Here is a 52548-nt window from a genome sequence, read left to right as displayed (position 1 = left end):
GCGCTCACGGATTTTCCTACAGACTTTACCTCGCCATACTCGACGCCCGTTTCGTCATCCTTGGAGATAATCGCATAATGCAGATTGTCCAGGCCAACTAAAACTCCCATCTTCAAACCTCCTTAGAAATCTGGTATCGCAACGCCTTGTGATAGACAGATGTGTCCGGCTCGTATAAGTCAGTGGAGTAGTACCGGATGAACCCCAGCGACTCCATGACCTCGTTCACTCGCTGGACAATGGCTGAATAGTTGGTCTTGCTCCAGACATCTACTTGCAGGCTCACACGCGCCGAGGTGGGCCCATCATTGGCGTAGTTAGCATCGAGATTGTTCACCTCAAAAAAAGTGATACGCGGAAACACCGTAGCGTCAGGAGCAGTGATCTGATAGACATGCTTGCCTCCGAGAAGCGATGTCAACTGATCGTCGCTAACCAATGTCTGGTAGACCTCAGGCTTCACGTCGATCACAACCCGAGCCCCCTTCTCAGCGACTCTGCCAACCGCTCGAACACTTCGTCTCGGGCCTCGCGGATGGCCGGCTCCACGAAGGGATATGCTGGCACCTGACCGCCGTCTACTGTGGCATGACCAAACTCCAGAAACTTTGCGCGCCAGGCTGTTTCTTTTCCGGGACCGACCTCCACGTACCGCATGGTGCCGGACGTCTTCACGCGGCTGGTCTGGATATCATCGCGGATATGCTGGTGCTCCACGGTAGAGACATGGACGTTGTTCCGCATGGCCTCGGCAAGCGGCTCCGCGGCCTCATTGAGTGCCTGATTCGCCACTTTATTGGCCGCTTGCCCCAGCGCGTTCAGACGCGCCATTAGGCTGTCCATACCGTCAAGACGCAGGTCAGTTCCCACCGTCCACCACCTCCCGACACATGAGTTGGATCTCTCGGTGCCGCTCCTCCGGGTCGACCACAAGTCGGATCGAAAACACGCGCTGTCCGTAGACGACGCGCATATCTTGTGTGACACCCGGGCGGTAGCGGATGCGGATAAGGGTGTCGCGCTCGGCATTGACTGCCGCAGCCTCATAGAAAACCCGCCAGCGGGCGTTCATGGGCTCCACGGCGGCCCAAACAGTCGCCACATCCTGCCATGTGGTCGTCGTGAAGCCCTCGTCGTCGGTCACTGTGACCTGCTGCTGTATCGTGATGCGGTGGCGGTAGTCTGCAACGCCGCTCATGTGCTACCACCGTCCACGGGATCGGGAGCCGTATAGCGGAGCTGCATGATCATGCTCTCCAAGCTATAGGCCAACACGTTCGCTTGCCCTACAGGCTCCCGGTTCTCATACCAGTGGACCACAAGAATCTTCTGCGCGAGGTCGTAGACTTTGGACGACATGTCCACGTTGCTGCCGGTGGCGTTCGCCAGGTATTCCACTGATGCATCAATGAGCGACTGGATCAGCGCATCATCATCGGTTCCATCTACGCGGAGAAAGGTCTTAGCGTCGTCTAGGGTGATCACATCACCTCACCCCCGGATGAAAGAGGCGCGCCGCGATGGACGCGCCAGTCAGTTCAGGAAGCCGCCTGTACGGTCAACGAGCAATAGAACGCAGCGCCGGTGTCGAACGGCTTGATGTCAAACCGCTCGATGGCGCGGACCTTGGTCTGGTTCGTCTCGAACGCGCCGGCGCCAACGTTGGTGGACGCAATAGACAGCTGCTGGCGGTCGAACAGCACGATGGCCTCCTGCAGGTTGCCGATGAAGACCGGCGCGACAACGCCGCTTGTGGTATCCGACGGAAGCAGGCGATTGGCGACCACCGTGATGGGCACACCGAACAGCATCTTGCGGCTCGGCTGCGTCGGATCGGGCTGGATCAGATACCGGCCAGTCGAGTCCTTCTGCTCATCCAGCCAGTTGTAGGCGTCCTGGTTGGTGATGATGACGGCGCCGGCCGCCAGGTCCGGATCCAGATCGACGTTCAGCACTTTCTTGATATCGTCCGCGCTCGCCAGCGTCTTCGCCGTGAACGTCTTGAGCAGATTGATGATCTGCGTGTTCCGCGTGGTCGTGGACTTCTTCGCGATCCAGTTCGCCACATATGCCATTAGGTTCTGGTCGGTATCGGCCAACAGTTGGTTGGTGATTGGCAGGATGCCGCCGTAATCCTTGATCGAATACGTGAGCGTCTGGAACTGCGGATTGCCCATGTCGCCGATGTTTTGAGCCTCCGTCAGCTGGGAGAACGGCGTGATGTCAGCCAGTTTCTCAAGCACCCGGGAGCCACTGTTCGTCGTCACCGTCTCAGTACGGACAAACGTCTCCAGTGATACCAGCTGGCGCTTGAACTGGTTGATCTGGGTCTGGATGTCCTGGGGCACAATGTACCCGCCGTCCTGCTGGCTGCCCTCGCTCATCGCGCGCGACTCAAGCACCGAGCGCTCCTCAGCGCTCATGGGCTTGCCGCGCATCCATTTCAGGTAGGCGTTGCGATACTCCGCCTCGGGATCGTCCTTGCGAGCCTGGGGAGAGATGATAGCAGGCGCTGCCGGCGGCTCAACGCCATGCTTCGCGGCATCTTCCAGACCGCGCAACTCCTCCAACGTGTCAATCTGCTCTTTCAGTGCCGCGGCGGCGTCCTTCGCCGCCCGCGCCTCTTCCAGCTTACCTTCATCCAACAGCGACCTGGCTTCTTCCAACTTCGCGGCGAGTTGCTGCCGCAGTTCGCGTTCTTTGGGATCCATTTGATCAGCTCCTTCAGAGGTTTTGGCGCATGAAAAAAGACCTGTCAGATTTCCAGCAGGTCCAGTTCCAGCCTGAGTTTTTCGCGTTCCTCGTCAACCTTCGGACGGCGCCGAGCAAGTTCCAACTCTTGTAGCTTTTCTCGGCTCCGCTGCCCGACGACGGCTTCGGTGTCCGGGTACGCCGGAGAGGTGACTACAGAGATGTCGTAGATGCGCTCGAAGCGATTGATGCGGCGCTCATAGATGCCCAGGTCCTCGTTGTAACTCACCTCGTCCCCATCATCTGCGATGGAGAAGGCGAAAGAACACTGGTTCACCACTCCGGAACGCACATTGGTCATCAGATCCTTGGCATATGTCGTATCGGTCGGAAGCAGCTTGAATCGCAGGCCAATGTTGTCCACGGATAGCTGCAGCTGACCGGGTCCAGATGATACCGTATTCCGCGCTAGTGGCATGTTCGCATCGTGGTTGAACAGCGCCACGACGTTCGACATATCCGCCTCATCCAGCGCGGTCGGACTGATGATCTCCCGAAACGGAACGAGCCACCCAAACACCTCAGACCAACGCTCAAACTTCAGCGCATATCCCTCGATGAACTCTCCGCCGTCGCCGGCCGCTCGCAACTCCACGGGAGCATGCAGGATGCGCACCTCGCGGTCTGTTTGCAGTTCGGACCGACTTCGAAGTGGGGGCGGCTCCAATCCCGCATCTCGGATATGCGCGGCCAGATGCTCGTAAACGCCATGGCGATCCGCATCCGGGATGTTGGCTCCCCCACGCGCACCGTTGAGCACCGCAATGCAGGACACGCAAGCTCGGTAGTTGGCATCACCCACCTCCCCATCGTCGCTGACGTTATGGTGGATGAACTTGTACGCTGCCTTTGTATCCGGATTGCCCTGCGGATCCACCCAGGCAAACGCTTTGCGCAGCGTAGCCTCGTCGGCGTCATTCGGGATGTTTGCCTTTGCAGCAGGCCCATCAAAGGACGACTCCGTATCCACCGGCGTATGGTGTACCGGGATCGCTGGCATTTCACTCACCTCCTTTCGCGGCCGCAGCCTTTCCGCCGTGTGAGCCCAATACCTCTTCAATCAACCCAACTGGAACGTAGTTGAGCGGAACAAAGTGCTTGTCCCCGTCCGGACCGATGCCGTCCTGCTCCTCAAGGGCGCGGATGTCGTTGATAGAATAGGCGCCTACTTCCCACATGGACTTGTAGTAGGCAGCCCGACTTGCCGCGTCTCCGCGCAGCTCCGATGTGAGATTGAACTTGGCATAGTATCGCTTCTGCTCCGATGGCGAGAATAGCTTGTAGTTAATCTCCTGCTCCCATTGGGTCACGATGGGCTGCAGGGTGTTCTTCACATAGTCCAGGCTCTGCTGTTCGATGTTACTGAACGTCGCACGGTCGAGTTGGTTCAGCTTGTGCGCTGGGATCTTATAGACCTTCGCGACCTCAAGCACCCCGAACTTCTGCTGCTCAATGAATTGGGCATCCTCCAGCGGCATGCTGATGCTCTGGTATTCGATGCCACCGTCAAGGATGGCGATCTTATGAGCGTTTGTCAGACCACTGTTGAGCTTTTGCCATTCCTCACGAGCCTTGTCCTTGGCTTCTTTTTTCAACGCCGCCGGCACCTTCAACACGCCACGGCTCGCCGTTCCGTTTGCCCAGAATGCGCCGGCAAACTTCTTCGCCGCCTGCTGCGCACCCAACTCCTCACGCAGGACCGAGATAGGCGAGATACCTTTCAGGCCACTCTTGCCCGGATACTTGAGGTGAAACACGTCATGCCACGCCAGCTTGCGCATCTCCCCGGTTGGGATGACCGTCGTGTACCAGAGGTCTCCGGTCACTGGATCCAGCACGACATCCGTTGCGGCCGGGTCTAGCGGCCATAATGCCGTCGGCCGGCCGTCAAATCCCCAATCAATCGCCGCATATGCGTTGCCCCAGGCCACTAGGTGCAGCATTATGAGTTCCTTGAATGTGTAGGCCGACATGTACGGGTTCGGCCTTGATCCCAGGAGCTGCGCCACAGGGTGTTCGATATCCTTCGACAGACTTCCACGGCTCTGCTTGAAAATCTGAATGGGCAGCTTTCCGATGTCGCCACCGAGAATGGACGCGCATGCATACACGTTCGAGTTCATCAAGGCCGAGTCTGCTGTGATCCGCTCGCCGCTATACGTTGGCTCGCCGCCAAAGATAGAGATGAGCCAATCCGCTGGATTGGTCAGGTCGGAAACATCCATCAGGCCCCGTTTTTCAAGTGCAGAGCTCAAAAACACTCACTTTTCACCCCCTTTGCGGCGGTTTTGGCACGTTTTTCGACCAAATTACGGCCAAAATGCACAAAATAGCGCCAATCACATACCATCCAGCCACATTACTGAGCATAAATGTGGCCCGGCAGACGATTGCCAGGCCCGCAATGGCGAGTATGTCATCTCCGAAGAGGGTGAAGAACGTCAGTAATGCGCGTAGGACCCGCATGTCTACACCCCCTCAAAAGCTAAAGTCGTCGCTCAGAATGTGCGCGTTCAGGTCGACCTCTTCCACCCGCATGGCCCGTACATGCGCGTTAATGAGCGCGGCCACCGGGTCAATGCGCTCCGTCGAATGCGCCTTGTCCAGCATGATGTTGCCATTGTGGTCCGCACGCTCGACCGCGTTGCTCATCGCCCAGGTCAGTACCGGGTCGTTGTCATGTACAATTCGGCCAGATAGCACTAGCTCGCGCAGGTTCTTTGTCGGTTCGCTAAGCGTCCGGACGCCCTGTCGAATTTCGACCATCACATATCCCTCCGCCTCCATCTCCTGCGCAAACTGCGTGGCGTTGTATGGGTCATAGCAGATCTCTTTGATGACCCAGCCGTGCTTGCGCTCCATCTCCCGGATGTACGCCTGGATGTAGCGGTAGTCGACCACGGCCCCGTCCGTCGCGGTTATCCAGCCCTGTTGCACCCACAGGTCATAGGGCACCTTATCAGTGCGACGCTTCGCCGCCATGGTATCCTCTGGCATGAACGAGTGATGCTTGACCACATATCGGCCATCTCCCAACGGAAACTCGAACGCCACACTGGTAAGGTCGATCTTGGTCGAAAGGTCCACGCCGACATAGCACTCGCGCCCGCCTAGGTCCAGCGTTTCATCCGTCCCGCAGGCGCGCCATTTGTCCAGCGGCATGTAGCCGTTGTCTTTCTGGTCGACCCAGATGTTCATGTTCTTCGTGAGGAAGTTACGCATCTTCTCCGGCACGTCCAGCGCCGCTTTCAGTTCATTGCGCAGGAATGCCCGCCCCTCCTCGTATGAGCATAGGATGGGGTTTGCTTTCTCCCAGACCGTCTCGTCCTTGATGTCATCGTCCTTGTCGAGTTCGTTGACCATCACGAAATACTCGTCGTTCTCGATAGGCGAGTCAGGGTCCAGAATCTGCGAGACATACCGGTACTCGACCGAATAGCATGGGTGGCTCAAGTCAAAACCTGCCGTCGTAATGATGACCATGAGCGGCTGCGATCGAGCCCCGGTGCCAGATACCAGCACGTCATAGATCTCGCTTGTTTCATGAGCATGGTACTCGTCTATGATTCCGCACTGTACGTTCAGACCGTCACCTGTTTTGCCGGCATCTTTCGATAAGGCCGCAATGAATGACCCGCTTTTCGGATGCTCAATCTTTCCATAGGCCACCCGATACTTTCCTTTGAGGTCAGCGCACCCAGCCAATTGAGCTTTGATCTCGTTCCACACGATGCGGCTCTGTTCGGCCTTCGTTGCACCCACGTAGACCTCTGACATGTTCTCTCCCATGGCCATCGCCTCATAGGAGCCGACACAGGCCAGGCTCTGAGACTTCGCGTTCTTCCGTCCCACCTGCCAATAGGCCTTTCGGAATCGGCGCAATCCAGTGTCCCGATGTACCCAACCGTAGATGTTCGCGAATACGAAAACCTGAATTGGATGCGGATCGATGCGCTGGCCCTGGAGCTTGCCCTTGGTATGCCGAAACTGACTCATCCAGAACAGAAAACGAGCCGCTTTTGCGTCGTCAAACACAAACGGAAAGGCGTCTGTGCCTTCCCGTTCGATGTCGCGCAAGAACCGTTGCGCGGCCCATTTGTGCTTTTGGCATGCCACCACCTGCCCGTCCAAGCAGCCCTGTGCGTAGTCAATTATCCATTCCCGCAGAGACATGAGCTATCACACGTCGCCAAACATGCGCTCGAACTCCGTTGGCTCTTTGGGCTCCTCTTTGGACATGGCCAGCTTGGTGCGGGACGCGGGCGTCAGACCCATTTCTGTAGCCAGGGCCTTCATCTGCTCGGCCAGTTGCTTCTTCTTCGTGAGTAGCGGGTGCGGAACTTTGTTCGTCTCAGCCGCCTTGTTGGTGTACTCGACCATTAGGCCTTCGTCCTCGATAATCCGCGTGCACTCGACGTAGGCCGCGTAAGCGTCACAATACAAGGCCAGTGCATCCACGTCGACGTTGGTCAGCACGTCCAGACCATCCATCTCTTTGACAATGCGTTTGAACTCCCGCTTTGCCACCGGACTCAACCATGCGGGCGGTCTTATGCGGTCGGCCCTGGGCTTCAAGCGTTGTTCCGCAGACCGGCGAGCTTCAATCTCTGATTTCGTTAGCCGATTCTTGTTGCCATTGATCAGTTGCAGCTCAATCGGAATAGCCTTCCGGCCCATGTGACCACCCCCTTTTACGTCAAAAAACGAAGTTTGTGCGAAGACGACCCACCCCGGCGGTCTCCGGCGCGAGCGCCAGCTTTTTCCTACCCCCTACCCCTTCGCAGCGACCCTCTGCTTTCGCTCGGCCACAACCCGCTGAGTGCATGCGTCAAACATAGACTCCACATGAGGCCAGATAACCTCTCGACGTATGTCTTCCGGTACCCCTATTTCTTTCAGGCGTGTTGCAAGCTCGCACAACGCCTCATACATATCCGCACGCCAGGCGGGCGATCCGGCCAACCGCAACATACCTTTCATCAGCTTTACCTTAGCGGTTGCTACCATGCTCCCATATCCTCCCTCGCCGTCTTGGCGTTATGGTGGCGTATACATAATGGCTGCCAGTTGCTCTGGTCCCAGAACCTCTCGTAGTCTCCCTTGTGCGGCACGATATGGTCCACGACTTCTGCCGCCCGCAGCCTGCCTTCCCGCTCGCACATGACACACCACGGATGCTCACGCAGGAACGCCAACCGTGCCTTTCTCCACCGCGCTCCGTACCCACGCTGATGTGCGGTGCCACGCTCGCGGTCATATTCGGCATTGCGCTCACGCTTCGGCTGATGTCGTTCGCAATATCCGCCCTCCACCAGCTCAGGGCATCCCGGGTGCATACATGGCCGCTTCGGTCTAGCTGGCATCGTCCTGCACTTCCACCGTCAGCCTGAGCAGCTTGCCCGGCGCGAACGCGACCAGCCTCAGCAAGGCCGCCATTTCACTGGCCGGCACATCGAACTGTATCCTCCCGGATCCGTCGCCGCCCACCTTGATGGCGCTCTGGATCTGTGGGATGGATGCGTACAGTTGAATCGGCTCCATGTCATTCATCGCCTCCCCAAAAAGAAAAACCCGCCGAAGCGGGTATTAGGCGCCCAACTTTCTGAACTCATCCCGGACCAATTCGGTGGTCCATGATATCAATAGGCACAGCCCGTTATTCTCGATACCCCATTTTCTTCGTTCCTGCCCCTGGTATCCCATCAACCATTCATATAATCCGTTATGTATCAAATCCCGTTCGGGTTTCTTGAACAAACTCAGGTCAACGCCAACCTCGCTGGAAAACGGAAATTCCGTTTCAAGCCACTCCATCAAATCTTTCTTCGCAATATGCGATTCAACTTCCTCGATTGAGCGAACTTGACCTGCGTCCACCAACAACGACATTTCCTGAATAAACGTTGTCAACGAAACAAAGTTTCTCATCATATCACCCTCCCCACTCACCCAATTCTGCAAGGGGAGGAAAATTCCTGCTATGTATCCCCGCGCGGCCCACCAGCTCCAGCCTTACCGCCGGGTGGCGCTCGACGGAAAAAGGTAGGGACAGCCTTCCTGTCGGTTTGCCCGCCGGCAGGTGGCCACGTTGCTGTCGCTTTCGGGAGGCTGGAGATTTTTCGCGCGGGCACGGTCGAATAAAGAGATATGGACAACGCCTATTGGCGTGGGTCCTCAAAGCTGTTGTTTTCTCTGAATCAATCGGGTGTTCTTGTCCCATTCGGACATGCGTCGCCTCGCAGCGTTAAAACGCTCGTCCTGCTCTTGGCGAGCTTGTTGGATGTCTTGGGCGTCCGCCATCGTCTTTTGGAATCCCATTTCGACGTAACCTCTGAGATTCTTGATCACGGCTCGTTCCGCCTTTCGTTGCGAAAATAAAAGTCGGCGGCACGAAGGCCGCCCATGTGTCTAGTTCATCCACAAGATAGGGGGAACGTAACTCCGATGGCTGCAACAAACTAAAATACATACAGATTTTTGGTACCTCGGCATTGCCTAAGCACCGCCGGAAGGGCGAGGCTTACGATCCTCGCGCGTCGGCTCCCTCCGGCGCTGCCTGGCACGTTCCCGAGCATCTTTCGCCGCCACGATAGATGCAGGGTCTCGCGCCGTCCTACGCGCGTAATCCGACTGGCTCACGTGGTAGAACGGCGCTGGCTTTGGCATGTTCGGCCTCCCGAGGGTATAGCTTGGCTTGCCCCCAGTATAGCGCCGATTTCCCCGCCATTTTCGCAAGGAAAGCGCACGAAAAGCGCACCAAAAACGCACGAATCTCAGTTACGGCCTTTCCACAGGTACAGTTCCAGCGACCGTCTCAACGCTTCTTCATACCCTCCAAACCGTTCCCGGATCGGAGTCATGGACGGCCCTCCATTCACCTCCCGCCACTGCAGGTAGGCATCCAGGCTGATCTGCTCTCGCAGAAAGCGCAGCAGATACGAAAGGATCTGCGCATCCGTGTACTCGGTTGGCGGTCCTACTTCATACGCATCGAGCCCTAACGCTTTTTTCGCCTGGGCCATGCCGCCGAAACGCGCGCGAATGGTCTCGATGTGAGGCCGATCAGGATGCTTCTCCCGCCACTCGACGTAGTCCTGCTCGCTGAACTTCAGCCCATAGAATGCTGAGCACGCCAGCAACGACGCGCGCAGTTCCTCGTCCGACCATCCCTCACGCGCGGGATCTACGGTTGGCAGTCCGGCTCGCTCCTTCGCTCGGTTCCAGGTGCCGCCGAGCCGCCGCTTCACCTGCTCCAGCGTCGGATACTCGGGGTGCTGGGTCTGCCATGCCTCATATGCATCTTGCGAGAGGAGAGGCGCGACTTTCGCAGCCTCCTGGAGCGCGCGGATACAGTCTTCCTTCGTGTACGTGACCTCGCGCGGAGAGAACCCCATCTCATCACGAAGGGTGTTCCACGACTTCCGGATGTGGTAGTACATGGACATATACCGTAGCAGGCCATGCACTGACGCGTATTCGTCCCACTGCTCCTTTGACGGCCAGTATCCTAGCTGCGACGCCAATTCTTTCAGCGCGGCCAGAGACTGATCCAGCCGCGCGCTTCCTCGTTTCGTGGCCACTACTCTTCCTCCACCGTCCACAGATCCCATCCAGCGTTCAGGACCGCGTCAACATCGTCTTCGACCGGGTCCATGAACTGAGCGTCAATCACCGCTCGTACAGGCTCTCCTTCTGGCCGATGCCACACCCCGACATACTCTGCCCTCGCCACCCATCCTTCGTCCGGCTCACAGCGGATGAATTCTACGTCGAACTCCCCATACTCGCCCAGGTCGATACGCTTCTCCGCGCGCCATATGCTCATCCCTAACTCCTCCTCCGCATAATCGATGATCTGCTGCTCGGTCCACACAGGAGTGGCGGAGAGTATCTGAATGGGGTCGGGAAACTTCCTCCGCTGCCAGTACACTGACGCCTTCTGCCGACTCCATCCCAGTAGATCCCCAGCTTCCTTCACTCCGACGAGTCGTTCCATCATGCCACCCTTTCTAGAACTTCCTCAGCCTTCAGAATTCGAACTTCACCGTTCGCAACCTCGACGAATCTACGTCCCTTCCACGGCTCGTTCACTTCGTAGATCCCGTCCGACAACTCGTACACCGTGATGCCCGTCTTTCCGCTACCGGACCACTCGCGTGCTGCCTCAGCAAGGAACTCGCGCTCGAAACGGTATTTTGGATGCCGCCCCATGATGCGTGCCACCCACTCGCGACCTCCGCTCGGCTGATGGTTCACTCGAAGTACCACGAACTTCGGAGCCCGTGCCTCACGCCACGCCTGCCGGAGAGCCATCACCATCCGCGCCCGATAGTCGCCTTCCATCGCCTTCGCTAACTCATGCGCCCGCTTCATGACTTCCTGCTTCATCTTTACCGCCTTCATCTTTACCGCCTCCGGTTGTTTTCTTTGAAAACAATATACACCCCTTTGTTTTCTTTGTCAACACACAGCCGAGATTTTTCTCAAAAAAATTTCACCGCCCACATCGGGCGGCTACTCTACATACTGTGTGATCCCCCACGTCTCGGCCAGGCGGAATATCGCCTGCGCCTTCTGCTCGTCGTAGTACCTTTCCGACACATACCACCCCGCCTCGTAGAGTTCCCGCCACACCTGAAGGTCGGTCGGAGCGGGGTTCCGCGGGCTCGGCTCATGACCCATATACAACTTCCGCATGATCTGCGCCTGATACTCCGGCAGAGCATCCACGGCGCGCTCGACCTCACGGCAGAACCGGCGACGCTCCCGGTCTTTCGGGTCGTCCTCGATATCCGGGTACAACCCGCGCGGCTCTGACGGGCCGAATCCCGGTGGGCGGATTGTGCGCGGATCTGCTGCATGCTCATAGCCTGGCAGTGGTTTGCGTTCCTGTGGCCGCTCTTCCATATCGGCTTCCAGTAGCCGCTTGCGATACCGATACAGCCGGAAGTACTCCCGCACCATCTGCCGCGTTCGTGTCTTGTCCACCTTGCGCAGGCCCAAGTCCAGTTGCATCCGCATCGCCCCCGTGGTAGAGTCTAGGAAATCTGGTTTTCCTCTTGGCCCCCACCACGGGGGCGGTTCTGTGGCCCCAATGTGGGGCCGCCTTTTTCTCAGCGTATCCGCTCACGCTGACGCTCAATGCGCCGCCAGTTTCGCCGCCATGACCACTGCTCCACCGCCAGCACCAGCACCCCGCCGAACGGCACGCCCACCAGCAGCCCCACAGCGGCTATCCACCACGCATGCACACCCTGCACCTCCTCACGCCGTCTGATGAAGTAGCTCGTCCACCACGGCCAGATAATCAACCGCCACTCCGCGCCCGCTCCGTATCCGGTAGCACTGCTCCTCCAGGTCCTCGCGGGGTATGCTCGCTTTCCCGCCTGCCTTCCATCGATCCCATGCGTCCAGGATGAGCTTCCCTGGCACATACAGCCGCTCATCCACTCGCGTGAACTCCACGATGGCGAATACCACGGCGCCCTGCTGCAGACATGCGCGCATATGCTCGATCTGATGCTCGTGGAAGTTCGACAGCGGGAACCGGCGTGTCTCACGTGTAGACTTCGCCTCGAATTGCAGGCTGCGGCCATGGTAGACTCCCTCGTAGTCCACGGTGCTCTTCGCCTCCAGGTAGGCGGACAGGATGCGTGTTCCCTTCGTCCGAACGATAGCCACGGGAGTCGGTCTCTTCGTGACCACGGCCCAGCCGCGTGCGCGATAGACTTCGTTGGTATGGTTGATGAGCATCTCCAACGCTGCTCCTCGGTTCCCGTAGGCTGTCGCACTCACTCGCCCTCCGCCTCCTCCACAACCATGCTGCACAGGTAGTCGCGGTTGAGATAATAGGTCTTCCCGTTAAACTTCGTAGTCACGATGTCGTCATCGTAGCCTTGCGCCCACTCTTCCAGCGACACTGCCTGTTCGGGTGTCAAACCGTCGAAGGTGTGCCGCACCCCATGCGCGAACTCCACTGTCACGCGGAATCGTTTGCTCACTGCTCCATCGCCTCCACCTTTCGTATCGTCGCAGTGCCCGTCCAATACTCTGCGCCACTGTCCAGAAGGCTGAATATGCTCTCTGCCTGTCCGACTTTCCCCATTTCCATCTCGATGATGTGCCGCAGATGGTCTTTACTAACCGTTCGCGTCACGGATCCGAATTCTATCTGATACTCATCCACGCTCCATCGCCTCCAGTTCCCGGACGATTTTCCATATCTCTGCCTCTGCTTCGTCACATCGCTTCATGGCCATGTGTTCGCTGCGGCTCATGTATCCACCGGGTTGTGCGAGTCGAGCGAACTCTATATCCGCTGCTTTCTGCCTCTGGCACGCCCCATACAGCCGTTCCAACGCTTTCAACCTGTTCCGATCCACCACCGTCAGCCCGGCCCTCTCCAACCGCTCGACCCGCAGCGGGCCAATGATGGCCTCGGCTCTGGCGTGGGTGTCCAGTCCGTCAAGTGCGCTAGTCATGCGTCGTCACCTACTTTCGTGCCAGGTCCGCGATCATCATGGCGAAATTGGCGATGTCCGCGGCTTCCCGGATCACCTTTTCGCGGCTGGCGTCTCCCGCAGCGACCTCGTACATCGCCTCCTGCAGTTCGGCGACTTCTTCGTATAGCCTGGAAAACAGCCACCACACGTCGCATTCCAACCAACCGCCCTTGTGGTCGTTCTCGCGGAGTTTCAACTCCATTTGTCGAGCGAACCACCGCACGGGTTCGCGGATGTCCAGTCCGTCAAGTGCGCTGGTCATCCTCACACGCTCCTTCCTCACCAAGCCGCGGCGACGCGGTTTGGGCAGTTTTCGTCCTCTGCATTACACACGCAGTCCCTCTTTGAACACGCCCATGAGACACGCCGATTCCCGCAGTCACACCGATAGCTGGTTCCGTCCCATCCACGGCACCAGTCATCACAACCACTTCGATCTCCCTCAAAGTCGTACCACTTGACGACATCACTCATTCCTTCCTCGCTCCTTTCCAGCCACTCACGCGGCACTTTGGATTCGATTGAGGCGAGGGCCTCGTAAGCTGTCGCCGCTCCAAACGCGCTAGCGAAGAATCGCAGCGCACCAACCGCATCTCGCAGTGCGTCCAACAGGCGTTCTTTCTCTTGTTTCAACGTTTCGACTTGCTCGTTGTAGGCGGTTGCTTTACGCATGAAATAATCACGTTCCTCAGCGAAGTCACGGACTGCCTTCTGCAGCCGTTCCACTTGTGTTCCTAGTGCCATTTCAGCGTCACACATCCCTCACACGCTCCTTTCATCCATGCCGCTCGTGATGGCTCCGCACATAGTCGTATAGCTCTTTGCAGACCGGGCAGAACTCGTGTCCTGCTACATTTGTTGCGCACTCCTTGCACATCGGGTTGTCACAAGTGATCGTTTGTCTTCCGAAGCGGCTTGGAATAGTTGTCCAAATGTAATCGACGACGAAATCACATAACTGTGTGGCCTCGTTCTTTCTGCAGAAGGGACACGCATTCTCGGGAATATGGATCACATTACCCATCCCTCACACGCCCCTTTCGTCCTCTATTCGCCCGCCTGATCCAGGGCGACGTCTATCGCCTGCACCGCCTCGTAGGCTTCACTGCTGCCCCAGGCATAGCCACGGATGTACGACCGCGCCTTTTGTAGCGCCTCCCGCATGATGGCGTTCTGCTTCTGTGATTCGGAAATACATTCCATCAAATGTTGTTTGTGCGCCCGAAGTGATGTGATTAAGTCGAGATCACCGATAGGGCATTCAGTTCCAATTGCGGCTTGAAATCGATCAATCCGGTGTTCCAACTCCGCTATCTGCCTGTCGCGGTCTTCCAGTTGCTCTTTCAGATACGCAATTTCACGCTCGTATTCTTCCTGTTCTCTTGACAGGTGGATGATCTCTGCATGTATCTCCTTGCGAGACATCCTCGCTAGGCGCTCGTCATCGGTCATCCCGTCTCCACCTCCGCTATGGCCCGTAGTATCGGGTACACCTGCTGTGGCACTACTGCGTTTCCGAGACACTGCAACCTCTGCGCCCGATACCGCATCACTGGGTATGGAAGCTGCTTGCGACCACCTCGTGTGTATGGACCAACGACTCGCGGCGGCTCCCAGTCAAACTGCGCTTCTCCGAATCCAGCGGGCCATCTATGCTCGTCCATCCGATAGGGAACCCCATTAGACACTCCACCCAATCCGGATTGAGTTGGCCAGTCTGCCCGCTCCGCATCACGGCACCCGGCACCGTGTCCCGGTCCTTCTGACTCGGTGGAAGCGTGCTGTTCTTCCCGTCCTGTGCCGCTGGTGTCGGCCATAACACCGTATCGTTCAGGTTTGGGCTCCATCCCTGCTCCCGTTTCCGCTTCGCTCGTGGTGAATCCGGCGCATCTCCACTGCGATAATCCCGCGCTTGCGGCGTCGGCCAAAGTACCCAGTCGTTCAGATTGCGGCCACCATGTTTCGTTCCGAACCTCCCGACTCGTTCCGCATATCCCTTCTGCGCATCGTGAGCTTGCGGAGTTGGCCACATCTTCACTGCCGTCTCTAATCCATCTCCGCTGTTCGTTGATGCTCCCTTGCGGTTGTAATTCCCGTTCACGGTCGGAGTAGGCCACGATGAAGACTCGATCTCTTCTGTGGGGCGCTCCAACGTCCGTGGCACCATACACACACCATCCAACGCGATACCCCAGCGCGGCCAAGTCCCTGAGAACTCTTCCAAAGAACCGTCCAGTCTCACTTGACAAAAGCCCTGGTACGTTCTCGCCCAGGAACCATCGGGGCCTAATTTCGCGAATGACTCTAGCGAGTTCCGGCCACAGGTCCCGCTCGTCATCGCTTGCTCTGCGCTTGCCTGCCAGGCTATGAGGCTGACAAGGGAAGCCACCTGAGAGTAGATCCACCCGCTTGATGCCTGTTGCTTTAACACTGTCTGCTGTGACATCCCGTACGTCCCTCCACTTCGGCACGTCTGGCCAGTGCTTGCACAGGACGTGGTACGGATATTCGGCCATCTCACACTGGCCAACCGTCACGAATCCGGCCCATTCAGCAGCTAGGTCAATACCACCGATCCCGCTGAAGAGGCTAAGGTGTGTGAGCATCGCCGCCCTCCACCTCCTCTGGCCCCGGCGGCAAGTAGGCCACCCGCAGCCGCTGGCCTTCGCTGTCCAGTAGCTCCACCCTGTATGTGTGGCCGGGCTTGCGGTGGAGCTTTTGCACCACGATGTCTATGGCCTTCACGCCTGCGGCCTTGTTCTTCGCGCGGCCCACTTGTTTGCCGTCCACCAGGACGGTGTAGTCAGACACGCTGCACGTCCTCCAGCCAGAAACTCTCGCAGTACCCGTTATCGAGCCGCACCACCGCGAATCGGTCGTTTGCATATACCACCTTTCCGCCGGTCGGCTCCGCATCCGTCACGCTGCGCTTGTCACGGTGTTTGCCATGGTACAGCGGGACGATTACATAGTCGCCCACGCGGATGGACGTCTCGGTTGCATGGGTCATGCACCCTGCATCTCCTTTCTTGGATCGGGTAACTCTTCGACGATCTGATACTGCTTGTTGAACGTCAGGTCGAATCGGTCAAGCGGGCCGTTTCGATGCTTGGCCACGATGACCTCGATGGTGTTCGGCTTGTCCGTCTGCGGATTGTAGTACTCGTCGCGATAGAGAAACATAATGATATCGGCATCCTGCTCGATCTGGCCCGAGTCCCGTATGTCCGCGAGAATCGGGTGCTTGTCCTGCCTGTTTTCCACAGCCCGGTTCAGTTGGGCCAGTGCTACCACGCAGCAGTCCAGTTCCTTCGCTATAGCCTTGAGTTGGATGCTGATGTCCCCGATCTCTTCAGCCCGGTTGCGCGTCCTCAATGTCGCCTTCACGATCTGCAGATAGTCCACGAAGATTACCAGCTGCTTTCCCTCTGGCACCTTTCGACGTATCCGGCGCGCCCTGGAGCGGATATAGGCCGTGGTAACCTGCGGCGTATCGTCTACATACAGGTGCTCATATTCCAGCAGTTCCTCCAGCCGCTCAATGCGGTCCCACGCTGTTTCGTCGAACGATCCGTCCCGCAAGTATGTCAACGGCACCGCTGCCCGTGATGCCGTGGTTCGCTCTGCCAGTTCGTCCAACCCCATCTCCAGGCTGAAAACGAGCGCCGCGTCCTGCTCTGCGACCGCCTGGGCCGTGCGCAGCATGAATGCCGACTTCCCCATGCCCGGTCGAGCGGCCACGACACAGAGGCGCTTCGGTCTCCAGCCACCAATGCATGCGTTCAGGCTCGGGAACCCTGTGTCGGCGCCTGCCCACAGGCCACTCCGCCCTTCTTGGCGGTCTCTCAGTTGCGCTTTGAATCCGTGGTAGAACTCGCCAAGATGCACAGGCCCGGTTTCTTCGGCCGCCGCATCCCCGATGCTTTCAAAGGCTCTTTCGACCTCCGCTAGGCTTTCGTCGTCGATGCGTTCCGCTGTCTGCGCAATCTCCATCATGCGCTGGGCAGCCCGTACCATGCGCTTTCTCATCGCCACGTCGCGGATGATGCGCGCATGCTCCTTCACAGCCCAGGGGATCGCGTACTTGTTGACGTCCAGCACATCGGTCAGGTGTTCGAGATCGTGCACACGGCCTGAGAGTTTCTGCATCAGAACGGGCGGGGTGACAGGTCTCCCCGTCTCGTAGAGCCACCGTATGGCGCGGTAGACGAGTTGGTGATCTTCGCGCGAAAAATCCTCGGGATCCAATGTCACCTCGTCGCACAAACTCGGTTGCTGGACGAGCGACGCCAGTAGGTATACCTCAGCTTCCTCCGCCGTCAGTGCTGTCTGCGAGACGTCTTGCACGTTCCATCTGCCTCCTCATGAGTTCCATGCGTTCCTGCGACGGTTCGGGCACCCTGACCACAGGCTCCGGCGAGGCCCTTGCTGCCACTTTTCGATAGGCCACAAAGTCGATAGGCGTCTGCGGCGTGCGTTTCGCCATTTCCGTCGCCCAATCGTCTGCGATGACCTTGTAGCAATACTGGAAACTGCCGATGTCTGGGTTGCGAGCGAAAGACTTGGCGATCCCCTTGCGGACAAATTCGATAGGCACCCCGCTGTCGTACAACTTGCGAATCGCCTTAGCATCGTCTTTCTTGGCGATATAGTTCGTCTTTCCACAGACCACCATCTGGCGCTCGACTTCCTGGGTGTAGGCCTCAATGTCCAAGTTTTCTTCGTCCGGCAGCGGCGGCAGTGTATCGTGTGTCTGTTCGTTCTCGTTACCGCTGCCGCTTTCGTTCTCGTATTCGTTTTCGAATTCGTTTACGTTAGGGGCATCATTTGTCGTCAGTTGACCGCGCTCGCTGTCATGTGACAGCGGATGTCCGTATGCTTCGTCAGGCGATGGAAACTTGCTGTCTTTTGCCCGCTTGCGCTGGTGTTTGTCCCATTTAGTCAACACGAGATACCGTCTGCCTTCGACTGTGTACAGTTGGATCAACCCAGCCTGCTCCAGCTCGCTCAACCAGCTTTCCACCTGTTCGGCGGTGAAAGTGCCAAGGAAGGCGCTCATGCACTGGCCCAGTACGATGTTCGGACGCGCATCAAACCGTCCAAAATCATCGGCAGAGACCACCAGTCTCCAGAACAGCCGTTCCGCATCGGCAGATATGGAGGCAAGAGTATCTGAGGTGCGTATGGACTCCTTAACGATGCGGTTGGGCATGTGCTTCCACCTCGTTGAACGGGCTTACAAACTGGTAGCGGCCTGTTCTGTTGTCCTTTGCCACCGGCCAGTAGAAATGCACTGCATCGTATAGCGCATCAGTCTTGCCCATCATCTCGGGATGGTTGGCTCGTAGCCACTCGCGCAGGTTGTTGCGTGGGCAGTCGGCCAGATAGGGACCGTTGGCATCGTGCGACCATACGAGTTGCTCAATGAACTCTTGTGCGACACGAGATACTTCCGGATCTATCACCGGCAACTGTCTCACCTCCCAGGGCGGCCGAAGCCGCCCCGCGTATCAGAACGGCAAGTCCTCGTCTCTCAGATCTAGCGGCGCCGTCTCCGCGAACGGATCGTCCTCGGGTGCCGGCGACGGCGCACCTTTAGCCGGCGGCTCGTAGGAGTCCAGCGCGTCGATGATGGCCGACGCTTCCTTGGAAGTTAGTTCGTCGACGTGCTTGCCAAGCTGCGCCTGTACGAAGGCATCCAGGTCGGCATCGCTGATTCCCTTGGCCTTAGCCTTGCGCGAAATGAAGTTGAGTTGCTTATCCGTGGCAGGACGGCCTCCGGACGAATGGTTAGAATGCTTGGTACGTCCGCCTCCGGCATCCATGTCGATGTCCTCGAGGTCCTGCGTGAAGATGTCCGATAGGCTGGCCACCGTCAGTGCCGCGTCCACTAGAGCCCGCTTTTTCGCCATCTTGAGCACCGTGTTGGCCAGCGTGTAGGGGTCAGGCGGTGACTTGCCCTCTTTGTGTGACGTGTATCGTTTCTCACGCGTGTTCGCGTGCCCTACGCCTTCCGTGATGAGTAGGCCGTTGCGACTGAGCAGGCACCGCACAGTGAAAGCGAAGAAGCCGCCGTCATAGTCCTGCACCTTATCCACGACTTCATAGGAACTGCTAAGGCCCATCAGCATGAGGATCTTTTCTGCTCCAGGTTTCAGCAGCGTCGGCTTTTCCGTGCCAGGGATGACGCCGTAGTCGTGCTTGGCCTTGAGCGTCTTCTGCACCACCGTTTGGAACTGGGCAATCTTGTTCATCGTTTCCGCAACTCGGGAAACGTCCATGTTCTCAATGAGGGACAGAGAGTTGATCGCCTGTTGTCCCTCCACCACTTGCACTGGCATTGCCATCACACATCCACCTCCACGTCGAACTTCGTTCCCTGCGGCGTGATGGTCACGCCGGGGATAAGTTCACCGGTTGTCTTGACGTACTCTTTGATCAACTTCTTGTCCGGCTCGTATTTGATTCGGATGAGCGACATGCTTTGATTGGCCTTCGCCCACTCGATGATGGTTTGGTCGTCGTAGTCCCACTTGTCGGGCAGCTTGCGCGCCTTGAGCGTCCCGTGCGGGAGCTTAACAGTCCGGTTCCCCTTCGGGTCCTCGTCCAGCAGACGTTGGTGGTACTGTCGCAGCTTCTCCTCGAAGTACTCACGGGATCGCTGGCGCGTTTCCTTGCGCGCCTGAAGCCACGCCTGGATACGCTCGATCTCGTGCTGTGCCAGTTCCTCGTCGGCCATGTCCTGCTGGTGGATCTTGGCCAGCTTCCGCATGCACCACTCGGCCTTCTCCAGGCTGTCTACGACGAAACCCCGATCCTGCTGTTCCTGCTCATCCTGAGCATCCAGGTAGTCGTACAGGTCCATCTCTGCCACACTCATGCCGTCTGCCTCCTCTCATAGCACTCGCAGCACAGCCAATCCCGCTCCATCTCGCTCTCATGCACCCACCTGTCGCATCCCTCGCAGAGGGAGCAGGAGGAGGTCACACACCCCTCGCACAGCGGCTGCACCTCGCCGTCATAGAAGGCGGGAACCATGTCCTGCTCGTCCTCGACGCCCTGGCAGCAGGGGCAGACCGCCGTGGGAGCGTCCTGCGGGGCTACGTCCGTCACGCGTAGGGCGCTCATGTTTGCACCACATCCTGTGATGTGGTTTCCTCACCCAGAGCCTCGCGAAGTGTACCTGCAGCGAAATCGTAGGCAAAATTGTTCAGGTCCTTGAGCGCCAATCTCATTGCTCCACGTAGTTGCTCAACTTCGTCGAGCAGACTCTTCACATCGGCAGGTGCATGGGCGATGAAAAGCGCGTCGGCTATGATATCTTCCGATCCCCACACCTCAACGACCAGGTCAGGTTCTCCTTCAAGGGCGTAATCGCCAGCGAGAACGACCATAACTTCTTCATTGGGCTTCTTTCCACCGACAAACCAGTGGCTTGCAGTCGCTTTGCTCACTCGTTCCCGAATCATCTGCAGTGCTTGCTCATTCATGACTTCACCGCCTCCGTCTCTCCGATTGGCTCCAGATATCGCTGCCACACCGTCACCGTCCGAAAGAATCCGCCACCCAGATCCACCTGCACGTCGCAGGCCAGCACGCCGACCCACGTGACCACGCCTGTGCACCCAGGGGCGCGGATGCTGCCTTCCGTGATGCGAACTCGCTGCCCCTCGGAAAACCTCCGGATCATCCGATCGTCGCCTCCTTCCGCCGCCAGAACGCCCACCAGGGATGCTTTGGTTCCGCATGCATCTGAATCAGTAGCTTGCGCATCAGTAAGGCGGTCACGTTGCACTGCCGGTCAAACTCGGTCATACGCCTTCGCCTCCGTTGTGATAGAATGGATGTAATCGAACTTTTTGTTTTCGGGTTTCACCCAGCGCTCGTATTGGTCTGCGAGCGTCTTTCTTTTTTTCGCGAATCGGTACATGTCGCGCTCAATCATCGTGGCTACGCCATCCAGAAGTGCTGCTCCACTGAGTCCTGCCGCGTCTTGGCGCCCTCGTAACAACTCTGCGGTCCTGCGCAGCACCTGTACGTCCAGCGCTAGGCTCCCAATGTGGTGGTCGCACTCCTTAAACAGCCACTCCACGAAGTTGGCACGCTGGCGACTTTCGATGAGTGCTTCCACGTACTGCTCGTACCACGGTTCGCCTTTCGGTGTGCTCATGCTCTCCCTCCTCACGCCTCGACGTATCGCCGCTGTCTGAGCTTGTGAAAGTGGTCTCGGCTCAACTTGAGCATCGAGAATCCGTACTCCAGACACTGCACGCCCATGTAGACCCATAGCGCCACCCAGGCGTCGAAGCACTGGATGAGGTGCTGGTATCGGGCTCGCCTGTCCGGCTCCAGTTCCGCATCCGGCGGCTTCGATGCCGGGCATCGGTGAATGGCATCCATCGCCTCGCGAAGTTCCTCCAGGCACTTCTCACGGACGCTGGCCCTGTGTAGGTCCACATTCGGGCCGGTCAGCCATGATGGCCCAACACCGCCAGTCAACTCTCGCGTCAGTTCTGCATATAGGGCCGGATGGTCGAGCTTCTCCGCGAGCCGCGGCGCCATATCCTTCGCCGGCCGGCGTTCGTCACGCTCGATCTTCCCGAGCATCGATTCGGTGTAGCCAAGTTCCGCCAAGTCTGACCGCTTCAGACCACGGGCCACGCGACTAATCGTGATGGCTTGTCCCAAACTCACCCCTTGATCACTCCTGTCTGTCCTGATTCGGTTGCCAACGTACACAGAAGACCGTGCTACTCTGTCTCCAGAACCTCTGATGACTCCTCACAACTCACTGCCTCATATCGACAGCCTCTCGACTACATATCTTCACCCCCTGTGGACTCTCCCCGGCCGGCGCCTGCCGGCCCCGCATCCCCTGCGGAACGAAAGGATGATTGACATGGAACTTGAAACCCTCTCACCAAAGGCGAAAGCGATAATGGAATTCCTACAGGAAATCATCGATGACTTGGCAGATGAACTAGCCACCAATCACCGCGATGTCCGCATCCTGGTTCGCGTCGTCGCCCGATGATTCGGCACCTTGGTATTCTGGGTGACCACACCACCGAAGGAATGCCTCGCGGTTCACGCGAACCAAGCGCCTGATGCGAACGGCCGGGAAGTCTGGCCGATGCGCCAGCTCGTATGCCGTTGTGCGTCCGATGCGCAGATACTTCGCCACATCCTCCATGGTGAGGACTGGCGGAAGTTGCTGCTCTGTCACCGTTAGCTCACATCCCTTCTGCTAGGTCTCGTGCGCGGCTCACACACCACTCCCGGACTGCCCGGTGCGCGTGCGCCGCTTCATGGCACGGTAGGCAAAGGCCAATAGCGTTGGCGAGTTCTCCGGAACCGCCTTGGCTTCGGAAGATGGCATGATGCAGATGGGCGATCCGTCTTACTCCGCACAGTTCGCACATGCCACCGCTGCGCTCGTACACGATGCGCCTGACTGACGCCGGGAAGTCCTTTGCGCGTGCGCGCTCGCTGCGTCGCTTGGTCATTGGCTGTTTGGTTTTCAAGGAACTGGTCCGCCGGAGCGGAGTCTTGCGTTGAAGTGGCATGCGCCTCATATACGGTCCCGCCACTCCCACATCGACTTAGCTGCAGGAAGCATGTCAGGCCAGTACTTATCAAGAAACTCGGTGAAGGCGAGAAAACTGTCTGTCATATTTGCGTCGCATCCGAATTCGGACGCGCAGTAGTCTGTGAAGTGCTCAAATATATCCTGGACTGCACTCGGCAAGAGGCAGATGTCAGCGCTCACCGACTGTCACCGCCTGCGTTTCTTGCAAGCAGCCATGCTTCCTCAGCAACCGATGGATGAAGTCGAGACCCTTCGCCGTGACCAGCGTCTGCGACTTGTTTTCAATGCCGGATTGCTTGTGCGTGATGGTGTATTGACGAACCTCGAAGTAACCAGCGTCGATGTATTCCTGATAGGGCAGGTTCCACCGCGCGCCGCTTGACGACATGAGAACCTTCTTCTCACGAAGGAATGCGAACAGTTTGTTAGGGCCGATGCCCAATTCCTTCGCAACCGTGCCGACCGTCATGCTGTTGTGTGCCTGCATCGCCACGTCATACAACGCGACCTTGGGAGCCTGCTCCTCTAGCTGCTGGCGCATCTTCTCGGCTTCCTCGGCGGCCGCCGCAAGCGCCCGGAGCGCTTCTGGATAGTTGCGAGGAAGGTTGAACTGCTCGACCATATGCCGCGTCTGCAGTTCCTTGCGCATCCGTTCAAACTCTGCGATGTAGCGTTCTTTAAACTCCATGGCACGCGGCCCAGTGTAGCCCATGACCAGGAGAGTGAACCCCTGTTCGGTCATGATGTACTTGGGCATCTCGCGGCCCTGTTTGTTGGTGTATGAGGACTCTCCAAAATTGGAGAGTCGAAATTGCTCACTGCATCCAAGCTCGCGAATGTCACGAAGCACCTTGTCGTGGGTCTTACCGAACACAGTCGCCACCGTCAGGCTGTCAGTTACCGGACGGTCGTTGACGACGAAGACCAGTTGGTTCATGCCTGCACCTCCTTGCAGGATTTTCCTCGCCTCCGTGGAAGTTGATTGGTGCCGCCCATCAGCCACGGAAGGAGGTGTAAAGAATGACTACTGAAACGGTGGTTGCCATGATACAAGCAGCTAAAGAGTTGACTTTGCCTTTGTCATCTTCGTTCCAGTTAGCCGCCGACAACCCGGAATGGAACGAGACGGTTTCTGAAATGATCGGTAATGCGTATGCCACGATTTACCGGTCCATCGAATCCGCGGTAAGAGGTGAATAGATATTCACCGATACCCGCGTTGCACAAGGTTGGTGTAGAGCTCGATGCAGCGGATGAGCATGTTGTGGCACGCCAACCAATCAGGGTCACGCTCATTCGCTGCTATCCTCTCCTGCAGTTGCTCAATTTGTTGCTGCAGGATCTTGATAACGTCCATTCCTGTCACCTCCTTAGGCGGTGTGATCTTCTAGAAACAATTCGTGACATTGATCGGCATAAAAAATCGTCCAAGGGATCTCAAGGACATTGGCGATCCGCTTCGCAATCGGAACACTTGGTTTCCTATGTCCTCCCTCAAGCATCCCGATATACTGACGACTGACTCCCGCTCGAACTGCGACTTGTTCTTGTGTCATGCCCTTTGATTTGCGTATGCGTTCGAGCCATCGACTGTCCATTTCTATTTCACCCCCCGTCACGTTTCGTTGCCTTTACTATATGTCACGATTCGTTTCTAGTCAACCCTATATGACTCAATTTGTTTCATAGGTTTATAGTCACAACCTGTTGCGTTATCTTGATATCAGAGGATGTGATAAGCAGTGGATCTTGGTGATCGCCTGCGGAAAATACGCGAGCAAAAGAAGATGACACAATCTGATGTCGGAAAGCATCTTGGGATCACGAGGCAGGCATACACTCAATACGAGAATGGGAAGCGAAATCCAGATCCTGAAACACTCGTCAAACTTGCAGACCTGTTTGATGTTTCTATGGATTATCTTGCGGGGCGAACCGATGACCCGACTCCAGAACATAAGGTAACAGCACCAGATTGGGCTACATCACGGGACAAACGTGATTTGAAGAAGTTTCTCGGCAACACAGAAATAATGTTCGATGGCGTGCCGCTGACAGATGAAGATCGAGCAATGGTACAGCGCGTCCTCGAGGGCATCTTCTGGGACGCAAAAAAGATGAACAAGCGCAAAAGAAGTGACAAGGACTGACTTCCCCCTTATGGTATGGGTGAACTTGCATGAACATCAGACAATGCGCCAGAAGTCTCGCCAAAAGATACAGAACAACCTCTCCTTTCGACGTGGCAGAACGATTAGGAATCATCATCAGCTATGAACAACTCCCACCTCATGTTCGCGGCTTTTACGTGCGAGTTCTTCGGCGGAGATTCATCGTGATTAACCAGTCTCTGCGCAGTGAATGGAAACGCTTTGTTTGCGCGCATGAGCTGGGGCATGATCGGCTGCACAGAGGATATGGGTACTACTTTATCGAAGAGCAGACCCTATTTTGCCCCGGTCGATTCGAGCGCGAGGCCAATCGGTTCGCGGTGGAGTTTCTCGCTTATCCCGATCAGGTTGGACCAGGTGAGTCAATTCGTGACTTCTATCTTCGGAATCATATACCTATGGAAATTATTGATAAAACGTAAAGATTAGGGGGATAGGGTTAGGCATGGATCAACCTCGCGAATATATACCTATCACTAATTGGGCGGCGTTTGTTGATGTGGAAACAACGGGACTATCACCGTTGAACGATGAAATAATCGAATTTTCAATCGCCCTATTTGAGTATGATATCTTCACTGGGCGCATCCCTGAAGTAGCCATGCTTTATACTGGATTGCGTGAGCCATCCAAACCCATCCCCAAGTCAGCAACGCGCATCAATGGAATCACAAATGAAGATGTAAAGGGAAAAACATTGCGCATGGATGTCATCGACGCTATGATCCGCAAGGCAGATTTTCTAGTGGCGCATAATGCAGAATTTGATCGTGCCTTTGTGGAGGGGCTATTCTATAGCGCAACCAAAAAGAAATGGAAGTGTTCCATGCGCCAGATACCATGGAAGGAGTATGGCGCTGAGAAAAGGTCGCTTCAGTTCTTGCTCGACTATTATGTTATCGATAGAGACTATGCGCATCGCGCTGAATCAGATGTACTGGCCGCTCTAAAATTACTCAACATCGGAGATCGAGAGACATACTTTTATCAATTGACACATAAGCGCGCTCTTCCAAGAAGCAGGGATCAAAAATATCCGAAGGCTGAACCTGTCAAATATGATCCCTTCGATATCGATTGGTTCCTGGAGCATTATGAGGAATTACCAGAGTCAGAATGTGATGGAATAAGGATACATATCAGCTTGGAAGATGAAGAAATGAAACCGTCTCTGGATTCCGTTCCTGCAAGTGTAGAAGCGGCCGTAAGCACGCCGCCAGAACCGATTTGGGTAGAGGCGGCGACCAGTCGGGCAGAGACCGAAGTGAAGCAGTCCTCCATGGCATCATCAAAACCAAGCGCTAAGAAGGCAAATGGGTGTGCAGCCTCGTTCATCTTAGTGATGCTCATCCCCATATCGATATTTATTGCATGGGAGGTTGTTTGAATACTAAGCATATATTTGGCCCATTCTCCCTCACATGGGGTTGGGATATATAGATTTACGAGGAGGAATGGAAGAATGAGAACTGCATCTATGGTACTAGGGATCATTGGCGCTGTATTCGGTATCATCGCTGGCATCATGGCCATGGTGGTGGGCGGCATCGGTAGCGCATTTGGCGCCAGTGGTTCCGATCAAGTAACCGGTTTGGGGTGGGGTGCTGTGTTCGCTTCCATCGTCGGTCTTGTCGGAGCTATCCTGGTCAAGAACTATGCGAAGGTCGCTGGCATCTTGATGCTCATCGGCGGCATAGCCGGGATCATCTGTGTTTCGTACTTCTACATCTTGCCTGGCATCCTGCTCATTATCCCTGGGATCATGAGCCTGTTTGTGAAGGCGAAGGCGCCACAGGAATCATCGCAGTCCATGTGAACATCCATATCGCCTAAAGTTCATATGCGGCCCCTCCTGGGGCCTTTTCTACTCAACAAAAGTAGGTGTCAATATGAAAGGACATGTGCGGAAGCGTGGCAGCAAATGGTGCTTTGTGATCGACGTGGGCAGGGATGAGAACGGAAAACGAATCCAAAAATGGTTTTCTGGATTCGACACGAAAAGGGCGGCCGAAAAGGCTATGGCTGCTAAGCTGCAGGAGATAAACTCGGGAACCTATATGCCGCCAACAAAAGAAACGGTAGAAGCCTTCCTACGCGCCTGGCTCAAAGATAAACAGGCCCAGGTACGTCCCAGCACCTTTCGCACCTATGAATGGCTGACGCGCATGCATATCATCCCGAACATTGGCCACATCGAGCTGGAGGATTTACGGCCACCTCACCTGCAGACGTTCTATCGTCGTCTACAGGAACAAGATAAGCCACTCTCAAATCGTACGATACTACACGTCCACCTTCTGTTGCATGAAGCGCTGGACCGTGCCGTCAAGTGGGGAATGGTTGCTCGCAACGTGGCTGACGCTGTAGACCCGCCTCGGCCAGAGATTAAGCGTACGAAAGTATGGACACCAGAACAGGCGCAGAAATTCCTTTCCGTCGCCCAAACAAACGAGCCTCGTTTCTACATCGCGTTTGCACTTGCGATCCTCACGGGGATGCGGAAAAGTGAAATTCTCGCGCTGCGTTGGGCGGATATTGATTGGGATAATGCCGTTCTGTATGTCAATCAGACGGTCACATGGACCAAACAAGGGCCCATATTTCATGAGCCCAAGACAGACCGCAGTCGGCGTGCTGTCGCGCTATCACCTGAAACAATTGAAGCGCTCCGCCGCCACCGCGTACTGCAGGCCGGGGAACGGCTGCTCTACGGGCCAGCTTATCAAGACAATGGTTTTGTGCTGGCACGCATGGATGGCCGACCACTATATCCCCGTACTTTGGATAATGCCTGGTATCGTACGTTGGAAGCGGCGGATGTGCCAAAAATCCGATTTCATGACTTGCGACATACCCATGCTTCACTCCTGCTGGCGCAAGGTGTGCATCCGAAGATTGTTAGCGAGCGGCTGGGGCACAGCACCATTAATATCACGTTGGACACATACTCCCATGTCTTGCCCGGTTTGCAGCGTGAGGTGGCTGACCGGTTTGATGATTTGCTTTTCCGTAAGACCGGCAGGAACTAAAGGTTGCAAACCGACTTGCAAACATGTTTGCAAACGCACTGCCTGAAACACTTTCGAACGCCATGAAACGAAACCGAAAAAATTCAGTCATAGCGCGGATTTTTGTGGATAGCATGGACGGTAATAAACATCTAAAAACACTGAGCGGCCATCTTGAAAACCGCCGTGTCCGCAAGGGCACCGTGGGTTCGAATCCCACCCTCTCCGCCAAGAATCCTAGTCGTGACGCGGCTTCCCGGTTCTCGCCGGGGAGCCGCTCTTTCGTTCCACCCACACCTGCGCCCATGATGTGGGGATCCCCGGTACGGCCGTGAAACCATGAATCTCCGGTTGGACCACGTACTGAAGCAACGGATAGCCAATCGGTACAATCACAGCGTCCTTTATGATTTTTGCGCTGACCTTTTGGTACAGCTGTGCCCGCCTCTGTGGACTGGCCGATGACTCCGCGGCAGCCAGCCAATGATCGATTTGTGTGCGATGGTACTGTGTCGGATTCAGTGCCGGTGGATTGTCTGACTGGAACAATTCTAGAAAGTCATCCGCGTCTGGCAGGTCTTCACGCCAGCCCTCGAAAAAGAGTCCTACTTGGCCGGTCTCCTGAGCACGCAGGAACTTAGTAAAGGAAACACGGCGCTGCTTGACCTCAAAGCCTGCCTCGGTGAGCATTTGCCCGATTTTGCTGACAATCGCGGACTGTCCGTCGCCGCTGGACGACCACAGGCTCACCCGGACACGGTGCCCGTGACCGGACTGTTTCACGAGCGACTTGGCCTTGCCGAGGTCAAACGGAACAAGCTTCGCGCTGATCCCCTCTTGGTCTGCCGTCTCCGGCGGGAGGAGACCGGTTGCTGCTGTCAACGATCCGCTATCCCGAGCTAGAGCAGTCCGGTCCACGGCGTACGCTATGGCTCTCCGGACATCCACATCCGTGAATGGTTTTTTCTTCACATTCATCCCCAGATACCAGACCGTGTCCCCAGGCTTGACCGCAGCAGCGGATCGCAAAGCCGGATGGGATTTCAGACTCCGCCAGGAGGCCGGCGAGATGCGATTGTCCGCCAACAGGCTCGGGGCAATCCACGCCACCAGCCCCTGTTCATAGTCGATGGCAGCCAGGTCCGGATCGCGCACTGGGTGCAGAACCACCTCCTGCAAATAGGGCAAGTGACTCCCCCACCGGTCCGTGCGCCAATAGTGGGGATTGCGGCGAAACACCCAGCGCTTTGCACTTATACGAACCGGCTGAAACGGCCCGCTCCCCATCTGCAGCCCCATTGCGTGGCCCAAGCTGGGCTTGCCCGCCTCATCCACAGCGGACAGAAACGGTAATGACAGAATATCAAGAAAATCGTCCTGGGCCTTCGACAAGTGAAACACCAGCGTATAGGGCGATTGCACCTTCACACCGGCAATCGATTTGGATTTTCCGTTGTAAAATTCGGGCGCCCCGTCAATAGTGAAGAAAAAACTGGGAGCTGGGCAGGGATGGGGCTTCAACTTCCGGTTGAGGACGCGTTTCAATTCGTCGACGAATGACTGCGCCGTAACCGCGTCCCCGTTCCAGAAATGCATGCCCTTGCGCAGGTGGAATGTGTAGGTCCGCCCGTCCTTGGAGACGGTCCAGGACTGTGCGGCCATGGGGACCACCTTGTGCGAGTCGGCATCGTAGGTGACCAGTTGATCATAAAGCTGGCGCACCAACGGCTGCGATACAGGATCGAAGGCACTGGCTGGATCCAAATCAACCTTCTCTGCCAGCACATCGAGGGAGATAGAACCTCCCGCCCGCGGCCGCGTCGGCGAGGATGCCTTCACGGCTACGGCGGAATCGGCCTTACTCTTGGGGGCACCGCTTGGCGCCTGATGCCAAGCAGCTTCTACAGCTGCTGCGGCCGCAGCCACGACGGAGCCGATCATCCACCATCCTCTCCCTGCCCGTTTCATGGCACGCCCTCCCGACTCATGGTCCTCATGGCTACTCTATTAACCGCGGTGATAGATTATGACTCACCGCTCGCTCGCCCAAGACATCCATGCATAAATACCGTCGCGGGCGGCTATGCTACCGGCCATGATACGACCGAGACTGCGTGCTGTGATGCTCATGGCAACGGTGGTTGCAGACATGGTGGGCTATAGCCGAGCGACGGAGGCGCAGGCCCATCCATACGCGGAACGCCGCAGCGTCGAGGCGGCCGTGGCGGCGTTTGCGTCCATCCAGGACGCTGACGTCGATTCCACCCCACATCAGACACTGGAGAATTTTACTTTGACCGCCTACGCTCTGGACCCGGGGTCGACCGGAAAACGTCCGGGAACACGCGGCTTTGGCATCACCGCCAGCGGCACTCGGGCGACGGCATTCCGAACGATTGCGGTCGATCCGTCCGTAATCCAGATAGGGAGTTATGTTTACATCGAGGGGATTGGCTGGCGCGTGGCCGAAGATACGGGGGGAGCCATACGCGGCCGACGCATCGACGTCCTGCTGCCATCCACCCAAGAGGCGATCCGTTTTGGTGTGCGCCGCCACGTGCGCGTATACATATTACCGCCAGCAAACATCAAATCGGGATAAGGCATATCCCTCACAGACCTCGTTCGCGTTGTATATAGGCCTGCATCTGCTCGACGTACTCAAGCAGCATCGGGCTGTACTCCCGCGCTGCCTGCTCCACTCGCCGCGGATCCAGGACAAGATAATGGCGGACCAAGTCCTGCCGCAGGTTCAAGGCGCCGGTGAAGCGCTCAAACCACTCCCGCTTGAGCACCCCTTCTTCCATCAATACACGCAGGATGTCCACATATCCGCCCGGCTCACGCATAACCAGCGCGTCAATCAACTCATTGGCGGCGTCCGTCACGCATTCTATCCCCACATGTAGGGCCCGCTCCGCCGCCCACCGCGTTTCCGGCTGTTCACTCCATCCCGCCGGCCGTTCGGACAACCCCTGCAGCCACCGGGCGCGTTCCGCCACGGCTTGCAGACACTGCTCAATCCGAGCCAGCGATGCGTCTGTAAGAAACACCAAGCATCCCTCCGCTCTTGTGTCCCGCGACGATAGACGCCACGGCATCATCCAGCCTATGCCAATCCTCCAGAAGTTCCATCCATATCAGTTTTCTCAGGACTGCCGTTACAGTATAATAGCGATAGTGGGCGAACGAATACCAGGATTGTGCCACCTCTGCCGGGAGTCCATAGAGGTCGTGAATGATGATGGTCGTAAGACCTATTCTGTATCGTACCCATGATCTCGGGAGCCGCGCAAGCGGATCGGCTGCCTCAAAGCCTGGGCGCAGTCGGTTGTAGAGTGTGCGCGTGAAGGTCATGGGTTTTTGCCACGCCGTCGGGATACACCATGAAGGTGGAAGGCAGAGTCATTCTGGAGGAGTGAAAGACAAAATGTTGGAGCAACTTTCGTGGAAAGTTGGCGGTCAACAAGGAGAAGGCGTGGAGAGTACCGGCGAGACGTTCGCCATTGCGCTAAACCGCCAAGGGTATTATGTGTATTCATTCCGTCATTTTTCGTCTCGCATCAAAGGCGGTCATTCCAACGACAAGGTCCGTGTCAGCCTCAAGCAATATCGCTCGATTGCCGATTATACCGACGTTTTGTTGGCCTTCGACCAAGAGAGCATTGACGTGAACGTCCAAGAGGTGCGGCAAGGCGGCGTTGTGATCGCCGACAGCAAATTCAACCCCACCGCCCCAGAGCACGTGCGGTTATTTTCCATCCCGTTAACCAAGATAGCCGAAGAATGTGGATCGGCCATCATGAAGAACATGGTCTCCCTCGGGGCTTCGGCCTGTCTGCTCGGTCTTCCCATCAACACCTTTCGGGAAGTCGTGGAAGAACGGTTCCTGCGCAAAGGCCAGCGGATCGTCGATCAAAATATGGAGGCCATCTCCCGTGGATTTAACTATATGAGAGAGTTGGGCGGTGCCGATCCGCAGTTCGCCCTGCGTCCGGCGGATGGTACGAGACGGCTATTCATGATGGGCAACGAGGCGCTCGGTCTTGGCGCCTTGGCGGCGGGAGCGCGCGTCATGCCGGCCTATCCCATCACACCGGCATCCGATGTCATGGAATATCTGATTAAACAGTTTCCGAAGGTGGGCGGTGTGGTTGTCCAAACGGAGGATGAGATTGCGGCCATCAACATGACCATTGGGGCCGCCTACGGTGGGGCCCGGGCTTTCACCTGCACGGCCGGCCCTGGTTTGTCGCTGATGATGGAGGCGATAGGTCTGGCCGGAATGACGGAAACCCCGGTCGTCATCATTGACACGCAGCGCGGCGGCCCGTCCACAGGTCTGCCGACCAAGCAGGAACAGTCCGATATGTTGGCCGCATTGTTTGGCACACATGGGGAAATCCCGAAAATTGTCCTCAATCCCGCGACCACCGAAGAGTGTTTCACCGTCGTAGGCAAGGCGTTCAACCTCGCGGAACGGTATCAATGCCCCGTCATCATCATGACGGACCTGCAGCTGTCGCTCAGCAAACAGACGACCGAGCCGCTGCGCCTGGAAGATGTGGTCATCGACCGCGGCGCGGTGGCCAGTGAAGAAGACCTGGCGGCGGCAGCGGGCGGCGAATTCCCCCGCTATCGATTAACCGACAGCGGCGTGTCCAGACGTGTGTTCCCAGGCACTAAAGGTGGCCTGCACCACGTCACAGGCGTGGAACACATGGAGACAGGACGCCCGAACGAGACGGCCGGCAACCGCAAACAGATGATGGAGAAGCGCATGCGCAAGCTGCAAGGCGTGGAGATCGAAGACAGTGTCGTGAGGACCGGTGACGAATCCCCAGATATCGCCATTGTGGGCATCGGATCGAACATCGGGGCGATTGCAGAGGCCAAGGAGTGGCTGCAACGGGACGGCCTCAAGGTGGCCCATGTGCACATCCACGCCATTCTGCCGTTCCCGAAACGTCAGCTACAGGCAGCCCTCTCCGGCGCTAAGCAGGTCGTGGTGGTCGAAAACAACGCCACAGCGCAGCTTCGCCACCTCATGTCCTTCTTCGGTGTGGATTGTCCAAACGCACACAGCTTTCTCAAATACAACGGGCAGGCCATCCTGCCGGTGGAGATCTACGAGTTCTGCAAGGAGATGAATTGAAGTGGCAACGGTAAAAGACTTCCGCAACAACGTCCGGCCCAACTGGTGCCCGGGATGCGGCGATTTCTCTGTCCAAGCGTCCATACAGCGCGCTTTGGCGGCCTTGGGCAAGGAGCCGCACGAGGTGGCGATTGTGTCCGGCATCGGCTGTTCCGGGCGCATTTCCGGATACATTAACACGTACGGATTCCACGGCGTGCATGGGAGGGCTTTGCCTGCCGCACAAGGACTGAAGCTCGCCAACCGCCATCTGACGGTTATCGCCGCCGGCGGTGACGGCGACGGGTTCGGCATCGGTCTCAACCACTTCATGCATGCGGTCCGTCGCAACATGGACATCACCTACATTGTCATGGACAACCAGATCTATGGGTTGACCAAGGGGCAGCACTCCCCTACCAGTGCGCACGGCTTTGAGGCCAAGACAACCCCGCAGGGCAACATCGAGAACGCCATCATCCCCACGCAGGTGGCATTGGGCGCCGGTATCGGATTTTTGGCACAGGGTTTTTCCAGCGACGTGAATCAATTGGTTCAACTGATTGAACAGGCGATTCAGTACCGTGGGTTTGCGCTGGTCAACGTGTTCAGTCCCTGCGTTACGTACAACAAGATCAACACCTACGACTGGTTCCGCGAGCATGTGTACAACCTGGACCAGGTACCGGATTACGATCCGACGGACCGCGCGGCAGCCATGCAAATGGTCGTGAAGACGGGAGGACTGGCCACGGGATTGATTTACCGGGACGACTCGCGGGTACCCTACGAAGACCAGATCCCGGGCTACCCCGAGCGAGCCTTGGTCGAGGAGGACCTCACCCTCAGCGGAGAGATTTTCCAGAATGCGCTGAAGCAATTTGCGTGACCAAGCGACAGGGCGGGCGTCTAATTCATTCGCCTGCCCTGGTTTCGCAGCTAAGCCAGGTGGGATTTCGCGAGGCTCAATTTAGTCGGATTCATAAGGGATGAGACGGGATCTCAGGAGAGGAAATAACTGAACGTATACACGGTCCTTCAGCACGGGGCTGACGGCTTGGTCTTGCTGGATTCGCTCCGGGTCGGGCAGTTTTCCCAGCCGCACGGCCACCGTCTCGCTCGTATCCGGCTTGGTTTGCCAGCGGAGGACCTCCGCCCAATAGACCCATTTGTACCATGGACCTCCGGTCGGTTGTGGAATTTGATACTCAGCCAACCACGTCAGTTTCTCGATTACGGCTCCGGATTCTTCCCACGTCTCGCGTCGAGCCGCCGCATGGGCTGACTCGCCCGGCTCACACTTTCCGCCCGGCACCTCCCAACCACGCTGCGGGTGTTGAACCCACACGATGAAACCCTGGTACACTGGGAAGACCAACACCGCGTGTGGACGTTTCACAGAGGGACGGTTCAGCCGAACATCGACGGCCTGTCGCCAGGTTGAATCTCCGTGCATCACTGCCATCGCTTCCTTTCGTGATCACGAGAAGGCGGCGCTGCCGGGGAGGTGCCTCCCAGACGGCAGCGCTTCATCCATACTCGCGCTGAGGAGGACATCGATCATGACATCCGTTCCGGACGAGGCTTTCCGTTCCGTTACCGTCCCAGAGAACACATTCTTGCGCCGCAAAGAGTCATACGAATACACGACGGCGGACAACATTTACGACATCGAGTTGTTCGCCAACCAAGACGGCACCTACTACGCAATCGGCGTCCCGCGGGAGGGTAGCCGTCTCGTGGTATATGGAAGCCGGGAATTGCCGTCGGCCCAAGAAGCATTGCAGGAGCTGCTGGACAAAATCCACCGACAGGCCTAGATCTGCGCGCGACAAGAGAACGCACACGCTGCTTCACCACCACTTGCCAAACACAATCCCTATGATCACGCCGATGGCTGCCCCCACTAGAACCTCCCGAGGTTCGTGCCCGAGGATTTCCTTGAGCCGTTCACCCTCCGACGTCGCGGACGGTTCCAGATAAATGCCGGAGCGGGCAATCTCCATCGCCAAGCGGTTCAACAGGACTGCGTGTTCACCTGCATGGCGGCGGATGCCCCCGGCATCGTACATGACAATCGCAGTGAATACGACCGCCGTCGCGAACACAGGCGAAGACGGCCCGACCACACAGGCCAATGTGGTGGTCAAGGCCGCCACGCCCGCAGCGTGGGCACTCGGCATGCCTCCCGCGTCCACAACTTTATGCAGGTTCCACTCACGGTGCTGCAAATACTCTATCGGCACCTTCAGCACCTGAGCAAACACGATGGCGCTGATGGCCGCCATCAGTGGAGCATTCTGCCATAATCCGATTAGGAAATTTTGTATATGCTCGCTCATAGCCTCAACTCAATCGTTTTGAATCAATTCCACTGTCGCCTTGCTAGGCGTTTGACCAGTTCCACCAGCAAGGCCACGCCGTGATCAAAATCCTGCTGAGGATACACCGCCGCATGACTGTGGATGTAACGCGTCGGATAGCCGGACGCACCATGTGCATCGCACAGGGCTCGAATCATGTCGATGCGCGCCGTTTGACTCATTCCGACTGGTCCTCCTCACACTGACGTCCGGGTAGACAAACCTATCTTCATCCTACCACACCATGTCGCCTGCGACGACCGCTGGTCAACCGACGACACATGCACCATGGAGACGATTCCCCCATATCATAACAGTGCCCGCAGCGATTGACGAACTCCGCCAGACAGGAGGTGATGCGAATTGATACACGTGGCCCCGCTGCTCCTGGACGACTGCACTTTTATACAGATTGAGGTGCAGCTGCCAAAGACCAACCTTCTGATGATCCAATGCGAACAAGGATACGTGATGTGTGGAGCATTGGACATACGTTTGCTGCGTGAGCAACTAGCGTCCCGCAACATTGTGGCGGCCAGAGCCACCGGGGTGCGCACCTTGGATGAACTGCTGAACGGACAGGTGGAATCATGCACTCAGGCGGCGGAAGCGTTGGGCATCACGGCCGGGATGCCTGTGCGCGAAGCTCTTTTGCGCATGTACAAAGCAGCACTGTAATCCCGTCCAGCGGCATTCTCAAGTACGCTATGCATCAACGGCTGCGCAGTTGATCCAGACGAATGGCCCGTTTGTGAACCGTATGCGCCCACTTCCGGTTGCCTTTGGTAAAATAGGCCTGCAGAACCACAGGACCCCACGTCCAGAGAAAGAACGGAAGAATGATGAGACCAAAATAAGCCCGCCAATTCACCCGTTCCAGCAACAGCGCCAGAGGCATCTGCAGGTACAAAAACACGTTCACGCCGACCCAGAACTGAGTGGGCAGCAAGGACGTCACATGGGACAACGGCGTGGTATGCGGCGTGACCTGCAACAGCATCATCAGCGAAGTCAAGAACAAGATAAGAAACCGCATGGGCTGGAACAAATAGATGCCCGCGTCAATCTTCGCGAAGTCGCGCTCGCGAATGCCCGCCTTAATCAACGGCCACATGTGCTGGCGGGCGCAATGAAAGTGGCCCTGCATCCACCGCAGCCGCTGTCTGGCGGAGGCAAGGATGGTTGTCGGTTTCTCGTCGTACACCTTGGCATCGTGATCCCATATAGGCAAAATGCCCCGCTCCACGCAGCGCACGCCGAATTCCAGGTCCTCGGTCAGACCGGTGGCTCCCCAGCCCATCTCGCGCAACAGACCCACGTCGATACACAGCCCCGTCCCACCCAGCGAACAGGAGAGACCCAGGTTCTGACGGGCATTTTGCCACATCCGGTTACTGAACCAATAGGAGATGGCCATAGACACGCTGACCCATGTGTCAAATGGGTTCTTCACCCCTAAATAACCCTGAATCACTTTATGGCCTTCGCACAAGCGCTGGTTCATGCGGCGCAGAAAATCGTGGGCCACCAGATTGTCCGCATCGACCATCACGACGGCGTCGTATTGAACGGGCCCTTTCCACAACCGCTCCAGCATCCATTCAATCGCGTAGCCCTTGCCACGGTTTTCTTCGTGATGACGAACATGCACCAAGGCTCCGTGTCGCTCGGCGACCTCGCGGGTATGATCCGTACAGTGATCCGCTATCACATGTATGTCAACCAATCGGCGAGGATAGTCTTGGTCCATCAAACTATCGACCAGCGGACCTATTACACGCTCCTCATTGTGGGCCGGAATGATAACCGCGAAACGCTTCTGCGGGTGAAAAGTGATGGGTCGTTTGCGATGCCACACGCCAAACAGGGAAGTCAGGATTTGATACACGCCAATGACGCCCGTGAACAGCTGCATCAATAGGTACAAAGTATTCAATATAATATGCACCAGGGACACGGTCTTATCCCTCAGCTTTCCTGTAGGATGACCCACGCTACCTCATTTTGAGGAGATTCGGCCTCGCTGTCAACGAATGCGGACCACCCCTTGCCCTCACCTCGTCCTCATCTTTCACAGTTTTGTTTCATTCATGTATGATGGTGCCGAAACGACTCACTCTCGTTCTCGGTATGCTGAAAGACGGATGACGAACGTGACCATACACGAGCACAATTCTGAGGAGGCGCCGAATGATCCCACAACTTGACATTTTTGTAACCTATTACGGCTTGTCCGCCATTTTCGTCCTCATGACCCTGGAAAGTTTGTGTATCCCCATTCCCAGCGAAGTTGTCATGTCCTTTGCCGGGTACCTGGTCTACAGAGGCCATTTGCCGCTCCTTGGTGTTATCGTCATCGCGACCCTGGCAAACCTCGTCGGCAGTTGGCTGGCCTACCTCATCGGGGTCTATGGGGGCCGAGCGTTCATTCTCAGGTGGGGCCGCTACGTCCTGCTCAACGAAGCGCATCTCCAGCGGGCAGAAACGTGGTTCGCCCGCCACGGAAGCCTTTCCGTCTGCATCGGGCGGGTCCTCCCCGGCGTACGCACCTTCATCTCGCTGCCAGCCGGCATCGGACGCATGCCGTTGGCGCGGTTTTTCTTATTTTCCGCCATCGGTTCTTGGATCTGGAACACAGCGCTCACTGTGTTTGGCTACCAGCTCGGAAAACACTGGGAACTCGTGGACATCTACCTCAAGCCGCTGACCGTGCTCGGAGCCGTGGTGCTCATCGCTGGCGTGCTCTGGTACTGGTTTGGCCGCAGCAGGACTACCCGGCGGCATTCCGCGCGCCAAACGGAGCATCGACCGTGATGGTCGGATTTGTTCCTCTCCCAGACATAACGTCTCAGGTCGGCATGTCCAGGCCCAGGATGGACCGAACCCGCATACACATCGAGTCCTGTCCGCCTATCATCTCTTTCGGTAAAAACAGTCGATATTCCATGTCAGGAACCAACGAACGGACGATGCGCGACTGCCGGCTCAGTTCGGTCACCGTGCCGGTCGGTTCCAGGAGAGCGATGCCCTCGCCGCGATAGAGATATCCGGCGATGGCCGATTGTCTGCCGCAAATATAATAGTCGGGATGAAATCCCAAGGCGCGCGCCGCCGTCCGCAGCGCCGCCCACTGCTCAGGCGTGGGCTCGTCTCGCACCACTGCTGCGAACAGCTGCCGGTTCAAAAACCGGGTGGACAAATCGGCCAAGATGACGTCGTCCGCATGGGACCACAGGCGGAAGGCGTACAGCAGCGTCGATTCATCCATGGCCATGTAATCGGCGACCGACACTTCCTCCTCCCCTTCTCCGAGCAGGACGATGAACTCCCGCGGGATGTCCGCCAACCGGCCCTCCTGCCAGAGCTCCGAAGCTCGGCGCAAAATTTGTCCCACCAGCACATCACTGCCCACGGTGACCGGATGCAGGTAGACCTGGGTGTACATAAAATAGCGGGCGAAGATGTATTGCTCGGCAGTGTGCAGCCCACTCGCCTTCAACAGCACCTGCCCGTCCCGCAACGTCAAGGAACGAATCAACCGAGCCAGCTCAAAACGACCGTAGGAAACGCCCGTCATGAGCGCGTCCCGCAACAGATAATCCATCCTATCCACGTCCAACTGGCTGCTGATCAACTGCTGGATATACGCGTGTTGCCCCGATTTTTGCAGAATGCCCACGAGGTCGCTCGCAAACTGGGCATCAATGCTGGACAGCACCGACTGCAGTTCCGGGTCCTCCAGCAGAATGCGGCGCGTCCAATGCTCATGATGCACGGGAAAAATCGTTTCAAAGGTGTGCGAGAACGGACCATGCCCAATGTCATGCAGCAAAGCGGCGGCCAAGGCGAGTTTCCTGTCACGCTCTTCGCCCGGCCAACCGCATTCTTCTTGCAGGTATCGCAACACCCGGCGCATGGTTTCGTATGCGCCCAGCGAGTGGGTAAAGCGGCTGTGTTCAGCGCCGTGAAACGTTAAATAGGATGTGCCGAGCTGGCGGATGCGGCGCAGCCGCTGTACCGCCGCCGTATTGATGAGCCGCCAAATCCACGGGTCCTCGACGAGGATTTCGTCGTGAACCGGGTCTTTCAACACCTTCACGAACCGAGACAGGTGTGTCCACCTCCCTGAAAAAACTGGTGAAAAAAAAGGCCCGTAGACCGGGCCCTGAATGTGGCCGTCAGGCACAACTTCCAGGCTGTCCCGCCTCTGTGGCAGTCCGGAAGCTGGATCCACAGCCGCAAATCGAAGTCGCATTCGGGTTTTCAATCCGAAATCCTTGTCCGCTGAAGTCATCGACGAAATCCACTTGGGAGCCGTCAATGAGGCGTTCACTGTCTTTGTCGACGGCCACCTGAATGCCCTGAATCTCATACACCAAGTCGTTCGGCTGCGGTTGATCCAGCGCCATTCCGTAGCTGAAACCTGTACACCCGCCGGGCTTCACAAAAATGCGCAGGGTTTGCTCGTCCGGACCCATGTCCGCCATCAACTCACGCAATTTGCTTACAGCGGCATCCGTTAAGGTCACCATGACTGCATACCTCCCTGTCAGCCCCATTATACCCCCAATTCGCGAACGAAAGCGAGAACCTCGTCCGCATGCCCGTCCACCTTCACCTTCGGATACACCTTGGCAATGCGCCCGTCACTGTCGATGACGAAGGTGGTGCGCTCAATGCCAAACACCTTCTTGCCGAACATCTGCTTCTCTTTCAGCACGCCGTAGGCTGCACACACCGCGCCATCTGCGTCCGACAGCAGCGGCATCGGCAGTGCATGCTTTTCCGCGAAGCGCTCGTGGGAACGCAGCGAGTCCCGGGAGATGCCGTACACGTCGGCCCCGGCGGCCGCGAACTCCGTGGCCAAGTCGCGGAACGAACACGCCTCCCGCGTGCAGCCCGGTGTCTGATCCTTCGGATAGAAGAACAGGACCACCTGTTTCCCTCTCAGATTCGAGAGTGTGACCGACTCTCCGGTATGAGAAGGAAGGGTAAAATCGGGAGCCAAATCCCCGACCTGTACATCGGCCATCGAGCTTACACCTCCCGTACGACTTTGATGAACCGGATCTCCGGGTCATCCGGGCCTTGAACCGGCAGCCCCGCCCTAAGGTTTTCCTCAATATAATCGATGTTGTCCTGAGTGATCACCTCACCGGGCAACAAAACCGGAATCCCCGGCGGGTACACCATAATCATCTCGGCAATCGTCCGTCCGACCGCCGCAGCCAGCGGAACCACCTCGGTCGGCGCGTAAAAGGCGGCCCGCGGAGACATTTTTAATTTCGGCAGCGAAGGCACCTGCACCTTGAGAGCTGGATGCGGCTTCTGGCTGCACCCTTGAGCAATCCGCGACAGGGCATCCACCAACTGGTCGATGTCCTCCTCCGTGTCACCCCAGGATATGATGCACAAGATGTTATACAGGTCGCTCAGTTCCACTTCAATATTGAACTGTTCGCGCAGCATGCGCTCTACGTCATAGCCGCGCAAGCCCAGGTCCTTGACGCAGATGGTCAATTTTGTTGGATCCATGGCATACGTGGCGCTGTCACGCAAAATCTCTCCGCCTACGCAGTATATGCCAGGAATTCCGGCCAACTGCCGCCGCGCGTAGCGGGCGAGCTGCAAGGCACGTTCCACCCGTTCACGTCCATGCAGAGCCAACTGTTTGCGGGCCGCATCCAGAGACGCCAGCAGCAGATAGGAGGTCGAAGTTGTGGTCAACATGCTGAAAATCACCTGCACGTGCCTGGGGTCGACCAGGCCCTGGCGCACATTGAGCACACTTGACTGGGTCATCGATCCCCCCAGCTTGTGCACACTGGTGGCGGCCATATCCGCCCCCGCCTGCATGGCCGAGGGAGGCAGGCTCTCGTGAAAGTGTGTGTGTACACCGTGCGCCTCATCGACCAGCACAGGAATGCCCCGTTCATGCGCCAGCTCTACGATCCGAACGAGGTCTGCTGCCACGCCAAAATACGTTGGATTGATGACCAACAGGGCCTTGGCCTCCGGATGATTGATCAGCGCCTGCTCCACGGTCTCCACGGACACCCCGTGCGCGATACCCAAGTCGACATCGACCTCGGGCGCCAGGAATACCGGCCGCGCGTCGGCCAACATGATGGCAGTCAGGACGGACTTGTGCACGTTGCGCGGCACCAAGATCACGTCTCCTGGGCCAACCACAGATAAAACCATGGTCATGATGGCCGTACTTGTACCTTGTACCGAAAAGAATGTCACGTCGGCTCCAAACGCCGCGGCGGCCAGTTCCTGCGCTTGGCGAATGGCGCCTGTCGGGTGATGAAGGTCGTCCAACGGTGCGATATTGATCAGGTCCAAGGACAGGGCGCGGTCCCCAAGAAAGTGCTGAAACCGCGACTCCATGCCGCGTCCTTGCTTGTGGCCCGGAATATGAAACTGAATCGGATGCCTCTGGATATGCTCCAACAACGCATCAAACAGCGGTGTCTGATCCTGGTCGAGACGCCCTTCCCGCGACTTAGGTGTGTCCTTGACAGAGACCACCGCTGCGCCGATATCCGTCAATCGATTTCCCCCCAACACGTTGCTGATGGATAATTAGGAGTTGCTTGCACTGCCCGCGCCTGATTCACCCTCCGCCTCTCCGGCCGCAAAGGCGGACAGAAACTCTGGGCTGGCTGCCTGCCATAAATCTGGGCGCAGACCTTTTAGGAAATCCCGCAGACGGATGCGCTCCTTCTCAGGCATGTCGCGAATGTCAACCCAGCCTTTGACCGCGTATCCCATCTTGTTCACGGATTCCGCCAATGACTTGTACCCAACCTTCGCTTCCCCGTCAATGTCTATCGGAAATGCCTGCAAACCGTAATACCCTTGGACCTTGCCCTGGCCGCCGGGAGTGTCGAAACGATGCAAGGTCACCCAGCAAATCCAGGCCCGTCGTGGATTGGGAACCTCGTCCCGGTTATTGACAAAGCGAATGCCCCGCTCGATTCCGCTCTTGGCATGGATGGCACCGTTGTCCACGAAGACCCGATCTCCATCGATAATCACGGCTGACATCCCGCGCATCTGGTTGTCAGCGCTCGGCTTCGGACGGCTCGTCAACCGCAACAGCTCCATCTGTGCCACCTCCACAATCAGAGTCGAACTATGGGATTCCCCATGCATTGTACCCCCTGCGACGGCCGTTGCGCCACACCCTGTGGACAGCTGGATGTCCATGCATGTTCACCGAACTTCGGGGAATTGTAAAGAACAGCCAAGAAGAAAGCAGGGGATGGTTGGATGAGTAAGTTCAGAGTCTTTGTCTCCGCTGCCGTGGCTCTTGGCCTCATCAGTCCCACGGCCGCGTATGCCGCTCCGACTGTGGACAACACCCAGGAACCAGCCAGTATCCGCGTGGCAATCCGAGAGAACAATCCCAACGGAGAACCGGACCCGCGGGGACGTATTGTTTGGGTGCAGAGCGTGCCGTTTTACCAATACTGTGAAGACGTCCTGCCCAACGAATGGATGCCGTCCTGGCACTCCGAGTCACTGAAAGCGGGCGCGATGGCCATAAAAATGTTTGCCTGGTACCATCATCTGCACCCAATCACCATTGACGGCTTCACGTTTGACGTGGACAACACCACGAATTTTCAAACCTTCCGTTATCTATCACGGCAGCCAGACACCAACCGCGCGGTCACGTCCATCCGTCGCTACGCCTACGTCAAGCCGAACGGAGAGATTATCGAGCTCAACTATCGCGCCGGTATTCCGAATGACCCCAACTGGCAATACCGCAACGCCCAGAAGATGGCTCAATGGGGCAGCCAATACTGGGCCCAGCGCGGCCGCAATTACATTCAGATCCTGCAGTTTTATTATCAGCAACGCGCATTACGGCAGGTCCGCGCATAGCAAAGGAGGCTGACCATGATGAAGCCGCAGCGACATTTGTTCCCATCGGTTGCCCGCAGGATCACGTCGGCATGCGTGATCGCCGCCGTCTTGACACCGCACATCACCGCCCAGGCCACGACACCGTCTGAGCCAGGCCAACACAGCGTCCCCGTGCAACAGCCGGGCACGTCATCGAGAGACCGATTGGATCCATACGCCCCATGGCCTACGGCGCGTCTGCGCGTGCACGTCATCGACGGCCGGACCCTGCAGCCGCTGCCCGGCGCTGAGGTGGTCCTGGTAGAAACGGAGCAGCGGTTGCGCACAGACGCCAACGGCTATACCCCATGGTTTGATGCGCCCGTCATTCGCAACCCGCGCTTTCGTCCGCTGGTGGCAGAACTGCACGGGCAACTGACGGTTATCGCCTACAAGAACGGGTATCGCGATTCCATTCACATGGGCATCCGCACGCACGAAGGAATGGACTCCGAAGCCACGGTGTGGATGTACAAGATTGGACCGGAGGACCGGCGGATTGAGCCGGTGTTGTACCAGGTGCCGTATCACCATCTTTGGCTGATTGAACTCGTGGATAGGTTCCGCAGGAACTCCCAGCTGGGGGAAGGCTGGCAAGACCCTAATCGCTAGATGAGAGGTGCGGACGCGGCCCGAGAAGCCCCGCCGCGTCCAATCAGGAAGGTTCATCCCCCGCGTGGCTGGTCTCGGGACGGGCGGTCTCCTCCGCCAGCCAGGCTACAACACCGGTGTCATCACCGGCCACGCGCGGATCCTCACGGTGACCAGGCCAACTCGCCAGCGATTGCAGCGCCTCCTGCTGCGAATGATAGATCCGATGGAACCTGTAACCACTAGGATAGCGCGGGCAGTTCTCAATGACAATCTGCCACTGCCCTTCGCCGACCTGGTGCACCGCGTAAGGAAGTCCATGAATTTCCCGCATCGGCACGCCGCGGACCTGAAACACTCCCTCTCCCTCCTCCCGCTGAAACCGGTGTTTTCCTCCCCGGTAAAGAGAAGGTGAAGGTAGTATGTCCGGCAGCGCCCTGTCCCATGTCCGACCGCCGCCGTTTCTCACGCAAAGCGGAGCCTCTTCTGTCGCAGGGAGATGCTCAGGACTATGCCCACGCACAGATAGTTGACAAGCACGGAAGTACCCCCATAGCTGACGAACGGCAGCGTAATCCCGGTGGACGGGCTGAGGTACACATCCATGCCAATGTTCTCGAACACCTGGAAGGCGAACATGCCCACAAACCCGACGGCCAGATACACGCCGAACGGTTCCTGTGCAATGGCCGCCACCTTCACCAGCCGATACACAAGGATAAGGAACAAAAACACCAGTACGCTGCCACCGACAAAGCCGAACTCATCACCAATCAAGGAAAAGATGTAGTCTGTCTCCTGATTCGGAACATGGCCGGTCAGGGTGCCGTTCAGCCAGCCTTCGCCAAACACCTGGCCGCTGCCAATCGCGATTTGCGCCCAGTGCACGTTATAGCCCGTATGCTGCAAGTCGTACTTCGGATCCAACCAGGTGAGAATCCTGTCCGCCTGGTAACTCTGCAGCAAATGATGCTTGACCAAGACGTCGTTGACAAAGTGCGCGGACTGAGAGGGATGGTCAAGCGCTATGCCGCAGATGACCACCAAGCCCAACAAGACCAAGGTGAGCAGCGTCAGGTATATACGAGTAGTGAAGACAACGTACATGGTCATGAAAATGGCAAACATGACCAGCGCCTGGCCGAGAGCCGGCTCCTTGAGCGTCAACCCAAACGGAATCAGCAGAATCAAGGCCAGCGCCGGCAAGTGGCGCAGGCCGTATTGCGGATGTTCCGATTCCTCCACCTTGGCCATGTAATGAGCCAAGAGAACAATCATGCTCACTTTCGCCAGCTCTGAGGGCTGCAGCTGAAAACCGCCCCCCAGCGGAATCCAGGCCTGGGCCCCGTTTATCGCCGGCATCTGGAACACGACCAACAACAGCAGGGTCGTGCATGCATACAGGGGCCATCGTACTTTGCGCAGCGTCCGATAGTCGAAAAACAGGGCCGTCACCACCATGACTACGAGCCCCAGAACCTCGAAAATGGCTTGCTTCAACCAGTCGGCGTGCAGACCATGAAGGGGTAGGTTTCTTGCCAGCGCATAGGAATATAAGGAGGCACAGCTGCAGGCGGCCAGCACCACCAGCACCCCCACCAGAATCCAGTCCATTCGACGCAGCGACTTTTGCATGATATGCGGTTGGTCTCCTTTATCCCGATTCAAAATCCATGGCCGCTGTGCAGCGTTCGGCCTTCAGCACTGCCGGAGGAACCGCCCCAAAATCTCGTTCGCTTGCCCAACAGTACCACTCCTCCAATTATAGCGAAACGTGCCGGGAACCGCAGTGAACAATCTGTGCATGCGCCGCGCCCTAAGTGGCAAATGCCCCATAAACTGCAGGCGAACGCGGAAAGGGGTAGTTGCTTATGGTTACGCATCGACACGTACGAAAGTTGCTTGGGCAGCCGGTGCAGTGCCACACCATTTTCGGCACCTTCCACGGTGTAGTCATTCATTGCAGCAAACACCACATCATCCTGGGAGCAGTCAAACACCCGTTGCCCGTGCAGAAACTCGCCTATCGGCCTTATCCTATGGGGCCCTGGGGTGGTGGACCAGGCATGCCGGGCGGAGGCTGGCACATCGCCATCCCGCTGGCCGCCATTCTCGGCATCACAGCGATTGGCCTGCACTGGTGGTGAAACGGATCGCCCTAAGGCTGGAACAATGTGCCACAATGCAGGAGAACAGCGTTTCCCGGTGCCGGCAGGGAATTCTTCAGCCTGTGTCGAACAAGCAAAGTCGGAATACCGTTGTCGATTCCTGGCTGAAGAAGGTGATCGCATGGAAAGCCAGCGCCATCAACCGGACTACGTCCTGTTTTTCACCATCGTCCTGCTCTGCGCTGTGGGCGTGGTCACCATCTTTTCAGCCAGCATGCCGGCCGCTCTGCACTATAGCGCGACGCATCCGAAGACGCCCATCTCCGCCGCTAACATGGCCATACGCCAACTGGCGGCGGCGGGGATTGGCCTCATCGTCCTCAGTGTTCTCATGCACTGGGTGCACTACGAACAGTGGTACCGCAGGGCGGTGCTGCTGCTCCTGATCAACTTCGCGCTGCTGGGAATGGTGCTGATCCCCGGCATCGGTCACGTCTCCGGCGGCAGCCGTCGTTGGTTCGGCAGCGGCTCCTTTCACATCCAACCGTCTGAGATTGCCATCGTTCTCAGCGTCATATACCTCGCATACTTTTTTACTCGGAAAGTTGTCCTCCTCGACGACTTTCGATTGGGTTTGCGGCCCGCATTGATGGTCATCGCGCTGGAAGTCCTGCTGGTGTTGGCGGAACCGGACATGGGTACCGCGCTCACCCTGTTGGCCACCAGCCTGTCGGTCGTCTTCGCGTCGGGTGTCCGTCTGCGGCGGCTGCTCGTGCTGGGATTGATCATGATTCCGGTGATACTTGCCGCGGCGTACCTGTCCTCCTATCGATCCGACCGGATGAGCGCTTGGTTGAACCCGTTCGCGGACCCAGGCATCACAGGCTACCAAGTGCTGCAGGGCTGGACAGCGATGGCCAGCGGCGGGTGGTTCGGCCGCGGTTTCGGCATGGGTATCGCTCAGACCGGGTACCTCCCGGTGCCACAGGCGGACTTCATTTTTCCCGTTTTTGTCGAAGAATGGGGGTTTGTCGGCGGCGTCACCCTGCTGGTCGCCTTTGGGGTGTTGGCGTGGCGGGGATTCGCCATCGCTCGCAAGGCTCCAAATCGTTTTTCCGCTCTGACGGCCGTCGGTCTGACCAGCATGATCGTGATTAAGGCGTTCATCAACCTGGGCGCGGTGACCGGCATCCTGCCGGTTACTGGCGTGCCCCTGCCGTTTATCAGCTACGGCGGTACGTCCTTGGTTGTCAACCTGACGGCGATGGGCATCCTCTTGAACATTTCCCGCTATACCTTGGATGAAGAGCCCGACGCCGACCAACTCGCCGATGTCATCTGGGTCGAGGAAGCGCGCGCCGAACTCGCCCAGGCAAAACGCCGAGAGCGCACGACGCCCGCCTTTTCCGCCGGATACACAGGCACGCCTCGAAACCGCAGCCGAGGCGCCAGCGTGACCCCGCTGCGCCCCAAGCGGCTGCGAGGCGAAACCCCGCACCGCGAAAGCTGGCGTTCGCGCCAGGAGATGGCCGCAAGCATCAGTCCCAGAGAGCGGGAACGAGGCCGTCGCGACCCGGTGATTGTCTCCTGGCGGGAGCGTTCCCGCAGTCAAGCGAACTCACCCAAGCCGCGCAAGGGCCGAAAGCCGAACAGAAAGGAGCGTGACTAAATGAGAAATCCTGCTTATCTTGTGGACATGGGCAATGGCGTCTGGCAGATTGACCTGTTGGAACAAGGGTTGCGCGGTCGGACCGGGGCCTACGTCATCCTTGACGAGCAGGTTACCGTGATCGAGACGGGGGCCGCCAACTGCCAAGAACAACTGTGGCAGGGTTTGCAGGAACTAGGTGTGCGGCCGGATCATGTGGCATACGTGATTGTCACCCACGTGCACCTGGATCACGCTGGCGGGGCTGGCCAAACGATGGCCAAGGCCGCGAACGCCAAGCTTGTCGTCCACCCGCGCGGCGCCAGGCACATGGCTCAGCCGTCCCGCCTCTGGCAGGGGGCGAGCGAGGTTTACGGATCGAACGTGGAACGCCTGTTTGGCCGCCCCGAAGCCGTCCCAGAGGAGCGCATCATCATCCGCGAGCACGGCGACACATTGAACATTGGCCGGCGTACCCTCACCTTCTTCGACTCCCCCGGGCATGCCAAACACCACTTCACCATTTTAGATCCGTTGTCGGACGCGCTGTTTGCCGGCGACGCGGTGGGCATACGCTACCGCACCTTGTTCACTGGTTGGGAATTTGAGTGGGTGATGCCCTCCACTTCCCCTGTGGATTTTGATCCCGAGGCCGTTCACAACACGATGAGGATGCTGCGCGGCGTGCCTTTTCAATGGGTCTATCATACCCATTTCGGGCGCTCTCCCAAGGAGGAGGCGATAGCCGGAACCCTGCGCGGGGCGCAGGCTATGGCCGACTTGATAGACAGGTTATATTATCCCGGCATCACGGTGGATCCGGTGGCGGAGGCGCTGCGGGAATGGGTCAAGCACGACCTGGCCGCGCAGGGACACAACATCGGCGACGTCCGCGTCCTCGACATTGATATCATCCTGGACGCGATGGGGCTGTTGATATATGCGGAGAAGCGCCGCCGCGACCGCCAGAGCGAATAGCACCAGCCCCCGACCGGCGGCCGGAGCGGAGCGCCCCTCTCATCAGCAACGTCCGGCGGACCGGCCGAAGGGAAGCCGCACCAGGGCCCGATGCACCACCTGTCCGGCTGGGCGCTCGGAGGCAAACAGGGCGAGCGCATTCACGGGCATGCAAAATCCCGCATCGGGGAAACCCGGATGGCGAAGCCAGTCCGTCGGAAACGGTCGGTGAAGATCACGCGCCAGGGTGATGTGGGCTTGAAACGGCCGGTCGTCGATAACGAGACCCAGGTCCGCCCGCAGCCCCGCCGCCAGGCGATGATGCACCCGGGCGAACTCGGCTGCGCAGGCGGGCGGTGTGCCGGCCCACAAAATGCGATTACGCCAGAACATGCCCAATCGATCAACCGTGAGCACCACCGCCTGCTCCTCCGCCAACATATACGTGGAGGCAGCGGCCACCGCGTCGACGTCGGTCTCAGGCACCTCACCGAGAAACAACACCGTCATGTGCAGCAAGGGCGCGCGCGTCCAGCGCGCCGTCACCCCCCATGCCCGCAGCCGATCCTGCCAACGGCGCAGCGTCTCCTTCGCCGCCGCGTCCAACTCCACACCGATGAACAGGCGTGCCACCGCCGTCACCCGGTTGCCCTACGGGCGATGAGCTGGTCATACGCCGGCTTGTCAAAACCGACGATCACCTCGCCGTCCGCGATGACAATGGGGCGTTTGAACAGCTTCCCATCGGTGGTCAGTTTGTCAATCCACTCCTGCTCCGTGAATTGAGCGTCCTTCAAGCCGAGCTCGCGAAAACGTGTGCCGCGTCGATTGAGAAACGGCTCCACCCCTTGGCCCAGCGCCTCCACCCAGCGGCGCACCTGCTCTGCCGTCGGAGGCTTGTCCACCAGATCCTGAAACTCCACGTTGATGCCGTGTTCCTTCAGGTATTTATGAGCGTTCCGGCAAGTGGAACAACGGCGATATCCAAAAAACTCCATGTCGACCCCTCCTTCATTCCTTGCTCAATTCTCAGCCAGCGCCTTCTGTTCAAGATACGGTCTCCAGCAGCACCTGTACAACCCGGGCAAGCCCCGCCGCATCCTGGGCGTCAAAACGCCCCGTGCGAGGACTGTCGACATCCAGGACGCCCAGCAACTGCCCCCGATGAAGCATGGGCACCACCACTTCCGAGCGAGAAGCGGCGTCGCAGGCGATGTGGCCGGGAAAAGCGTGGACATCCTCCACCACCACCGGTTCCCGCCGCGCCGCCGCCGTTCCACAGACCCCTTTCCCGTGCGGGATGCGCACGCAGGCGGGCTTGCCTTGAAATGGCCCCAACACCAACTCCCCGTCGCCCTCGCTCCATAAGTAGAATCCAACCCAATTGATATCCTGCAGGTGCAGATTCAGCAGCGCCGACAGATTGCTCAGATTGGCGATCCAGTTGCTCTCTCCCGCCAACAGGTGCTTCGCCTGCTGGACCACATCCTGGTAAAATGCCTCTTTCGAAGAACGATCCACTTTCACTTCCTGAAACATGGCCACGCCTCCGTTCTTCCTCCACCGGCGCCCAGGTACAGGTCATCGACGCGTTCCCGGCACATGGTATAGTATAATCCAGAAAGCGGTCAGACGGGCCAAGGCAGTCCTTTCGGTCCGAACCTGGAGTCGCCGCGTGTGCAAGGAGTGGACAGCGTGCTCGGAATCTGGGTGGGAAAACTGATAGAACTCGTCCTGCGCTTGGTCGGCCGCCGGGCAACCAGCCTGCCCGGCAAGTGGGCGCTCTGCGTATCCCCGGGACTGCTGACGAAATTGGGGCGACAGCTGGAGCGCTGCATTGTGGTCACAGGCACCAACGGCAAAACCACGACCACATCGCTCTTGGCCAGCATGATGCGGCAAGAAGGCCCCATTGTCACAAATGCGGAAGGAGCCAACATGCGGCAGGGGTTGGCGGCGGCGCTCATCAAACACACGGACTGGCGGGGCCGCCTGCGGGCCAAGACCGCGGTGCTGGAGATTGACGAGGCTACTCTGCCGCTGGTCGCGGACTGTTTTCCGATTCGCGTCGCGGCGGTGACCAATGTGTTCCGGGATCAACTCGACCGCTACGGAGAGTTGGACAGCACCATGCAGAAAATCATCGAGGGCCTGGCGGCCACGGAAGCGGTCCTTATTCTCAACGGGGACGATCCGCTCGCGCGCCGCATTGGGTTGGGCCATCCTGGCCGCGTACTGTACTTCGGTTTGGACGAGCGTCACCTGAGCACGCAACCGCGCGAACAGATGCGCGACGGCGCGTTTTGCCTGGAATGCGGAGCGCGCCTAGACTATGAAGGCTTTTTCTACGGGCAACTGGGCGTGTATCGCTGTCCTCACGGTGATTTCTTCCGGCCGCACCCGGACTTTCGAGCCAGCATTGAGGGGTCTACACTGCACCTGCAGGAGCCCGGTCAACCGGACGTCGCGTTTCGCCTGCCTGTGCGCGGATTGTTCAACATCTACAACGCCCTGTGCGCCATCGCCGCCGCTCGGGTCTGCGGACTCGGGCGCGGACCGATTCAGCAGGGGCTGGACGCTTTTCATCCCCCTCTGGGCCGCATGCAGGTATTCCGTACGGATCCAGAGTCTATCCTCAATTTGATCAAGAATCCGACCGGATGCGACAGTGTGCTGCAGGCCATTTGCCACGAATCGGCGCCCAAAGTCGTGTTGATTGCCATCAACGACCTCGCGGCCGACGGGAGGGACGTCTCTTGGTTGTGGGACGCAGACTTCGAACTGCTGGCCGAGGCCGGGCGCGTGCTCGGTGTGGTGACCACCGGTCTGCGCGGCGAGGATATGGCCCTGCGGCTGAAATACGCAGGCTACCCTGTGAAGCAGATGCAGGTGAAGCCGGACCTGGACGAGGCGGTGGAAGCGAGTCTGTCGCTGGCCCATCAGCTTGGGGGCGCGCCCGTCTATGTGCTCTGCACCTACACGGCCCTGTATCCGATGGCAGAACGCTTGCAACGAAAGGTGAACCGGTACTCCCATGAAACTGCGTATCGCACATCTGTATCCTGACCTGCTCAACCTGTACGCAGACAAGGGCAACATCCGTGTCTTGACGCAGCGCTGCCGCTGGCGTGGCGTGGACGTTGAAGTCATCCCCGTGCTGTCCGGCGAACGGCCGCGCTTCGAGGAGTACCATTTGGTCTTGCTCGGGGGCGGATCGGACAGAGAACAGGAATTGGTGGCGCATACCCTGGTCAAGCACCGGTCGGACTGGCAGCACGCAGTGGCCGCCGGCTTACCCGTGCTGGCCGTGTGCGGCGGATACCAGCTGCTCGGACATTACTACCAATTGTCCAACGGCCGTAAGGTAGAGGGACTCGAATTGCTTGACCTCGCCACCCACGCCGGCCACCCACGGCTGACCGGCAACATCGCCATTGACGCCGGAGAGGAACTGGGCACCATCGTCGGATTCGAGAACCATGGCGGGCGCACCGAGCATGCCCATGAGCCCCTGGGCAAGGTGCTGAAGGGGCACGGCAACAACGGCCGCGACGGCCTGGAGGGCGTGCGTTGGCAAAATGTCATCGGCACGTACATCCATGGTCCCCTGCTACCCAAGAATCCACGCTTGGCCGACCACATCCTGCGGCTGGCGATGGACTACGCCGGCATGCCCACTCTGCTCCAACCGCTGGATGACGAGTGGGAACAGGCGGCCCACGACGCCTTTCTGGAACGCCGCCTGGAACTGCCGCGGGTGTAGCTGACAGCCGGCGCCGCGGACGGGCGACCCCCCCCCCCCCCCC

Annotated in this window: 80 protein-coding genes and 1 tRNA gene (1 of these 81 only partly in view); 20 read left to right on the top strand and 61 right to left on the bottom strand. The window is 57.9% G+C overall.

What is annotated here, in order from left to right; translation table 11 throughout:
- The 43 genes from ASH01S_RS05595 to ASH01S_RS18810 form a co-directional block, all read right to left on the bottom strand.
- A protein-coding gene (locus ASH01S_RS05595) for a major tail protein (RefSeq protein WP_067924878.1) crosses the window boundary here: on the bottom strand, nt 1-110 show its 5' end (the start). The gene continues 463 nt to the left of window position 1, outside the view; the window shows 110 of its 573 coding nt (coding positions 1-110); its start codon is at nt 108-110; its stop codon lies off the left edge, out of view.
- A 2-nt stretch (nt 111-112) separates the two neighbouring features.
- Entirely contained in the window at nt 113-472 is a 360-nt protein-coding gene (locus ASH01S_RS05590) for a DUF3168 domain-containing protein (RefSeq protein ID WP_067924876.1), read from the bottom strand.
- Complete coding sequence (locus ASH01S_RS05585) at nt 469-870, bottom strand: HK97-gp10 family putative phage morphogenesis protein (protein WP_067924873.1); 402 nt, start codon at nt 868-870, stop codon at nt 469-471. Before ASH01S_RS05585 ends, ASH01S_RS05590 begins: the two co-directional genes overlap by 4 nt.
- Nucleotides 860-1198, bottom strand: coding sequence for a phage head closure protein (locus ASH01S_RS05580; protein ID WP_067924869.1), 339 nt, complete (start codon nt 1196-1198; stop codon nt 860-862). The genes ASH01S_RS05585 and ASH01S_RS05580 overlap by 11 nt, the downstream gene beginning before the upstream one ends.
- A complete protein-coding gene (locus tag ASH01S_RS05575) occupies nt 1195-1485 on the bottom strand; it encodes a head-tail connector protein (RefSeq protein WP_067924866.1) in 291 nt (96 codons plus the stop codon). The genes ASH01S_RS05580 and ASH01S_RS05575 overlap by 4 nt, the downstream gene beginning before the upstream one ends.
- 53 nt (nt 1486-1538) lie before the next feature.
- A complete protein-coding gene (locus ASH01S_RS05570) occupies nt 1539-2711 on the bottom strand; it encodes a phage major capsid protein (protein WP_067924863.1) in 1173 nt (390 codons plus the stop codon).
- Between the two features lie 44 nt (nt 2712-2755).
- On the bottom strand, nt 2756-3385 hold the full coding sequence (locus ASH01S_RS19210; RefSeq protein WP_067924935.1) for an HK97 family phage prohead protease: 630 nt from the start codon (nt 3383-3385) through the stop codon (nt 2756-2758).
- Between the two features lie 367 nt (nt 3386-3752).
- Entirely contained in the window at nt 3753-5012 is a 1260-nt protein-coding gene (locus tag ASH01S_RS05560; protein WP_373278545.1) for a phage portal protein, read from the bottom strand.
- Nucleotides 5013-5229: 217 nt separating this feature from the next.
- A complete protein-coding gene (locus tag ASH01S_RS05550; protein ID WP_067924859.1) occupies nt 5230-6924 on the bottom strand; it encodes a terminase large subunit in 1695 nt (564 codons plus the stop codon).
- A 6-nt stretch (nt 6925-6930) separates the two neighbouring features.
- Nucleotides 6931-7428 (bottom strand): phage terminase small subunit P27 family, encoded by a 498-nt coding sequence (locus tag ASH01S_RS05545; protein ID WP_067924856.1) that lies wholly within the window; start codon nt 7426-7428, stop codon nt 6931-6933.
- Between the two features lie 323 nt (nt 7429-7751).
- Entirely contained in the window at nt 7752-8063 is a 312-nt protein-coding gene (locus ASH01S_RS05535; RefSeq protein ID WP_306302855.1) for an HNH endonuclease, read from the bottom strand.
- 40 nt (nt 8064-8103) lie between these two features.
- Nucleotides 8104-8292, bottom strand: a complete 189-nt coding sequence (locus ASH01S_RS05530) for a hypothetical protein (protein ID WP_067924847.1) — start codon at nt 8290-8292, stop codon at nt 8104-8106.
- Nucleotides 8293-8337: 45 nt separating this feature from the next.
- Nucleotides 8338-8679: a hypothetical protein gene (locus ASH01S_RS05525; RefSeq protein ID WP_067924844.1), complete on the bottom strand. Its 342-nt coding sequence runs from the start codon at nt 8677-8679 to the stop codon at nt 8338-8340.
- Nucleotides 8680-8925: 246 nt separating this feature from the next.
- On the bottom strand, nt 8926-9099 hold the full coding sequence (locus ASH01S_RS18435; RefSeq protein ID WP_157067011.1) for a hypothetical protein: 174 nt from the start codon (nt 9097-9099) through the stop codon (nt 8926-8928).
- A gap of 425 nt (nt 9100-9524) precedes the next feature.
- Nucleotides 9525-10331: a hypothetical protein gene (locus ASH01S_RS05520; RefSeq protein WP_067924841.1), complete on the bottom strand. Its 807-nt coding sequence runs from the start codon at nt 10329-10331 to the stop codon at nt 9525-9527.
- Nucleotides 10331-10750 (bottom strand): hypothetical protein, encoded by a 420-nt coding sequence (locus tag ASH01S_RS05515; RefSeq protein WP_067924838.1) that lies wholly within the window; start codon nt 10748-10750, stop codon nt 10331-10333. Before ASH01S_RS05515 ends, ASH01S_RS05520 begins: the two co-directional genes overlap by 1 nt.
- Entirely contained in the window at nt 10747-11154 is a 408-nt protein-coding gene (locus ASH01S_RS05510) for a hypothetical protein (RefSeq protein ID WP_067924835.1), read from the bottom strand. The genes ASH01S_RS05515 and ASH01S_RS05510 overlap by 4 nt, the downstream gene beginning before the upstream one ends.
- Before the next feature lie 111 nt (nt 11155-11265).
- On the bottom strand, nt 11266-11766 hold the full coding sequence (locus ASH01S_RS05505; protein ID WP_067924830.1) for an ArpU family phage packaging/lysis transcriptional regulator: 501 nt from the start codon (nt 11764-11766) through the stop codon (nt 11266-11268).
- A gap of 98 nt (nt 11767-11864) precedes the next feature.
- Entirely contained in the window at nt 11865-12002 is a 138-nt protein-coding gene (locus ASH01S_RS18430) for a hypothetical protein (protein WP_157067010.1), read from the bottom strand.
- Nucleotides 12003-12015: 13 nt separating this feature from the next.
- Nucleotides 12016-12546, bottom strand: a complete 531-nt coding sequence (locus ASH01S_RS05500; protein WP_067924829.1) for a Holliday junction resolvase RecU — start codon at nt 12544-12546, stop codon at nt 12016-12018.
- A complete protein-coding gene (locus tag ASH01S_RS05495; protein ID WP_067924828.1) occupies nt 12543-12752 on the bottom strand; it encodes a hypothetical protein in 210 nt (69 codons plus the stop codon). Before ASH01S_RS05495 ends, ASH01S_RS05500 begins: the two co-directional genes overlap by 4 nt.
- Nucleotides 12749-12937 carry a hypothetical protein gene (locus tag ASH01S_RS05490; RefSeq protein WP_067924826.1) on the bottom strand — a complete coding sequence of 63 codons (189 nt, stop codon included), beginning with the start codon at nt 12935-12937 and terminating at the stop codon, nt 12749-12751. Before ASH01S_RS05490 ends, ASH01S_RS05495 begins: the two co-directional genes overlap by 4 nt.
- Complete coding sequence (locus tag ASH01S_RS05485) at nt 12930-13232, bottom strand: hypothetical protein (RefSeq protein WP_067924824.1); 303 nt, start codon at nt 13230-13232, stop codon at nt 12930-12932. The genes ASH01S_RS05490 and ASH01S_RS05485 overlap by 8 nt, the downstream gene beginning before the upstream one ends.
- A 10-nt stretch (nt 13233-13242) precedes the next feature.
- Nucleotides 13243-13515 (bottom strand): hypothetical protein, encoded by a 273-nt coding sequence (locus ASH01S_RS05480; protein ID WP_245628942.1) that lies wholly within the window; start codon nt 13513-13515, stop codon nt 13243-13245.
- A gap of 17 nt (nt 13516-13532) precedes the next feature.
- Complete coding sequence (locus tag ASH01S_RS05475) at nt 13533-14012, bottom strand: hypothetical protein (protein WP_067924822.1); 480 nt, start codon at nt 14010-14012, stop codon at nt 13533-13535.
- Between the two features lie 288 nt (nt 14013-14300).
- Nucleotides 14301-14705: a hypothetical protein gene (locus tag ASH01S_RS05470; protein ID WP_067924819.1), complete on the bottom strand. Its 405-nt coding sequence runs from the start codon at nt 14703-14705 to the stop codon at nt 14301-14303.
- On the bottom strand, nt 14702-15859 hold the full coding sequence (locus ASH01S_RS19645) for a DNA cytosine methyltransferase (RefSeq protein WP_083516845.1): 1158 nt from the start codon (nt 15857-15859) through the stop codon (nt 14702-14704). The genes ASH01S_RS05470 and ASH01S_RS19645 overlap by 4 nt, the downstream gene beginning before the upstream one ends.
- Nucleotides 15843-16064 (bottom strand): hypothetical protein, encoded by a 222-nt coding sequence (locus ASH01S_RS05460; protein WP_067924815.1) that lies wholly within the window; start codon nt 16062-16064, stop codon nt 15843-15845. Before ASH01S_RS05460 ends, ASH01S_RS19645 begins: the two co-directional genes overlap by 17 nt.
- Nucleotides 16057-16263, bottom strand: a complete 207-nt coding sequence (locus tag ASH01S_RS05455; RefSeq protein ID WP_067924813.1) for a hypothetical protein — start codon at nt 16261-16263, stop codon at nt 16057-16059. Before ASH01S_RS05455 ends, ASH01S_RS05460 begins: the two co-directional genes overlap by 8 nt.
- On the bottom strand, nt 16260-17600 hold the full coding sequence (locus tag ASH01S_RS05450) for a replicative DNA helicase (RefSeq protein ID WP_083516844.1): 1341 nt from the start codon (nt 17598-17600) through the stop codon (nt 16260-16262). The genes ASH01S_RS05455 and ASH01S_RS05450 overlap by 4 nt, the downstream gene beginning before the upstream one ends.
- Nucleotides 17557-18465, bottom strand: a complete 909-nt coding sequence (locus ASH01S_RS18415; RefSeq protein WP_067924810.1) for a hypothetical protein — start codon at nt 18463-18465, stop codon at nt 17557-17559. The genes ASH01S_RS05450 and ASH01S_RS18415 overlap by 44 nt, the downstream gene beginning before the upstream one ends.
- On the bottom strand, nt 18446-18724 hold the full coding sequence (locus tag ASH01S_RS05440) for a hypothetical protein (RefSeq protein WP_067924806.1): 279 nt from the start codon (nt 18722-18724) through the stop codon (nt 18446-18448). Before ASH01S_RS05440 ends, ASH01S_RS18415 begins: the two co-directional genes overlap by 20 nt.
- 39 nt (nt 18725-18763) lie before the next feature.
- Entirely contained in the window at nt 18764-19600 is an 837-nt protein-coding gene (locus ASH01S_RS18950) for a single stranded DNA-binding domain-containing protein (protein ID WP_174520718.1), read from the bottom strand.
- Complete coding sequence (locus ASH01S_RS05430; RefSeq protein ID WP_067924803.1) at nt 19600-20133, bottom strand: host-nuclease inhibitor Gam family protein; 534 nt, start codon at nt 20131-20133, stop codon at nt 19600-19602. The genes ASH01S_RS18950 and ASH01S_RS05430 overlap by 1 nt, the downstream gene beginning before the upstream one ends.
- Nucleotides 20130-20381 (bottom strand): hypothetical protein, encoded by a 252-nt coding sequence (locus ASH01S_RS05425; RefSeq protein ID WP_067924796.1) that lies wholly within the window; start codon nt 20379-20381, stop codon nt 20130-20132. Before ASH01S_RS05425 ends, ASH01S_RS05430 begins: the two co-directional genes overlap by 4 nt.
- A complete protein-coding gene (locus ASH01S_RS05420) occupies nt 20378-20743 on the bottom strand; it encodes a hypothetical protein (protein ID WP_067924795.1) in 366 nt (121 codons plus the stop codon). The genes ASH01S_RS05425 and ASH01S_RS05420 overlap by 4 nt, the downstream gene beginning before the upstream one ends.
- A complete protein-coding gene (locus tag ASH01S_RS05415; RefSeq protein ID WP_067924794.1) occupies nt 20740-20943 on the bottom strand; it encodes a hypothetical protein in 204 nt (67 codons plus the stop codon). The genes ASH01S_RS05420 and ASH01S_RS05415 overlap by 4 nt, the downstream gene beginning before the upstream one ends.
- Nucleotides 20940-21068 (bottom strand): hypothetical protein, encoded by a 129-nt coding sequence (locus ASH01S_RS19475; protein WP_281178196.1) that lies wholly within the window; start codon nt 21066-21068, stop codon nt 20940-20942. Before ASH01S_RS19475 ends, ASH01S_RS05415 begins: the two co-directional genes overlap by 4 nt.
- Nucleotides 21055-21423: a hypothetical protein gene (locus ASH01S_RS05410; protein WP_067924793.1), complete on the bottom strand. Its 369-nt coding sequence runs from the start codon at nt 21421-21423 to the stop codon at nt 21055-21057. The genes ASH01S_RS19475 and ASH01S_RS05410 overlap by 14 nt, the downstream gene beginning before the upstream one ends.
- Before the next feature lie 11 nt (nt 21424-21434).
- On the bottom strand, nt 21435-21947 hold the full coding sequence (locus ASH01S_RS05405) for a helix-turn-helix domain-containing protein (RefSeq protein ID WP_067924786.1): 513 nt from the start codon (nt 21945-21947) through the stop codon (nt 21435-21437).
- 286 nt (nt 21948-22233) lie between these two features.
- Nucleotides 22234-22479, bottom strand: coding sequence for a helix-turn-helix domain-containing protein (locus tag ASH01S_RS17840; protein WP_245628941.1), 246 nt, complete (start codon nt 22477-22479; stop codon nt 22234-22236).
- Nucleotides 22480-22486: 7 nt separating this feature from the next.
- Entirely contained in the window at nt 22487-22675 is a 189-nt protein-coding gene (locus ASH01S_RS19640; protein ID WP_373278546.1) for an HNH endonuclease, read from the bottom strand.
- Nucleotides 22676-23011: 336 nt separating this feature from the next.
- On the bottom strand, nt 23012-23779 hold the full coding sequence (locus tag ASH01S_RS18810) for a phage regulatory protein/antirepressor Ant (RefSeq protein ID WP_169794186.1): 768 nt from the start codon (nt 23777-23779) through the stop codon (nt 23012-23014).
- 83 nt (nt 23780-23862) lie between these two features.
- Here ASH01S_RS18810 and ASH01S_RS05385 point away from each other — a divergent pair, with 83 nt between their 5' ends.
- Nucleotides 23863-24042 (top strand): hypothetical protein, encoded by a 180-nt coding sequence (locus ASH01S_RS05385; RefSeq protein WP_067924784.1) that lies wholly within the window; start codon nt 23863-23865, stop codon nt 24040-24042.
- 4 nt (nt 24043-24046) lie between these two features.
- On the opposite strand, the gene ASH01S_RS18405 is transcribed toward ASH01S_RS05385, so the two are convergent.
- Both ASH01S_RS18405 and ASH01S_RS05380 read right to left on the bottom strand, forming a co-directional pair.
- On the bottom strand, nt 24047-24199 hold the full coding sequence (locus tag ASH01S_RS18405) for a hypothetical protein (RefSeq protein ID WP_157067006.1): 153 nt from the start codon (nt 24197-24199) through the stop codon (nt 24047-24049).
- A gap of 13 nt (nt 24200-24212) precedes the next feature.
- On the bottom strand, nt 24213-24440 hold the full coding sequence (locus ASH01S_RS05380; protein WP_067924782.1) for a helix-turn-helix transcriptional regulator: 228 nt from the start codon (nt 24438-24440) through the stop codon (nt 24213-24215).
- Between the two features lie 144 nt (nt 24441-24584).
- Between ASH01S_RS05380 and ASH01S_RS05375 the strand changes: the two genes are divergently transcribed.
- The 6 genes from ASH01S_RS05375 (at nt 24585) to ASH01S_RS18400 (ending at nt 28252) form a co-directional block, all read left to right on the top strand.
- Nucleotides 24585-24992: a helix-turn-helix domain-containing protein gene (locus ASH01S_RS05375; protein WP_217996297.1), complete on the top strand. Its 408-nt coding sequence runs from the start codon at nt 24585-24587 to the stop codon at nt 24990-24992.
- 29 nt (nt 24993-25021) lie between these two features.
- Nucleotides 25022-25435: an ImmA/IrrE family metallo-endopeptidase gene (locus ASH01S_RS05370; RefSeq protein WP_067924779.1), complete on the top strand. Its 414-nt coding sequence runs from the start codon at nt 25022-25024 to the stop codon at nt 25433-25435.
- A gap of 23 nt (nt 25436-25458) precedes the next feature.
- Nucleotides 25459-26400 (top strand): exonuclease domain-containing protein, encoded by a 942-nt coding sequence (locus tag ASH01S_RS05365; protein WP_067924777.1) that lies wholly within the window; start codon nt 25459-25461, stop codon nt 26398-26400.
- Between the two features lie 75 nt (nt 26401-26475).
- The gene (locus tag ASH01S_RS05360; RefSeq protein ID WP_067924774.1) at nt 26476-26829 is read left to right on the top strand and encodes a DUF4064 domain-containing protein; all 354 of its coding nucleotides are present in this window, start codon (nt 26476-26478) and stop codon (nt 26827-26829) included.
- Between the two features lie 73 nt (nt 26830-26902).
- Nucleotides 26903-28042, top strand: a complete 1140-nt coding sequence (locus ASH01S_RS05355; RefSeq protein WP_067924771.1) for a site-specific integrase — start codon at nt 26903-26905, stop codon at nt 28040-28042.
- Nucleotides 28043-28148: 106 nt separating this feature from the next.
- Nucleotides 28149-28252 (top strand) — tRNA-OTHER (locus ASH01S_RS18400).
- Between the two features lie 6 nt (nt 28253-28258).
- Here the strand turns inward: ASH01S_RS18400 and ASH01S_RS05350 are convergent.
- Complete coding sequence (locus tag ASH01S_RS05350; RefSeq protein ID WP_083516842.1) at nt 28259-29989, bottom strand: ABC transporter substrate-binding protein; 1731 nt, start codon at nt 29987-29989, stop codon at nt 28259-28261.
- A gap of 127 nt (nt 29990-30116) precedes the next feature.
- Here ASH01S_RS05350 and ASH01S_RS19470 point away from each other — a divergent pair, with 127 nt between their 5' ends.
- Complete coding sequence (locus tag ASH01S_RS19470; protein ID WP_281178195.1) at nt 30117-30623, top strand: 3D domain-containing protein; 507 nt, start codon at nt 30117-30119, stop codon at nt 30621-30623.
- A 10-nt stretch (nt 30624-30633) separates the two neighbouring features.
- Here ASH01S_RS19470 and ASH01S_RS05340 read toward each other — a convergent pair whose 3' ends face one another.
- Nucleotides 30634-31074: a DUF86 domain-containing protein gene (locus ASH01S_RS05340; protein ID WP_067924766.1), complete on the bottom strand. Its 441-nt coding sequence runs from the start codon at nt 31072-31074 to the stop codon at nt 30634-30636.
- Nucleotides 31075-31451: 377 nt separating this feature from the next.
- On the opposite strand from ASH01S_RS05340, the gene ASH01S_RS05335 reads away from it, so the two are divergent.
- Nucleotides 31452-33176: a 2-oxoacid:acceptor oxidoreductase subunit alpha gene (locus ASH01S_RS05335; protein WP_067924758.1), complete on the top strand. Its 1725-nt coding sequence runs from the start codon at nt 31452-31454 to the stop codon at nt 33174-33176.
- Nucleotide 33177: 1 nt separating this feature from the next.
- Complete coding sequence (locus ASH01S_RS05330) at nt 33178-34044, top strand: 2-oxoacid:ferredoxin oxidoreductase subunit beta (protein ID WP_067924756.1); 867 nt, start codon at nt 33178-33180, stop codon at nt 34042-34044.
- 81 nt (nt 34045-34125) lie between these two features.
- Here the strand turns inward: ASH01S_RS05330 and ASH01S_RS05325 are convergent, their stop codons facing one another.
- Complete coding sequence (locus ASH01S_RS05325; RefSeq protein ID WP_245628940.1) at nt 34126-34611, bottom strand: NUDIX domain-containing protein; 486 nt, start codon at nt 34609-34611, stop codon at nt 34126-34128.
- Nucleotides 34612-34717: 106 nt separating this feature from the next.
- Here ASH01S_RS05325 and ASH01S_RS05320 point away from each other — a divergent pair, with 106 nt between their 5' ends.
- Nucleotides 34718-34975 (top strand): hypothetical protein, encoded by a 258-nt coding sequence (locus ASH01S_RS05320; RefSeq protein WP_067924751.1) that lies wholly within the window; start codon nt 34718-34720, stop codon nt 34973-34975.
- 33 nt (nt 34976-35008) lie between these two features.
- Here ASH01S_RS05320 and ASH01S_RS05315 read toward each other — a convergent pair whose 3' ends face one another.
- Together ASH01S_RS05315 and ASH01S_RS05310 are read right to left on the bottom strand one after the other, a co-directional pair.
- Nucleotides 35009-35443: a divergent PAP2 family protein gene (locus tag ASH01S_RS05315; RefSeq protein WP_245628939.1), complete on the bottom strand. Its 435-nt coding sequence runs from the start codon at nt 35441-35443 to the stop codon at nt 35009-35011.
- A gap of 77 nt (nt 35444-35520) precedes the next feature.
- Nucleotides 35521-35700 carry a hypothetical protein gene (locus ASH01S_RS05310; RefSeq protein ID WP_067924745.1) on the bottom strand — a complete coding sequence of 60 codons (180 nt, stop codon included), beginning with the start codon at nt 35698-35700 and terminating at the stop codon, nt 35521-35523.
- A gap of 181 nt (nt 35701-35881) precedes the next feature.
- Between ASH01S_RS05310 and ASH01S_RS05305 the strand changes: the two genes are divergently transcribed.
- Entirely contained in the window at nt 35882-36196 is a 315-nt protein-coding gene (locus tag ASH01S_RS05305; protein WP_067924740.1) for a YunC family protein, read from the top strand.
- 34 nt (nt 36197-36230) lie between these two features.
- Here ASH01S_RS05305 and ASH01S_RS05300 read toward each other — a convergent pair whose 3' ends face one another.
- Nucleotides 36231-37433 (bottom strand): glycosyltransferase family 2 protein, encoded by a 1203-nt coding sequence (locus ASH01S_RS05300; RefSeq protein ID WP_174520720.1) that lies wholly within the window; start codon nt 37431-37433, stop codon nt 36231-36233.
- 275 nt (nt 37434-37708) lie between these two features.
- On the opposite strand from ASH01S_RS05300, the gene ASH01S_RS05295 reads away from it, so the two are divergent.
- Nucleotides 37709-38332 (top strand): DedA family protein, encoded by a 624-nt coding sequence (locus ASH01S_RS05295; RefSeq protein ID WP_067924735.1) that lies wholly within the window; start codon nt 37709-37711, stop codon nt 38330-38332.
- 34 nt (nt 38333-38366) lie between these two features.
- On the opposite strand, the gene ASH01S_RS05290 is transcribed toward ASH01S_RS05295, so the two are convergent.
- The 5 genes from ASH01S_RS05290 to ASH01S_RS05270 all read right to left on the bottom strand — a co-directional run bounded on the left by ASH01S_RS05290 (nt 38367) and on the right by ASH01S_RS05270 (nt 42631).
- The gene (locus ASH01S_RS05290; RefSeq protein WP_245628938.1) at nt 38367-39617 is read right to left on the bottom strand and encodes an HD domain-containing protein; all 1251 of its coding nucleotides are present in this window, start codon (nt 39615-39617) and stop codon (nt 38367-38369) included.
- A 79-nt stretch (nt 39618-39696) separates the two neighbouring features.
- Entirely contained in the window at nt 39697-40050 is a 354-nt protein-coding gene (locus ASH01S_RS05285; RefSeq protein ID WP_067924732.1) for a HesB/IscA family protein, read from the bottom strand.
- Nucleotides 40051-40076: 26 nt separating this feature from the next.
- Nucleotides 40077-40550, bottom strand: coding sequence for a thioredoxin-dependent thiol peroxidase (gene bcp, locus ASH01S_RS05280; protein ID WP_067924729.1), 474 nt, complete (start codon nt 40548-40550; stop codon nt 40077-40079).
- A 5-nt stretch (nt 40551-40555) separates the two neighbouring features.
- Nucleotides 40556-42064 (bottom strand): aminotransferase class I/II-fold pyridoxal phosphate-dependent enzyme, encoded by a 1509-nt coding sequence (locus ASH01S_RS05275; protein WP_281178198.1) that lies wholly within the window; start codon nt 42062-42064, stop codon nt 40556-40558.
- A gap of 42 nt (nt 42065-42106) precedes the next feature.
- On the bottom strand, nt 42107-42631 hold the full coding sequence (locus ASH01S_RS05270; RefSeq protein ID WP_067924726.1) for a YwhD family protein: 525 nt from the start codon (nt 42629-42631) through the stop codon (nt 42107-42109).
- Nucleotides 42632-42796: 165 nt separating this feature from the next.
- Between ASH01S_RS05270 and ASH01S_RS05265 the strand changes: the two genes are divergently transcribed.
- Nucleotides 42797-43417, top strand: a complete 621-nt coding sequence (locus ASH01S_RS05265; protein ID WP_083516837.1) for a SpoIID/LytB domain-containing protein — start codon at nt 42797-42799, stop codon at nt 43415-43417.
- A gap of 18 nt (nt 43418-43435) precedes the next feature.
- Nucleotides 43436-44050, top strand: a complete 615-nt coding sequence (locus ASH01S_RS05260) for a peptidase associated/transthyretin-like domain-containing protein (RefSeq protein ID WP_245628937.1) — start codon at nt 43436-43438, stop codon at nt 44048-44050.
- Nucleotides 44051-44093: 43 nt separating this feature from the next.
- On the opposite strand, the gene ASH01S_RS05255 is transcribed toward ASH01S_RS05260, so the two are convergent.
- Both ASH01S_RS05255 and ASH01S_RS05250 read right to left on the bottom strand, forming a co-directional pair.
- Entirely contained in the window at nt 44094-44387 is a 294-nt protein-coding gene (locus tag ASH01S_RS05255) for a hypothetical protein (protein ID WP_067924724.1), read from the bottom strand.
- 107 nt (nt 44388-44494) lie between these two features.
- Nucleotides 44495-45664, bottom strand: a complete 1170-nt coding sequence (locus ASH01S_RS05250) for an FtsW/RodA/SpoVE family cell cycle protein (RefSeq protein ID WP_067924721.1) — start codon at nt 45662-45664, stop codon at nt 44495-44497.
- Nucleotides 45665-45900: 236 nt separating this feature from the next.
- Between ASH01S_RS05250 and ASH01S_RS05245 the strand changes: the two genes are divergently transcribed.
- From ASH01S_RS05245 to ASH01S_RS05235, 3 genes are all read left to right on the top strand, one after another.
- Nucleotides 45901-46176, top strand: coding sequence for a hypothetical protein (locus ASH01S_RS05245; RefSeq protein WP_067924718.1), 276 nt, complete (start codon nt 45901-45903; stop codon nt 46174-46176).
- 142 nt (nt 46177-46318) lie between these two features.
- Nucleotides 46319-47806: an FtsW/RodA/SpoVE family cell cycle protein gene (locus ASH01S_RS05240; RefSeq protein ID WP_067924715.1), complete on the top strand. Its 1488-nt coding sequence runs from the start codon at nt 46319-46321 to the stop codon at nt 47804-47806.
- The gene (locus ASH01S_RS05235; RefSeq protein ID WP_067924713.1) at nt 47807-48763 is read left to right on the top strand and encodes an MBL fold metallo-hydrolase; all 957 of its coding nucleotides are present in this window, start codon (nt 47807-47809) and stop codon (nt 48761-48763) included.
- A gap of 42 nt (nt 48764-48805) precedes the next feature.
- On the opposite strand, the gene thpR is transcribed toward ASH01S_RS05235, so the two are convergent.
- Genes thpR through msrC form a run of 3 tightly spaced genes read right to left on the bottom strand, consistent with a single transcriptional unit; the run spans nt 48806 to nt 50281 of the window.
- Nucleotides 48806-49384, bottom strand: coding sequence for an RNA 2',3'-cyclic phosphodiesterase (gene thpR, locus ASH01S_RS05230; protein ID WP_067924710.1), 579 nt, complete (start codon nt 49382-49384; stop codon nt 48806-48808).
- Complete coding sequence (locus ASH01S_RS05225) at nt 49381-49740, bottom strand: arsenate reductase family protein (RefSeq protein WP_067924708.1); 360 nt, start codon at nt 49738-49740, stop codon at nt 49381-49383. Before ASH01S_RS05225 ends, thpR begins: the two co-directional genes overlap by 4 nt.
- Nucleotides 49741-49789: 49 nt before the next feature.
- Nucleotides 49790-50281, bottom strand: coding sequence for a free L-methionine (R)-S-oxide reductase MsrC (gene msrC / locus ASH01S_RS05220; RefSeq protein ID WP_067924705.1), 492 nt, complete (start codon nt 50279-50281; stop codon nt 49790-49792).
- A gap of 138 nt (nt 50282-50419) precedes the next feature.
- On the opposite strand from msrC, the gene ASH01S_RS05215 reads away from it, so the two are divergent.
- Together ASH01S_RS05215 and ASH01S_RS05210 are read left to right on the top strand one after the other, a co-directional pair.
- Nucleotides 50420-51808: a Mur ligase family protein gene (locus ASH01S_RS05215; protein WP_245628936.1), complete on the top strand. Its 1389-nt coding sequence runs from the start codon at nt 50420-50422 to the stop codon at nt 51806-51808.
- A complete protein-coding gene (locus tag ASH01S_RS05210; RefSeq protein ID WP_067924702.1) occupies nt 51777-52505 on the top strand; it encodes a type 1 glutamine amidotransferase in 729 nt (242 codons plus the stop codon). Before ASH01S_RS05215 ends, ASH01S_RS05210 begins: the two co-directional genes overlap by 32 nt.
- Nucleotides 52506-52548 lie beyond the last annotated feature (43 nt).

It is taken from the genome of Alicyclobacillus shizuokensis NBRC 103103 (assembly GCF_001552255.1).
Taxonomy (GTDB): Bacteria; Bacillota; Bacilli; order Alicyclobacillales; family Alicyclobacillaceae; genus Alicyclobacillus_G; species Alicyclobacillus_G shizuokensis.
Note: the sequence above shows the minus strand (reverse complement) of the source record. Positions and strands in the feature narration are given on the sequence as shown.

Bases quoted from the DNA above. Each gene is read 5' to 3' on its own strand.
- ASH01S_RS05515 (WP_067924838.1), bottom strand. From the start codon at position 10,750: ATGATGGAACGACTCGTCGGAGTGAAGGAAGCTGGGGATCTACTGGGA.
- ASH01S_RS05310 (WP_067924745.1), bottom strand. From the start codon at position 35,700: ATGAGTCAAACGGCGCGCATCGACATGATTCGAGCCCTGTGCGATGCA.
- ASH01S_RS05325 (WP_245628940.1), bottom strand. From the start codon at position 34,611: ATGCACGGAGATTCAACCTGGCGACAGGCCGTCGATGTTCGGCTGAAC.
- ASH01S_RS05385 (WP_067924784.1), top strand. From the start codon at position 23,863: ATGACTACTGAAACGGTGGTTGCCATGATACAAGCAGCTAAAGAGTTG.
- ASH01S_RS05545 (WP_067924856.1), bottom strand. From the start codon at position 7,428: ATGGGCCGGAAGGCTATTCCGATTGAGCTGCAACTGATCAATGGCAAC.
- ASH01S_RS05225 (WP_067924708.1), bottom strand. From the start codon at position 49,740: ATGGAGTTTTTTGGATATCGCCGTTGTTCCACTTGCCGGAACGCTCAT.
- ASH01S_RS05485 (WP_067924824.1), bottom strand. From the start codon at position 13,232: ATGACTAGCGCACTTGACGGACTGGACACCCACGCCAGAGCCGAGGCC.
- ASH01S_RS19645 (WP_083516845.1), bottom strand. From the start codon at position 15,859: ATGCTCACACACCTTAGCCTCTTCAGCGGGATCGGTGGTATTGACCTA.
- ASH01S_RS05430 (WP_067924803.1), bottom strand. From the start codon at position 20,133: ATGAGTGTGGCAGAGATGGACCTGTACGACTACCTGGATGCTCAGGAT.
- ASH01S_RS05240 (WP_067924715.1), top strand. From the start codon at position 46,319: ATGGAAAGCCAGCGCCATCAACCGGACTACGTCCTGTTTTTCACCATC.
- ASH01S_RS18415 (WP_067924810.1), bottom strand. From the start codon at position 18,465: ATGCCCAACCGCATCGTTAAGGAGTCCATACGCACCTCAGATACTCTT.
- ASH01S_RS05370 (WP_067924779.1), top strand. From the start codon at position 25,022: ATGAACATCAGACAATGCGCCAGAAGTCTCGCCAAAAGATACAGAACA.
- ASH01S_RS05285 (WP_067924732.1), bottom strand. From the start codon at position 40,050: ATGGTGACCTTAACGGATGCCGCTGTAAGCAAATTGCGTGAGTTGATG.
- ASH01S_RS05295 (WP_067924735.1), top strand. From the start codon at position 37,709: ATGATCCCACAACTTGACATTTTTGTAACCTATTACGGCTTGTCCGCC.
- ASH01S_RS18405 (WP_157067006.1), bottom strand. From the start codon at position 24,199: ATGGACGTTATCAAGATCCTGCAGCAACAAATTGAGCAACTGCAGGAG.
- ASH01S_RS05530 (WP_067924847.1), bottom strand. From the start codon at position 8,292: ATGGAGCCGATTCAACTGTACGCATCCATCCCACAGATCCAGAGCGCC.
- ASH01S_RS05335 (WP_067924758.1), top strand. From the start codon at position 31,452: ATGTTGGAGCAACTTTCGTGGAAAGTTGGCGGTCAACAAGGAGAAGGC.
- ASH01S_RS05580 (WP_067924869.1), bottom strand. From the start codon at position 1,198: ATGAGCGGCGTTGCAGACTACCGCCACCGCATCACGATACAGCAGCAG.
- ASH01S_RS05315 (WP_245628939.1), bottom strand. From the start codon at position 35,443: ATGGCGGCCATCAGCGCCATCGTGTTTGCTCAGGTGCTGAAGGTGCCG.
- ASH01S_RS05550 (WP_067924859.1), bottom strand. From the start codon at position 6,924: ATGTCTCTGCGGGAATGGATAATTGACTACGCACAGGGCTGCTTGGAC.
- ASH01S_RS05480 (WP_245628942.1), bottom strand. From the start codon at position 13,515: ATGACCAGCGCACTTGACGGACTGGACATCCGCGAACCCGTGCGGTGG.
- ASH01S_RS05265 (WP_083516837.1), top strand. From the start codon at position 42,797: ATGAGTAAGTTCAGAGTCTTTGTCTCCGCTGCCGTGGCTCTTGGCCTC.
- ASH01S_RS05455 (WP_067924813.1), bottom strand. From the start codon at position 16,263: ATGACCCATGCAACCGAGACGTCCATCCGCGTGGGCGACTATGTAATC.
- ASH01S_RS05570 (WP_067924863.1), bottom strand. From the start codon at position 2,711: ATGGATCCCAAAGAACGCGAACTGCGGCAGCAACTCGCCGCGAAGTTG.
- ASH01S_RS05380 (WP_067924782.1), bottom strand. From the start codon at position 24,440: ATGGACAGTCGATGGCTCGAACGCATACGCAAATCAAAGGGCATGACA.
- ASH01S_RS05360 (WP_067924774.1), top strand. From the start codon at position 26,476: ATGAGAACTGCATCTATGGTACTAGGGATCATTGGCGCTGTATTCGGT.
- ASH01S_RS05425 (WP_067924796.1), bottom strand. From the start codon at position 20,381: ATGAGCGCCCTACGCGTGACGGACGTAGCCCCGCAGGACGCTCCCACG.
- ASH01S_RS05210 (WP_067924702.1), top strand. From the start codon at position 51,777: ATGAAACTGCGTATCGCACATCTGTATCCTGACCTGCTCAACCTGTAC.
- ASH01S_RS19470 (WP_281178195.1), top strand. From the start codon at position 30,117: ATGATACGACCGAGACTGCGTGCTGTGATGCTCATGGCAACGGTGGTT.
- ASH01S_RS05250 (WP_067924721.1), bottom strand. From the start codon at position 45,664: ATGCAAAAGTCGCTGCGTCGAATGGACTGGATTCTGGTGGGGGTGCTG.
- ASH01S_RS05320 (WP_067924751.1), top strand. From the start codon at position 34,718: ATGACATCCGTTCCGGACGAGGCTTTCCGTTCCGTTACCGTCCCAGAG.
- ASH01S_RS05420 (WP_067924795.1), bottom strand. From the start codon at position 20,743: ATGAATGAGCAAGCACTGCAGATGATTCGGGAACGAGTGAGCAAAGCG.
- ASH01S_RS05235 (WP_067924713.1), top strand. From the start codon at position 47,807: ATGAGAAATCCTGCTTATCTTGTGGACATGGGCAATGGCGTCTGGCAG.
- ASH01S_RS05525 (WP_067924844.1), bottom strand. From the start codon at position 8,679: ATGAGAAACTTTGTTTCGTTGACAACGTTTATTCAGGAAATGTCGTTG.
- ASH01S_RS05475 (WP_067924822.1), bottom strand. From the start codon at position 14,012: ATGTGTGACGCTGAAATGGCACTAGGAACACAAGTGGAACGGCTGCAG.
- ASH01S_RS05505 (WP_067924830.1), bottom strand. From the start codon at position 11,766: ATGCAACTGGACTTGGGCCTGCGCAAGGTGGACAAGACACGAACGCGG.
- bcp (WP_067924729.1), bottom strand. From the start codon at position 40,550: ATGGCCGATGTACAGGTCGGGGATTTGGCTCCCGATTTTACCCTTCCT.
- ASH01S_RS05260 (WP_245628937.1), top strand. From the start codon at position 43,436: ATGAAGCCGCAGCGACATTTGTTCCCATCGGTTGCCCGCAGGATCACG.
- ASH01S_RS18810 (WP_169794186.1), bottom strand. From the start codon at position 23,779: ATGAACCAACTGGTCTTCGTCGTCAACGACCGTCCGGTAACTGACAGC.
- ASH01S_RS05350 (WP_083516842.1), bottom strand. From the start codon at position 29,989: ATGAAACGGGCAGGGAGAGGATGGTGGATGATCGGCTCCGTCGTGGCT.
- ASH01S_RS05365 (WP_067924777.1), top strand. From the start codon at position 25,459: ATGGATCAACCTCGCGAATATATACCTATCACTAATTGGGCGGCGTTT.
- ASH01S_RS05245 (WP_067924718.1), top strand. From the start codon at position 45,901: ATGGTTACGCATCGACACGTACGAAAGTTGCTTGGGCAGCCGGTGCAG.
- ASH01S_RS05410 (WP_067924793.1), bottom strand. From the start codon at position 21,423: ATGAGCACACCGAAAGGCGAACCGTGGTACGAGCAGTACGTGGAAGCA.
- ASH01S_RS05415 (WP_067924794.1), bottom strand. From the start codon at position 20,943: ATGATCCGGAGGTTTTCCGAGGGGCAGCGAGTTCGCATCACGGAAGGC.
- ASH01S_RS18950 (WP_174520718.1), bottom strand. From the start codon at position 19,600: ATGGCAATGCCAGTGCAAGTGGTGGAGGGACAACAGGCGATCAACTCT.
- ASH01S_RS19640 (WP_373278546.1), bottom strand. From the start codon at position 22,675: ATGTGCGAACTGTGCGGAGTAAGACGGATCGCCCATCTGCATCATGCC.
- ASH01S_RS05355 (WP_067924771.1), top strand. From the start codon at position 26,903: ATGAAAGGACATGTGCGGAAGCGTGGCAGCAAATGGTGCTTTGTGATC.
- msrC (WP_067924705.1), bottom strand. From the start codon at position 50,281: ATGTTTCAGGAAGTGAAAGTGGATCGTTCTTCGAAAGAGGCATTTTAC.
- ASH01S_RS19475 (WP_281178196.1), bottom strand. From the start codon at position 21,068: ATGACCGAGTTTGACCGGCAGTGCAACGTGACCGCCTTACTGATGCGC.
- ASH01S_RS05300 (WP_174520720.1), bottom strand. From the start codon at position 37,433: ATGCAGCTGTTCACGGGCGTCATTGGCGTGTATCAAATCCTGACTTCC.
- ASH01S_RS05270 (WP_067924726.1), bottom strand. From the start codon at position 42,631: ATGGAGCTGTTGCGGTTGACGAGCCGTCCGAAGCCGAGCGCTGACAAC.
- ASH01S_RS05510 (WP_067924835.1), bottom strand. From the start codon at position 11,154: ATGAAGGCGGTAAAGATGAAGCAGGAAGTCATGAAGCGGGCGCATGAG.
- ASH01S_RS05470 (WP_067924819.1), bottom strand. From the start codon at position 14,705: ATGACCGATGACGAGCGCCTAGCGAGGATGTCTCGCAAGGAGATACAT.